Origin of the sequence: Streptomyces sp. NRRL F-5755 (assembly GCF_001279365.1) — a bacterium.
Classification (GTDB): Bacteria; Actinomycetota; Actinomycetes; order Streptomycetales; family Streptomycetaceae; genus Streptomyces; species Streptomyces rimosus.
The window spans coordinates 1-56,425 of the sequence record NZ_LGCW01000275.1 but is presented as its reverse complement, the minus strand read 5'-3'; the positions used below and the strand labels follow the sequence as shown (position 1 = coordinate 56,425).

The following is a 56,425-nucleotide window of genomic DNA, read 5'->3' as shown; positions in this document are numbered from 1 at the left end:
GGTCTGGGGCGGTGGCCACCTGGGCGTGGCTGTTCGCGGGCGTGGGGCGTGGCCGTTCGGCCGTGGGGGTGCGACTGGCTGGTCGGTGGAGGGGAGTGACTGTCTGGCCGTGGGGCAGACGCCGCGGCCCGGCCACCGGGTCGGGCCGCGGTGTGAGATGCGTCGCGTTGGCTGAGGGTGGCGCGGTGCCAGTGCCCGGTCGCCCGATTGATCAGCCGCGCGGTGTGAGGGTCAGCAGCGTCGCCTCCGGTGGGCAGGCGAAGCGGACCGGGGTGTAGCGGTTGGTGCCGCAGCCTGCGGAGACGTGGAGGTAGGAGGTGTTGCCTTCGGCGGTGTGGGTGGAGAGGCCCTTCACCCGGTCGGTGTCGATGTCGCAGTTGGTGACGAGGGCTCCGTAGAAGGGGATGCAGAGCTGGCCGCCGTGGGTGTGGCCGGCCAGGATCAGCGGGTAGCCGTCGGCGGTGAAGGCGTCCAGGGAGCGCAGGTACGGGGCGTGGACGACGGCCAGGGAGAGGTCGGCGTCGGGTTCCGGGCCGCCGGCGACCTGGGCGTAGCGGTCGCGCTTGATGTGCGGGTCGTCCAGGCCGGTCAGCGCGATCTCGAAGCCGCCGGCCGAGCCGTCGAGCTTGAGGCGGCCGCGGGCGTTGGAGAGGTTGAGCCAGCCGGCCGTGTCGAAGGCGTCGCGCAGATCTTCCCAGGGGTTGTGGACGGCGCCGACGGCGGGCGGATTGCCGTTCAGGCCGTGGCGCTTCTGGGCCTTCTCGATCAGGTAGCGGGCGGGGTTGCGCAGTTTCGGTCCGTAGTAGTCGTTGGAGCCGAAGACGTACGCACCGGGGAACTCCATGAGCGGACCGAGCGCGTCCAGGGCCTCCGGGACGCCCTCGGGGTCGGAGAGGTTGTCGCCCGTGTTGATCACGAAGTCGGGACGCAGTCCGGCCAGCGACTGGAGCCAGCGCTGCTTCTTGCGCTGCCCGCTGACCATGTGGATGTCCGAGACCTGCAGCACGCGCAACGGCCGCATGCCGGGAGGCAGTACGGGCACGGTGACCCGGCGCAGTCTGAAGGAGCGGACTTCGAATCCGGCGGCGTAGGCCAGGCCCGCCGCGCCGACCGCGGCGATGGACAGGGGGACTCCGTAACGAGCGCGCATGGCCCCATCGTGGCAGAGGGAGGAGGGGTGGTGCGCATTGGTGTGGGGGCGGTGGCCCTATGGGCGGCGGCTCTGGGGCGGATCCGGGGGTGGGTCTTGCAGGGGAACCCAGGTGGGGTCGATGCCCGTCGGTACGAGGGCTGCGTAGACCTTGGCAGGTGCCGGGCCTTCCGGGGGCGACGGGGCGTGGCACTCGTGGGTGGATGGGACGTGCAACTCGGGGGCGGTCGGGACATGGCACTCGTCCCTCGCCCCGCGCCCGGCTTCGTCGCTTGCAAGGCCGCCCCGGTCACCGCCTGCGCAGCCACCCCGCCCCGCCTCCACCGCTTAATGGTGCGGCGTCAAGCGCCACCTGCGGGCATACTCGACGTCATGACCACGCTCAAGTCGAAGCTGCAGGACGACCTCACCACGGCCATCAGGGCCCGTGACGAGCTGCGCTCTTCCACCCTCCGTCTCACTCTGACCGCCGTCCAGAAAGAGGAGGTCGCGGGCACCGAGGCGCGCGCGCTCTCGGACGCCGAGGTCGAGAAGATCATCGCGCGGGAGGCGAAGAAGCGCCGGGAGGCCGCCGAGGCGTTCGACCAGGGCGGCCGTGCCGAGCAGGCGGACCGCGAGCGTGCGGAGGGCGAGGTGCTCGCCGCGTACCTGCCCAAGCCGCTCACGGACGAGGAGCTGGAGAACCTGGTCGCCGAGGCCATCGCGGAGGCGAAGGCGGGCGGTGCCGAGGGGCCGAAGGCGATGGGCGCCGTCATGAAGATCGTGAACCCGAAGATCGCGGGCCGGGCCGAGGGCGGCCGGGTGGCCGCGACGGTCAAGAAGCTGCTCGCGGGCTGAGGGCCGCCGGAAGCGGGGGCGGGCGGCGGCCCGGCCCGCTGCGGCGTATGCGCCGCCCGTACGGATAAGGCGTGTGGGCTCCCCGCACGGGTAAGGCGTGTGGGCCGCCCGTACGGAAAGGTGTACGGCCTGCCTGTACGGCCCGCCTGTACGGCCCACCCGTACCGCACACGCAAAGGGGCGCTCCCACCAGATGGGAGCGCCCCTTCATGCTTTCCGGCCCGGTCTCAGCCCGGCCCGGCCAGGCCGATCCGGCCTCAGCCCCCCGTCCCCCCGAACAACCCCGGGAACCCGGGAATCTCCCAGCCCCCACCCGGCTTGTCATCATGGCCGCCGCCACCGCCGCCGCCACCGGGCCGATGCGGAGGACGGTGATGCCCGCCGCCTCCGCCGCCCTTGTTGTCGTCCTTGTTCTTGCCGGAGTCGCCGATCGGGACGGTGGGCAGGGACGGTGCGGGGCGGCCGGACAGGGCGCCCGACATCGCCTGGCGCCAGATCGGGCCGGGGGTGTCCGCGCCGTACACCTTGTCGTGGAAGGTGCCGCCGATGGTGATGTCGAACATCCGGCGCTTGTGGGCGGGGTCGCCGACCCAGACCGCGCCGGCCATGTTCGGGGTGTAGCCGGTGAACCAGGCGGCGTAGCGGTTGTCGGTGGTGCCGGTCTTGCCTGCGCTGTCCCGGCCCTGGAGGCCGGCCTGCTTGCCGGTGCCGTCCTCGACCACGCCCTTGAGCAGCGCGTTGATGGTCTTGGCGGTGTTCTGCGACATCGCGCGGCGGCAGCTGGTCTTCGGTACGGTCAGCGCCTTGCCGGTCGTGTCGGTGATCGACTCGATGGCCACCGGCGTGCAGGCGACGCCCTCGTTGGCGAAGGTGGCGTACGCGTTGGCCATGGTCAGCGGGGACACCTCGGGGGAGCCGAGCGCGATGGCGGGCTTCTGCTCCACGTCGTGGCCGTTGGCCCGCTGGATGCCCATCTCCTTGGCCATCTTGACCACCGGGCAGATCCCGATGTCGCTGATCAGCTGCACGAAGTAGGTGTTGACCGACTTCGCGGTCGCCTCCTTCATGCTGTACGGGCCGACCTCGGAGGTGTTCTCGTTCGAGACCGGGGCATGGCCCGTCCACTGCCCGGTGCAGGTGGAGACCGGGCTCGGGTACTGCATCTTGTACGGGGACGAGTACGTCTGCTCCGGGCTCTTGCCCGCCTCCAGGGCCGCCGCCGCGATCACCGGCTTGAACGTCGAGCCGGGCTGGTAGCCCGCGCCGCCGCCCATCTTCTGGTCGACGGACAGATTCATCTGGGTCTGGTTCTGACCGAAGCCGTACGGACGTGACTGGCCCATGCCCAGGATCTTTCCGGTGCCGGGCTGGACGATCGTCGCCGCGGCGGCGACCGGGTCGTTGTCGTAGACCCGGCCGGTGACGGCGGACTGGATCGACTTCTGGGTCTGCGGGTCCAGCGTCGTACGGATCGTCAGGCCGCCCTGGTTCCAGCGCTTGCCGCGTTCCTTGCGGGTCTTGCCGAAGGCCGGGTCGTTGAGCAGGACCTCGCGTACGTAGTCACAGAAGAAGCCGGCACCCGAACTTGCCGTGATGCATCCGTTCTTGGGCCGGCTGACGTCGAGTTTGATCGGCTTCTTGGCGGCGGCGTCGGCCTGCGCCTGGGTGATCGCCTTGGTGTCGGCCATCCGCTGGAGCACGGTGTTACGGCGGCGCTGCGCCTCCTTGGGGTCGTTGACCGGGTCGTAGCGGCTCGGCGACTGCACGATGCCCGCCAGCAGCGCGGACTCGTCCAGCGTGAGGTCCTTGGCGTGCTTGCTGAAGTACCGCTGGGAGGCCGCCTCGACGCCGTACGCCTGCTGCCCGAAGAAGGTGATGTTCAGGTAGTTCTGGAGGATCTTGCGTTTGCCCAGCTCCTCCTCCACCTGGATCGCGTACTTCAGCTCCTTGACCTTGCGGCCGATGGTCTGCTGCGTGGCCTGGGCGACCTTGTCCGGGTCGTCGCCGGCCTCCTCGACGAAGACGTTCTTCACGTACTGCTGCGTCAGCGTCGAGGCGCCCTCGGAGACCCCGCCGGACCGCGCGTTCTTGTTGAGCGCGCGCAGGATGCCCTTCAGGTCGATCGCGCCGTGCTGGTAGAAACGCGCGTCCTCGATGGCGACGATCGCCTTCTGGATGTACGGCGACATGTCCTTGAGGTCGACCACGGTGCGGTCCCGCGAGTAGACCTTGGCGATCTCGCCGCCTTTCGCGTCGAGGATGGTGGTCCGCTGGCTCAGCGGCGGCGTCTTCAGGTTGGCCGGGATCTCGTCGAACCCCTCGACCGATCCCTTGGCCGCGAGGCCCAGCGCGCCGGCGGCGGGGAGGGCCAGGCCCGCCAGCACCGCTCCGGCCAGCACGCTGACGCCCAGGAATTTAGCGGCCTGCTGGGTCTTGGTCAGACCCCCGCCGTCGCGCTTCTTACCCATGGGGGCACCCTAAGCCTCGGGCGCGGGGTCCGGCGGGAGCGGGGCTCCGTTCGGGACGTCCGCGTACCGGGCCGCGGCCTGCCGGTCGATCCGATCCGGACAACGGTGGAAGCTTTCCGGCCAGGGGCGAACGGCCGGTCGGTCCGACTTCGTCAGATGGCTACGTTCTCAATCGCCGGACAGGGGCGCATCTGTTCGTTTAACCTGATCCCGTCCGGTGCGGCAGACGCATCACGTCGATGCGTCAACCCCGCCTCCGGTCGTCGAGCGTGCCCCGTACGTCCGCATGTGTCACCGGAAACCCGCTGTGGTCCTGGCGAAGTGCCCCATGGTGCCGGAAAGGTGGCCTATGCCCCCGGCTCACTCCGTTGGGTGATCTGCCGCGTACGCATAGTCCGTTCGGGCCATTCAAGATTGGGCCCGAAGGGGGTGTTGCGCCCTGCTCGCCTTCCGTAACGTCCTCAACTGGCAACGGTGAATATGCCGCTTGCCGCCGTGGGGGAGCCTCGATTCGGGAGAGGACGGCGCCAGCATGAGCTGGGTAACCGACTGGAGTACACAGGCAGCCTGCCGCACCACCGATCCGGACGAGCTGTTCGTTCAGGGAGCGGCCCAGAACCGGGCCAAGGCGGTCTGCACCGGATGCCCGGTGCGGACGGAGTGCCTGGCCGACGCCTTGGACAACCGCGTGGAGTTCGGAGTCTGGGGCGGCATGACCGAGCGCGAGCGGAGGGCGCTGCTGCGCCGCCGCCCGACCGTCACCTCGTGGCGCCGGCTGCTGGAGACGGCGCGTACGGAATACGAGCGCAGCACGGGCATCCTGCCCGTGGACTGTGACGACGACGAGACGTACGAGAACACCTACGACAACGCGTACGGCAACCGCTACGGCGGTACGTACGACAACTACGCCGCAGTGGGCTAGGCCCGGAGTCCGTTCGCCGCGGTCCGGGCGGTCCGGTGGTGTCGGCGCGAGCCGACGCGGACCGGCGCGCGGTCCGGCGTGCCGCCGGGCAGGGCCGGGTTCGATACCCCGTTCGGTATCGGGTCCGGTGGGACCGGTGCGGTGGTCGGCGCGTGCATGGCCGACGCGGACCGGTGGTCTTTCGTACGCGCGGTCTGCGTACGCGCGGTGTACGGCCACGGCCGGTGTGCTGCTGGCGCGCGGGCCGAGACGGCCGTGGGCGTGAGCGGTGCGGATGGGCGCGTGTGAGCTGTGCGCGCCCGGAGTGCGCCGTCGGCTGCCCGTACGGCTTCGACCGACGCGATGTCGACCGACGCGGCTACGGTTACGGGCGCCCATGGCGCGGGCGCTTGTGACGGTCGGCGATCGGCGGTGGCCGGTGACGACCAGCGGTGGTCAGTAAGGATCAGCGGTGATCAGCCGTGGATCCGGACAGCGGTCCGATCGGGACAGCGGTCCCTCGATCCTGCTCTCCGCCCAGTCCCACGTTCGTAACGGACCCACACCTTTCCCTGTCCCCGGCTCAGCCCTCCCCGTCCCCGCTCTCCTCCGCCCCGCGCTCCTGTACGGCCAGCCGCTCCCCGATCGCCCGCAGCCCCGCCAGGTCGTGGACATCGCCGGGCAGCGCGGCGATCTCCGCCACCGGGACCTCGGGGTGCAGCGCGGTGAAGCGGTCGCGCGTACGGCGCTCGCGCGCGAGCACATGCATGCGCTCGGCGTGCAGCCGCAGGAGGCCGGCGGCGAGACGGGCCGCCGACGGGGAGTCCGTTGTCGAGAGGTCCGCCGCGGCGGGGGAGAGGCCGTCGGCGGTACGAGAATCAGCCTTCCCAGCCTCTAGATCCACAATGCCGTCTCCGCCAAGATTTTCAGACCGGGCGTCGGACGGCTCCGAAAGGGCCTCCGCAGCGGCCAGCGCCCGCTCCGCGCTGAGCTGCGCGGCGCCGCTGCCGTGCACCCGGTTCAGCACCAGCCCGGCCAGCGGCATCTGCTCGGCGGCCAGCCGCTCCACGAAGTACGCGGCCTCCCGCAGCGCGTCCCGCTCCGGCGCCGCCACGACCAGGAACGCCGTGCCGGGCGCCTGGAGGAGCCGGTACGTCGCGTCCGCGCGCGTACGGAAGCCGCCGAACATGGTGTCCATGGCGGCGGCGAACGTCTGGACGTCGCGCAGCAGTTGCCCGCCCATGATCTTGCTGAGCGTGCCGGTCATCATCGACATGCCGACGTTGAGGAACTTCATCCCGGCCCGCCCGCCGGCCTTCGCGGGCGCCATCAGCACCCGGATGAACTTGCCGTCCAGGAAGGACCCGAGGCGCTTGGGCGCGTCCAGGAAGTCGAGCGCGGAGCGGCTGGGCGGGGTGTCCACGATGATCAGGTCCCACGCGTCGCGGGTGCGCAGCTGGCCCAGCTTCTCCATGGCCATGTACTCCTGTGTGCCCGCGAAGCCGGCCGACAGGGACTGGTAGAAGGGGTTCTCCAGGATCGCGCGGGCCCGCTCGGCGTCCGCGTGCGCCTCGACGATCTCGTCGAAGGTGCGCTTCATGTCGAGCATCATGGCGTGCAGCTCGCCGCCGGCCGACTCGTCCACGCCCTTGACCCGGCGGGGCACGTTGTCCAGTTCCGAGATGCCCATGGACTGCGCCAGCCGGCGGGCCGGGTCGATGGTCAGCACGACGGCCTTGCGGCCGCGCTCGGCGGCGCGTACGCCGAGGGCGGCGGCGGTCGTGGTCTTGCCGACGCCGCCGGAGCCGCAGCACACGACGATACGGGTGCGCGGGTCGTCCAGCAGCGGGTCGACCTCCAGGCGGGCGGCGGGGGAGTCCAGCGCGCCCTGCCCGGGTGCGGGCGGTGCGGTGCGCCGGGGCGGTGCGGTGCCGTCGTCCTGGGTGGGTGCGTCCGCGCTCATATGGGCCCCTGTTTCCGCAGGTCCCTCGCCAGCCGGTACAGCCCGGCGAGGTCCACTCCCTCCGGGAGCAGCTCCAACTCGTAGGTGGGCAGGCCGAGTCCGGCCAGCTCGGCGTGTTCGGCGCGCTCCAGGTCGACGCGCTGGGCGTGCTCGCGGGCCTCTTCGAGGAGCGGGTCGATGAGCCGGTCGGCCCAGGCCACGCCGGCCGCGCCGCGGCGGCCCCCGCCCAGTCCGGCCCCGGCGAGCGCCTCGGCGATGCCGGTACGGGCGCCGTTGGCGGCGATGTCCACCTCGCCGTTGTCCAGCACCTCGGGCCGGGTCATGTTGATCACCACGCCGCCCACCGGCAGACCGGCCGCGCGCAGTTCCGCGATGCCGTCCACCGTCTCCTGGACGGGCATCTCCTCCAGCAGCGTCACCAGGTGGACGGCCGTCTCGGGGGATTTCAGCACCCGCATCACGGCCTGGGCCTGGTTGTGGATCGGGCCGATCTTCGCCAGTCCCGCGACTTCGTCGTTCACGTTCAAAAAGCGGGTGATGCGGCCGGTGGGCGGGGCGTCCATGACGACGGCGTCGTACACGTAGCGCCCGCGTTTGTCCTTGCGGCGCACCGCCTCGCACGCCTTGCCGGTCAGCAGGACGTCCCGCAGGCCGGGGGCGATGGTGGTGGCGAAGTCGATCGCGCCGAGCTTCTTCAGGGCGCGGCCGGCGCCGCCGAGCTTGTAGAACATCTGGAGGTAGTCCAGCAGGGCGCGCTCGGCGTCGATGGCCAGTGCATAGACGTCCCCTCCTCCTGGTCCCGGCGCCACCGCGATCTTGCGCTCCTCGTACGGAAGCGCCTCGGTCTCGAACACCTGGGCAATGCCCTGCCGGCCCTCGACCTCGACCAGGAGGGTACGGCGACCCTCGGTGGCCAGGGCGAGGGCGAGGGCAGCGGCGACCGTGGTCTTGCCGGTACCGCCCTTGCCGCTGACGACATGGAGCCTGCTCACGCCAAGGAGCCTAACCAGTCCGGGTACGGGCTACGCACGGGACCGCCGCCGGGTTGTGCGCCGGGGGCGTATCGGGCGTGCCGCGCGCGGGGCGGGACGCGTGGCGACCGCCCCCGCCAGCCGCGTCCGCGGCCCGCCCGTACAGGCATTACGCTCGGCCCCATGACCAAGTGGGAATACGTGACCGTGCCGCTGCTGGTGCACGCGACCAAGCAGATTCTGGACACCTGGGGCGAGGACGGCTGGGAGCTGGTCCAGGTCGTGCCGGGGCCGAACAACCCCGAGCAGCTGGTGGCCTACCTGAAGCGGGAGAAGCAGGCATGAGCGCGGTGGAGGACAGGCTCGCCGAGCTGGGCCTGAAGCTGCCCCAGGTGGTGCCGCCGCTGGCCGCGTACCAGCCCGCGGTGCGCTCGGGCGCGTACGTCCACACCTCCGGCCAGCTGCCGATGGTGGACGGCGCGCTGTCGGCCGTCGGCAAGGTGGGCGCCGAGGTCAGCCCGGAGCAGGCCAAGGAGCTGGCCGCGACCTGCGCGCTGAACGCACTGGCCGCCGTGAAGTCCGTGATCGGCGACCTCGACAAGATCGTGCGGGTCGTCAAGGTCGTCGGCTTCGTCGCCTCGGCCCCCGGCTTCACCGGGCAGCCCGGCGTCATCAACGGCGCCAGCGAGCTGCTGGGCGAGGTGCTGGGCGACAAGGGCGTGCACGCCCGCTCCGCGGTGGGCGTGGCCGTGCTGCCGATCGACGCGCCGGTCGAGGTCGAGATGCAGGTCGAGGTCGCGGACTGACGTCGGGCGGGAACTCCGTACTCCGTATCCGTACGGCACCGGGAGGCTCCGAACCAGGAGGCTCCGGCGTCCGGTGACGGCCGGGCGGGCGTTCCGTACCCGTATGAAACCGAAGAGCTTCAAGGGCCGGGCGGGCCGGGAAACCGGGCCGCCCGGCCCTGCCGTGTCCGGGCCCCCTCGAACATCCACGCGCAAACGCATAGCATCCGGCCATGTCGTCGACCCCCAACGGCCAGTGGTATCCGCCGGAATGGCCGGACCTCATCCGGGCCCTCGCGCAGGGCGAGCTGACCCCGGCGGTGCCCCGCCGGGCCGCGACCGTCCTGCTGCTGCGGGACACCGGCACCGGCGGCCCGGCCGTCCACATGCTGCGCAGACGCGCCTCGATGGCCTTCGCGGGCGGCGCGTACGCCTACCCCGGCGGGTCCGTCGACGCGCGGGACGAGCGGCCGGTGGCCTGGGCCGGGCCCTCGCGGGCCGAGTGGGCCGCCCGGCTCGGCTTCGGGGCCGGGGAGGAGGCCGCGGCGCAGGCCGTGGTCTGCGCGGCCGTCCGGGAGACGTTCGAGGAGGCGGGCGTGCTGCTCGCCGGGGCCTCGGCGGACACCGTGGTCGCGGACACGACGGGGGACGACTGGGAGGCGGACCGCGCGGCGCTGGTCGCCCGCGAACTGTCCTTCGCCGACTTCCTGGACCGCCGCGGCCTCGTCCTGCGCAGCGACCTGCTGGGCGCCTGGGCGCGCTGGATCACCCCGGAGTTCGAGCCGCGCCGCTACGACACCTGGTTCTTCGTGGCCGCCCTGCCCGCCGGACAGCGCTGCCGGAACGCGTCCACCGAGGCCGACCGTACGGTGTGGATCCGCCCCGCCGAAGCCGCCGCCGGCTACGACCGCGGCGAGCTGCTGATGATGCCGCCGACCATCTCCACGCTGCGCAGTCTGGAGGCGTACGGGAGCGCCGCCGAAGCCCTCGCCGCGGCCGGCGGGCGGGACCTGGCGCCCGTCCTCGCGCGGGCCGAGGTCAGGGGCGGCGAGATCGTCCTGAGCTGGCCGGGGCACGACGAGTTCACCAAGCACATCGCCGCCGGGCCCGAGCACATCGCCGCCGCGGAGCGTCCGAACGCCTCGGTCCCACCCAGGACCACGCCCCCGCCCATGCCCCCGCCCACGACCACGGGAGAGCCCACCGTATGACGTACGCAGCCGCCCTCCCCGGCCAGCCCCGCGGCGGGGCCATCGCCGGGCCCGCCACCGACCGCGCCCGGTGCGTGCTCGCGCCGAACCCGTCCCCGATGACCCTGGACGGCACCAACACCTGGATCGTCGCCGAGCCCGACGCGGACCTGGCGGTCGTCATCGACCCGGGCCCGCTGGACGAGACCCACCTCAAGGCCGTCGTGGACGCCGCCGAACAGGCCGGTAAGCGCATCGGCCTGACCCTGCTGACACACGGTCACCCGGACCACGCCGAGGGCGCCGCGCGGTTCGCGGAGCTGACCGGCACGGCCGTACGGGCGCTCGATCCGGCGCTGCGCCTCGGCGACGAGGGGCTGGCGGCCGGTGACGTGATCACCACCGGCGGCCTGGAGCTGCGCGTCGTACCGACTCCCGGCCACACCGCCGACTCGCTCTCCTTCCACCTCCCGGCCGACGCCGCCGTCCTGACCGGCGACACGATCCTGGGCCGCGGCACCACCGTCGTCGCGCACCCGGACGGCCGCCTCGGCGACTACCTCGACTCGCTGCGGCGGCTGCGCTCACTGACGGTCGACGACGGCGTCACGACCGTGCTCCCCGGCCACGGCCCTGTACTGAACGACGCACAGGGCGCGGTCGAGTTCTACCTCGCCCACCGCGCCAACCGGCTGGCCCAGGTGGAGACGGCGGTCGAGGCCGGCCACCGGACGCCGTCGGAGGTCGTGGCGAGCGTGTACGCGGACGTGGACCGCACGCTGTGGCCGGCGGCGGAGCTGTCGGTGCGGGCGCAGCTGGATTACTTGGGGGAGCATGGGTTGATCTGAGGGGTGGGGCGGTTTGAGGGGCGGACTGACCTGAGAGCCGCCGGGAGCGGGTCCTAAGCAGGGGCGTCGTCCGCCGTGGGCCCCAACTCCCGTTCGATTCCCCCGCGCAGCAGCTCGCGGGCGCGGTCCAGTGACACCGAACCGCTCAGCCAGCGGGTGCTGAGGCCCTCCACCAGCGCGGTGAGCCGTTCGGCCGCGTCGGCCACCGGGGCGTCGCGGTCGGCCGTGCCCGCGGCCTGGGCCTCCCGTACGAGGTCGGCCAGGTCGTCGGTCCACTGGCGGGTCGCCTCGCGCAACTGCTCCCGCAGCCCGGCGTCGAAGACGGCGCTGGACTGGAATTCGCCCCAGGCGGTGCTGTTCTCCACCATCTCGGGGGTGTCCTGGAGCTCGCGCAGCAGCATCTCCTCCAACTGGGCGCGCGGGCCCGCCAGGCGCACCGTCTCCGGGTCCGGCGTCGTGTGGCGCTCGGCGCGTTCGCCGATGAAGTCGAGGGTGCGGCGCAGCAGTTCGGCGCGCCCGCCGAAGTGGTAGTAGATCAGCCCGGTGGACACCCCGGCCTCGGCGGCGATCTCCTCCACCCGCAGGCCGCGGACGCCGTTGCGCGCGATGGTGCGGGTCGCGGCTTCCAGGATCTGTACTCGGCGCTCGGACACAGTCGTCCACCGTACTCGGTGGTCCGGGAGCGGGTGGCCGGAATGCGGTCGCGGGCGGGGGCGGGCGGTGCTACGTTCGGGAGAGGTGCTGACTGAAAATTCAGTCAGGAATCTCGCACGAGTGGGTCGCCGTCACGGGGAACGGGAGTCGATCATGCACATGCCTGCCGAGTGGGAGCCGCACGCGCGGATGTACCTCGCCTGGCCGCCGTCCGGCTCTCTGTGGGGCGACCAGACCCCCGCCGTACAGCGCGACATCGCCCGGCTGGCGCGCACGCTCGCGGAGTACGAGCCGGTCACGCTGCTGGCGGGGCCCGAGGAGGAGGTACGGGCCCGCCGGGCGTGCGGCGCGGCGGTGGAAGTCGTCCCCATCCCGGTCGACGACCTCTGGATACGGGACACCGGGCCGGTTGTCGTGACCGGGCCGGGCGCGCCCGCGGACGCCGCCCGTAAGGGCGTCGATTTCCACTTCAACGGCTGGGGCGGCAAGCAGCGCCACCCGAACGACGGGCGGGTGGCCCGGCGGCTGCTGGAGCACGAGGGCATCACCCGTATCGACGCCGGGATCACCGCCGAGGGCGGCTCCTTCGAGACGGACGGCGAGGGGACACTGCTCGTCACCGAGAGTTCGCTGGTCAACGCCAACCGCAACCCCGGTAGGACGCGGGCGGAAATCGAGGCGGAACTGAAGCGCGTCCTGGGTGCGCGGCGGGTGATCTGGGTGGCGGGCGTACGGGGCGAGGACATCACCGACTGCCATATCGACAGCGTCGCCCGGTTCGTGGCACCCGGTGCCGTACTCCTCAGCCGTCCGTGGCAGGGGGACGGGCCGGACGTGTGGACGCGGGTGTACGAGCAGGCCCGCGGCGTCCTGGAGCGGGCCCGGGACGCCCGGGGGAGGCGGCTGGAGATCGTCGAGGTGCCGGAGCCCGACCCGTACGCGATCGGGGAGCGCGGACCGGAGTTCCTCGCCTCGTACCTGAATTACTGCGTGGCGAACGGTGTGGTGGTCCTGCCGCGCTTCGGCGACCGGCGGGCCGACGACCGGGCCGCCGGGGTCCTGCGCGAGCTGCATCCCGGCCGGGAGGTCCGGCAGGTGCCGATCGACGCGGTCGGGGAGGGCGGGGGCGGCATCCACTGTGCGACGCAGCAGCTGTCGTGGGTGGCGTAGGGCCTTGCGTCCTTGCGGGTGCCCATAGGGCCGTACGGGCGCCGTACGGCCTGCTATGGGCGCGGGCGGGCGCCGAGGGGGCCGTAGGGCCGGTTGGCCGGTTTCATGTGAAAGGGTCCCGCTCCTCAGGGGAGCAGGACCCTTCCGGTGTCCGGGTGGGACGCGCGTCAGCGCGAACGCTTCGCCAGACGCTCCACGTCCAGCAGGATCACCGCGCGCGCCTCCAGGCGCAGCCAGCCGCGGCCGGCGAAGTCCGCGAGGGCCTTGTTGACCGTCTCGCGCGAGGCGCCGACGAGCTGGGCCAGCTCCTCCTGCGTGAGGTCGTGCACAACGTGGATGCCCTCCTCGGACTGCACGCCGAAGCGGCGCGACAGGTCCAGGAGCGCGCGGGCGACACGGCCCGGCACGTCGGAGAAGACCAGGTCGGACATCTGGTCGTTGGTCTTGCGCAGGCGGCGGGCGACGGCGCGCAGCAGGGCGGTCGCGACCTCCGGGCGGGCGTTCAGCCAGGGCTGGAGGTCGCCGTGGCCCAGGCCCAGCAGCTTGACCTCGGTGAGTGCGGTGGCGGTGGCGGTACGCGGGCCCGGGTCGAAGAGGGAGAGCTCGCCGATCAGCTCACCGGGGCCGAGGACGGCGAGCATGTTCTCCCGTCCGTCGGGGGAGGTGCGGTGCAGCTTGACCTTGCCCTCGGTGACCACGTACAGGCGGTCGCCCGGGTCCCCTTCGTGGAACAGGGCGTCGCCGCGGGCGAGCGTGACCTCTCCCATCGAGGCGCGCAGCTCGGCCGCCTGCTCGTCATCGAGCGCCGCGAAGAGCGGTGCGCGCCGCAGAACGTCGTCCACGAGATCTCTCCTTGTCGACATGCTCAAAGGGACCTTGGTCCCCATCATGCCGGAATGCAAAACAGTGCGATCAATCACAAGGATGCCGGACCCGTGGCGCAAGCCATACGGCAGGGGGCCGATTGGGCCCACCGGACAGGGAGATCGGACCGGATGTCAGTGGGTGGCCTTACGCTGGCCGAGTGTCCAATACGCCGGTGAGAGCACAGGACCAGGGGGCTGAGCGAGTGAGCGCGGGCCGCGATTCCGCTGTGGGCGAACAGGCGCCCGTCGAGGCCGTGAAGGCGGCGAAAACCGGGGAAAGAGCGAAAAAGGCGACGACGCGGAAGAAGTCTGCTGCAACGGCCACGACCGGGACGTCTGCCGCGAAGCGGGCCACGGTGAAGAAGGCGGCGACGCAGAAGACGGCGACGCAGAAGACTGCCGCGAAGAAGACCGCGGCTAAGAAGACTGTGGCCAAGAGGGCGACTGCCGAGGAGACGGCCGCCGAGCAGACGGCGGCGACGAAGCCTGTGGCCAAGAAGACCGCGGCCAAGAAGACGCCCGCCAAGAAGGCCACTGCCGGGATGACGACTGCCAAGAAGGCACCCGCCAAAAAGGCCGCCCCCGCCAAGAAGACCACCAAGGCCACCAAAGCCACCGCCCCCGCGCAGCCCACCGCCAAGCAGCCCGCCCCCAAGCCCGAGTCCCGTACGGCCATGGTGCGCCGTGCCCGCCGGATGAACCGCGAGCTGGCCGAGGTCTATCCGTACGCCCATCCCGAGCTGGACTTCCGCAACTCCTTCGAGCTGCTCGTCGCCACGGTCCTGTCCGCGCAGACCACCGACCTGCGGGTCAACCAGACCACCCCCGCCCTGTTCGCCGCCTATCCCACCCCGGAGGACATGGCCGCCGCCGAGCCCGAGCGGCTGGAGGAGCTGATCCGGCCGACCGGGTTCTTCCGGGCCAAGGCCAAGTCGCTGCTGGGCCTCTCCACGGCGCTACGGGACCGTTTCGACGGTGAGGTCCCCGGCCGCCTGGAGGACCTGGTGACGCTGCCGGGCGTTGGCCGCAAGACCGCCAATGTCGTCCTGGGCAATGCCTTCGGCGTCCCGGGGATCACGGTCGACACCCACTTCGGCCGGCTGGTCCGCCGCTTCCGCTGGACCGAGCAGCAGGACCCGGAGAAGGTCGAGGCGGAGATCGCCGAGATCTTCCCCAAGAGCGAGTGGACGATGCTCTCGCACCGCGTGGTCTTCCACGGCCGCCGCGTCTGCCACTCCCGCAAGCCCGCCTGCGGTGCGTGCCCCATCGCCCACGACTGCCCGTCGTACGGCGAGGGCGAGCTGGACCCGGAGAAGGCGAAGAAGCTGCTCAAGTACGAGATGGGCGGCCAGCCGGGCCAGCGGCTGCGGCCCCCGGCCGACTATCCGGGTCAGCCCGCGCCCCCGCTGGCGGGCCGGTGGACACCGCCGCGCGCCGCCCCCGCAGCCCCGCCCGGTACCAAACGCTCACACGGGAAGCGGAACCGAACCGGCCGCGAAACGACTCAGCCCGAATAGGACCGGCCACGGCCGCATGACCATCGATCCCACCGATCCAGGGCCTGAGGGGGCGCGTATGACGAGCGCACGGGAGCAGTACGCGAAGACCGCGGCGTATGAGACGGCGGTCCGTACCGACGGCCTGCCCCAGTGGCTGGCGCCGGTGGCCCGTGCCGCCGCCACGATCGAGCCCCACCAGCTCAGCCGGTTCCTGCCGCCCGAGAGCGGCGGCCGGCCGTCCGCCGTACTGGTCCTGTTCGGGCACGGCGACCGCGGCCCCGAGCTGCTGCTCATGGAGCGCGCCGGCACCCTGCGCTCGCACGCCGGACAGCCCTCGTTCCCCGGCGGCGCCCTCGACCCCGAGGACGGCGACCCGGAGGGCGCGGGCCCGGTGCGCGCGGCGCTGCGCGAGGCATGGGAGGAGACCGGCCTCGATCCGGCCGGCGTCCAGGTCTTCGGTGTGCTGCCGCGGCTGTACATCCCCGTCAGCGGGTTCGTCGTCACGCCCGTACTGGGCTGGTGGCGCGAGCCGAGTCCGGTCGGCGCGGTGGACCAGGCGGAGACGGCCCGGGTCTTCACGGTGCCCGTGGCGGATCTCACGGACCCCGCCCACCGGGTGACCACCCGCCACCCCAGCGGCCACGTCGGCCCCGCCTTCCTCGTCGAGGACGCCCTGGTCTGGGGTTTCACCGCGGGCGTGATTGACCGGATCCTGCACTACGCGGGGTGGGAGCTGCCATGGGACCGTGCCAAGCAGGTCCCGCTCGACCGGCGTGCGTGAGACGGTGTCGGGCGTGAACGTGCTGGACATCGTGCTGTTGGCCGCCGCGGTGTGGTTCGCCGTGGTCGGCTACCGCCAGGGCTTCGTCGTCGGCATCCTCTCCGTGATCGGCTTCCTCGGAGGCGGCCTGGTCGCGGTCTATGTGCTGCCCCTGATCTGGAACGAGATCACCGACGACGCCACCCCGAACACCTTCGCGGCGATCGCGGCGGTCGCCATCGTGATCGTGTGTGCTTCGGTGGGCCAGGCCCTCACCACCCACCTGGGTAACAAACTCCGGAGATACATCACCTGGTCACCGGCGCGCGCCCTGGACGCCACCGGCGGCGCGCTGGTCAACGTGCTGGCGATGCTGCTGGTCGCCTGGCTCCTCGGCTCCATGCTGGCCCAGACCTCGCTGCCGACGCTGGGCAAGGAGGTCCGCAACTCCAAGGTGCTGCTCGGCGTCTCCCAGGTGATGCCGCAGGAGGCGAACACCTGGTTCAAGGACTTCTCCTCGGTCCTGGCGCAGAACGGCTTCCCGCAGGTCTTCACGCCGTTCTCGAACGAGCCGATCCACGCGGTGCCCGCCCCGGACCCCAAGCTGGCCAGCAGCCCGGTGGCGGCGCAGGCCCGCAAGAGCATCGTCAAGGTCGTCGGCACGGCGCCGAGCTGCGGCAAGGTCCTCGAAGGCAGCGGTTTCGTCTTCGCGCCGCACCGCGTGATGACCAATGCCCACGTGGTGGGCGGCGTCAAGGAGCCGACGGTCCAGATAGGCGGCGAGGGCCGTACGTACGACGCGAAGGTCGTCCTGTACGACTGGCAGCGCGACATCGCGGTGCTCGACGTGCCGTCGCTGCCCGCGCCCGCGCTGCGTTTCACCCAGGACGCCGCGGTCACCGGCAAGGGCGCCATCGTCGCCGGCTTCCCGGAGAACGGCGGCTACGACGTCCGCGCGGCCCGTGTCCGCAGCCGCATCAAGGCCGACGGGCCGGACATCTACCACCGCGGCACGGTCGCCCGCGACGTCTACTCCCTGTACGCCACGGTCCGGCAGGGCAACTCCGGCGGCCCGCTGCTCACGCCGAACGGCGAGGTCTACGGAGTGGTCTTCGCCAAGTCCCTGGACGACACCAACACCGGCTACGCGCTCACCGCCGACGAGATCCGCTCGGACATCACCCAGGGGCGCACGGCCCAGCGGCCGGTGGACAGCCAGGGCTGCGCGATGTGACGCCAAGGACCGGACGGGGCCGGGCGGGCAGGCAGCAGCCCCCGCCCGGCCCGGGGCTCCGGCGGTGGTCAGGTCCGTGGATGCTTGAGCCGCGCGGTCATCCAGCGCGCACGGCGGCGCAGGATGCGCGGAATGCCCAGCGGGTGGGCGAGGTCGGGGGACCCACCGGACCCAAGGTCCGAGGCGCCCCTCTCCGGAGTGCCCGTCGCAGCGGCGCTGCTGCGGCGATCGCGTGCCACGTCACGGTAGTCGTGCGTCCAGCCCATACCCACGACTCTGCCCGTGCTCCGGGCTCCGTAACCGCTCGGCGGGCCGTCAATTGGCCTATGCGGGCGGCAATTGGCTGTTCGTCATACGTGCGTTCGGATCGGTTCGGCGTGTCGTACCACCCGACCCGGGTACCCCGGCCGCACCGGCCCGGAACGAACGGTTCCGGCCGCCGGTCCTACCGGTCCGGCTCCGGGTCCTTCAGCCAGTTGATCAGCTCGGTGGAGAACGCCACCGGGTCCTCCTCGTGGGGGAAGTGCCCGAGGCCGTCGAAGAGCCGCCAGCGGTACGGGGCTTCCACGTACTCCCCGGAGCCGGCCGCGCTGCGGGTGCGCATCACCGGGTCGAGCGAGCCGTGCAGATGCAGCGTCGGCACCCGTACGGGCCACTTCATACGCCGGTTGAACTGGATGCCGTCCGGCCGGGCCATCGACCGCACCATCCAGCGGTACGGCTCGACCGTGCAGTGCGCCGTCGACGGGATCGTCATCGCCCGCCGGTAGACGTCGATGTCCTCGTCCTCGGGCAGCTGCGGCCCGGACCAGTCCCGGATCAGACGCCCCACCAGGGCGGCGTCGTCCGCCACCAGCCGGCGCTCGGGCAGCCACGGCTGCTGGAACCCCCAGATGTGGGAGCTCTGCCTGCTCTGCTTGAAGTCGGCGAGCATCGCCGCGCGCCAGCGCCGCGGGTGCGGCATCGAGGACACCGCCAGGCGCCGCACCAGCTTCGGGCGCATCACCGCCGCCGTCCACGCCAGGTAGCCGCCGAGGTCGTGCCCGACGAGGGCGGCGTCCGGCTCGCCCAGGGACCGTACGACGCCGGTGATGTCCAGGGCCAGGTTGGCCGGATCGTAACCGCGCGGCGTACGGTCGCTGCCGCCCACGCCCCGCAGGTCCATCGCCACCGCACGGAAACCCGCGTCGGCGAGCGCCGGGAGCTGGTGGCGCCAGGCCCACCAGAACTGCGGGAAGCCGTGCAGCAACAGCACCAGCGGGCCGTCACCCATCTCGGCGATGTGGAAACGCGCGCCGTTGGCCGCCACGTCCCGGTGGGTCCAGGGCCCGTCGGGACGTACGACCGCATCGGAACTGTCGGGAGCCGTCATACGGAGGAGCGTGTCACAGACTCCAGGACCGGGTGGTCCTCGGTGGCCGGACGCGGATGCGGCTTGACGTTCTGCAGGACGGCCGCGGTCTCCTTGGCCGAGGTGATGGTCTTCTCCGGCTTCTTGATCTTCTTCAGCTTGGCCACCGCCACCAGCACCAGCAGCAGGGCGATGACCAGGAAGGCGCCGCCGACGATCAGGAAGGACCAGGCGAGGCCGAGACCGAGGTTGTGGATGCCGTAGGCGGCCGCGAAGCTCAGCACCGGCAGCGCGAACAGCGCGAGCGCGCCCGCCACGAGGAACGCGGCGCTGCCGATGCCGGCCCGCTTCGCATCCTGCCGCAGCTCGGCCTTGGCCAGTGCGATTTCGTCGTGCACCAGTGCGGACATCTCGGCGGTGGCCGTGGCCACCAGCTGTCCGAGGCTGCGGTCCGCGCCGTCGTCGGCTGTGCTCATCGACGTCTCCCTCTTGTCTTCTCCCGGATGCAAAGCCTCTCAGATCATGCCGGACCATCGTCCCCGGCGTCGGCGCCGGAGGCCACTTCGGCAAGGCGGCGGTGTTCCGCGGCCTTCGCTTCGAAGATCTTCGCCATCCTCAGGTGGTACTCCGGGTTGCCCTGTTCGTACACGTCCGGGATGCCGTCCAGGTCCTCGTCCCGGTCCTCTTCCTCGCAGAGCTTGCGGTACTTGGCGTTACGTATCTTCAGCAGGATTCCGGAGAACACCGCGGCGATCAGCGAGCCGGTCAGCACGGCCGCCTTGATCTCGTCGGTCAGCAGCGGGTCGTCGGTGAACGCCAGCTCGCCGATGAGCAGGGAGACCGTGAAGCCGATGCCGGCGAGCGCGGCGACGGCGAACACGTCCGGCCATCTCAGGTCGGGGTTCAGCTCGGCCTTGGTGAAGCGGGCCGCGCACCACGTACCGCCGAATATGCCGACCGCCTTGCCGACGACGAGACCGAGCACCACGCCCAGCGTCTCCGGCTTGGTGAACACGTCGTGCAGCGCGCCGCCGGAGACCGACACACCTGCCGAGAAGAGGGCGAACAGCGGCACCGCGAGACCGGCCGAAACGGGCCGCACCAGGTGCTCGATGTGCTCGCCGGGCGACTGCTCCTCGCCGTCGCGGCGGTGGCAGCGCAGCATCAGGCCCATGGCGACGCCCGCGATGGTGGCGTGGACGCCGCTGTTGTACATCAGGCCCCAGATGACCAGGGCGAGCGGTACGTAGATGTACCAGCCGCGGACGCCCTTGCGCAGCAGCAGGTAGAAGACGGCGAGGCCGGCGACGGCGAAGCCGAGCGCCAGGAAGTTGAGCCGCGAGGTGAAGAAGACCGCGATGATCAGGATCGCGAAGAGGTCGTCGACGACGGCGAGGGTGAGCAGGAAGGCGCGCAGCGCGGACGGCAGGGACGTGCCGATGACGGCGAGGACGGCCAGCGCGAAGGCGATGTCGGTGGCGGTCGGCACCGCCCAGCCGTTCGTCGAGCCGCCGCCCACCGTGTTGACCACGAAGTAGACCACCGCGGGCATCGCCATGCCGCACAGCGCGGCGACCACCGGGAGGACGGCCTTCTTGGGCTCGCGCAGATCGCCCGCGACCAGTTCGCGCTTCAGCTCGATGCCGGCGACGAAGAAGAAGAGGGCGAGCAGGCCGTCGGCGGCCCAGTGCTGTACGGACAGGTCCAGTCCGATGGAGCCGAAGCCGAGGTGGAAGCCGCGTACCGCCTCGTAGCTGCCGCCCAGCGTGTTGGCCCAGACGAGCGCCACGACCGCGGCGACCAGCAGCAGAACACCGCCCACCGTCTCGGCGCGCAGGGCGTCCGCGATGAAGGTCCGCTCGGGCAGGGACATCCGCCCGAGGAATATGGATCGGCGGTTGTGGGGCGCGCTCACGCGAGGACCTCCGGTAGTACGGCAGCTGAATACGGCTGTTGCAGTTGCCGACCAGACTTCCCGGCGCACCCTCGGTGTGATGTTGTCGCGTTCTTGACGCAATCCATACTCTACCTGGGTCGCACAAGGAACATTCCGGCGATCTTCACCTTACGGGCATATGGCGCATTCGGCCGCCCGGCAGCAGGTGAGGGGCGCCCGGAACTGGAAAGGGCACCCGGCCGGCCTGCGGACGGGTGCCCTTCGGGGCGGCGGTCAGTCCTCGGAACGCTCGTTCGAGCGCGAATCTCCGGTGTCAGGCCGCCTGGGTGCCTGCGTTCTGCTGCTTCAGGGGTTTACGGGTGCCTCTGCATAGGGCGTACGGGATGTACGGACCCCGTACGAGCCCCATACGCCCCCGCGCTCAGTCCTCGCTCGACGCGCTCGGCAGCTTGGCCTGGATGAGGTCCATGACCGTGGAGTCGGTCAGCGTCGTGACGTCGCCCAGGTCGCGGTTCTCGGCCACGTCCCGCAGCAGCCGGCGCATGATCTTGCCGGAGCGGGTCTTCGGCAGCTCGGCCACCGGCATGATCCGCTTCGGCTTGGCGATCGGGCCCAGCTGCTTGGCGACATGCGCCCGCAGCTCCTCCACGAGCCCGTCGTCCTCCGCCGCGCCGCCGCGCAGGATGACGAAGGCGCAGATCGCCTGGGTCGTCTGCGGGTCGGCCGCGCCGACGACCGCGGCCTCGGCGACCTTCGGGTGCGAGACCAGCGCGGACTCGACCTCGGTGGTGGAGATGTTGTGGCCGGACACCAGCATCACGTCGTCCACCCGGCCGAGCAGCCAGATGTCGCCGTCCTCGTCCTTCTTCGCGCCGTCACCCGCGAAGTACTTGTCCTGGAAGCGGGACCAGTACGTGTCCAGGTAGCGCTGGTCGTCGCCCCAGATCGTGCGGAGCATGGACGGCCACGGCTCGGTCAGGACCAGGTAGCCGCCGCCTCCGTCCGGCACCTCGTGGGCCTCGTCGTCCACGACGGTGGCCGCGATGCCGGGCAGCGGGCGCTGTGCGGAGCCGGGCTTGGTCTCCGTGACGCCGGGCAGCGGGCTGAGCATCATGCCGCCGGTCTCCGTCTGCCACCAGGTGTCCACGATCGGGGCTTGGTCGGCGCCGATGTGCTTGCGGTACCACATCCACGCCTCCGGGTTGATGGGCTCGCCCACCGAACCGAGGACCCGCAGCGAGGACAGGTCGTACTTGGCGGGGATGTCGTCGCCCCACTTCATGCACGCGCGGATCGCGGTCGGTGCGGTGTAGAGGATCGTGACGCCGTACTTCTGCACGATCTCCCACCAGCGGCCCTGGTGCGGGGTGTCGGGCGTGCCCTCGTAGAGCACCTCGGTCGCGCCGTTGGCCAGCGGGCCGTAGGTGATGTAGGAGTGGCCGGTGACCCAGCCGACGTCGGCGGTGCACCAGTAGACGTCGGTCTCCGGCTTGAGGTCGAAGACGGCGTGGTGGGTGTAGGCCACCTGGGTGAGATAGCCGCCGGTGGTGTGCAGGATGCCCTTGGGCTTACCGGTGGTGCCGGAGGTGTAGAGGATGAACAGCGGGTGCTCGGCGTCGAACGCCTCCGGGGTGTGGGTCCCGCTCTGCCGCCCGACGATCTCGTGCCACCACACGTCGCGGCCCTCGGTCCAGGCCACGTCCTCCTGGCCGGTACGGCGCACGACCAGGACACTGCGCACGTTCTCCGTACCCGGGCGGGTCAGCGCCTCGTCGACGGCGGGCTTGAGGGCGGAGGGCTTGCCGCGCCGGTAGCCGCCGTCCGCGGTGATCACCACGCGGGCGTCGGCGTCGTTGATACGGGTCGCCAGCGCGTCCGCGGAGAAGCCGCCGAAGACGACCGAGTGCGGGGCGCCCAGGCGGGCGCAGGCCAGCATGGCGATGACCGCCTCGGGGATCATCGGCAGGTAGATCGCGACGCGGTCGCCGGCCACCACGCCCAGCTCGGTCAGCGCGTTGGCGGCCTGCGAGACCTCGCGCTGGAGCTCGGCGTAGGTGATGGCGCGGGTGTCGCCGGGCTCGCCCTCGAAGTGGATGGCGACGCGGTCGCCGAGGCCGTTCTCCACATGGCGGTCCACGCAGTTGTACGCGACGTTGAGCTTGCCGTCGGCGAACCACTTGGCGAACGGCGGGTTGGACCAGTCGAGCGTCTCGGTGGGCTCGCTCGCCCATGTCAGACGCTTGGCCTGGGCGGCCCAGAAGCCCAGCCGGTCCGCTGCGGCCTGTTCGTACGCCTCGGCGGTGACGTTGGCGTTCGCGGCCAGCTCCGCGGGCGGCGCGAACCGCCGCTCCTCCTTCAAAAGGTTGGCCAGGCTTTCGTTGCTCACGTCATCTCCCATTCCCAGGGCGTGCGATGTGTCCCGGCCATAGCTCATCAGCCCACCGCCCGGCCTGACAAGGGCTATGGACAAAAATTGGTGTAGACCTTTACTGTCCGCAGGTCACGTGGCGTTTGCGGCTGGGGACGAGGGTGCCCGGAAGGGGTGAGACGGGCGTGCGGGCTGACGCCCTGCCACCCGTTCCCGCTTCTGCCCGGCCGCCCGGCCGTTCACGCCGTCACCGCCGCCGCTCCCGGCCGTACCGCGCAGAACGTCCCGGTGGTCCGGTCGAGGACGTACGCCTGGGCCTCGGCCACGTGGAAGTACATCCCGTGCAGCGTGAGCGCGCCCTCGGCGACGCGCCGGGCGACGCAGGGATACGACATCAAGTGGTCCAGCTGCTGCACGACGTTGACGAGCGCGAGCCGTTCCACGTCGTCGGCCACCGGGCGCTCGGCCAGCGCCACTTCGCCCCGGCCCAGCCGCCCGATCCGCTGCATGCGCGCCAGGCTCGGGCGGCCGTGCCGCAGCCAGCGCGCGAGCGGTGTCTGCGCGCCCGGCTCGTGGTCGGCACCGAGCAGCGCCTGCATCGCGCCGCACCCCGAATGCCCGCAGACGGTCAGCGAGCCGACCTTCAGCACCTCGACGGCGTACTCGATGGCCGCGCCCACCGAGTCGCAGGTGTGGTCGGTGCCGGGCGGCGGCATCAGGTTGCCGACGTTGCGGACGGTGAACAGGTCGCCCGGGCCGCTCGCGGTGATCATGCTGGTGACCAGCCGTGAGTCGGCGCAGGTGAGGAAGAGCTGGCTGGGCCGCTGGCCTTCGTGGGCCAGCCGCGCCAGCTCGTCCCGTACGAGCGGAGCCGTATGGCGCTGGAACGCGCTCACCCCGCCGAGCAGTTGACTGCCGCTGGACGGTGGAGCCGCTTCCTGGGACGGGCGGGTGCAGTGGTGGTTGCGCCACGGGGTCCACGGTCGGCAGTGGTGGACGCTCGCGGGCTCCGCGATCGGGCGCCCGGCGCGCCCGCCGAGGCTCACCCAGCCGCCGCCGGCGCGGTGCGCGTCGGTCCAGGCCCGCAGGGCTTCGTACGCGGCGTGGTCCATGAAGGAACCGCCCAGCTCGATCACCACGACCGCGCCGGCGGGGACCTGGGCCAGGGCCCGGGTCAGCCTCGGTACCGCGAGGAACGTCAACTGCCCATTGACCCGCACCCGGTGGTGGTCGCCCTCGACGCCGACCGTGACCCGGGTGTGGGTCAGCCGCCGCAGCGACAGGAAGACCGTGACCGCGATCCCCAGACCCACCCCCTGGAGCACGCCGAAGAGCACCACACCGCCCAAGGTGACCGCGTAGACCGGGAATTCGCGGTGCCGCTGCACGTGCTTGATGTGCGCGAAGCTCACCATCCGTACGCCGACGACCATGACCAGGGCGGCGAGCGCGGCCAGCGGGATCAGCTCCAGGGCCGAGGCGAGCAGACCGGCGCACAGCACCACCCAGACGCCGTGCAGCACGGTCGCGCGCCGGGTGGCCGCGCCCGCCCGCACGTTCGCCGAGCCGCGCATCGCGCCGCCGGCCACCGGCAGGCCGCCCAGCAGCCCGGAGAGAGCGTTGGCGGCGCCCTGGCCCGCCAGTTCGCGGTTCAGGTCCGTACGGGGCGCGGGGCCGACGCGGTCGGTGCGGTCGGCGGCGAGGCGGTCCACCGCGACCGCCGACAGCAGCGACTCCATACTGGCGACGAGGGTGACGGTCAGGACGGCCGCGGCGATCGCGAGGACCGGTGCGTCCGGGAGGGCGGGCAGCGCCTGCGGTGCCCAGTCGGGCAGCGCGACGCGCGGGACCGGCACGGCCGCGCTCACGGCGGTGGCGGCGGCCACGGCGGCCAGCGGGGCGGGGATCGTACGCAGCAGCCGGCCGGCCCGCCCGGGCAGCCGCGGCCAGCCGGCCAGCACCGCGACCGTGACGGCGCCGATGAGCAGGGCGGAGGCGTGCGGGTGCGCCAACTGGCCGGGCAGTGCCGCGAGGTTGTCGACCGCCGAGCTGTCGGGGCTGCCGCCGAGCGCCACGTGCAGCTGACCGACGGCGATCGTGACGCCGATGCCCGCGAGCATGCCGTGCACGATCGCGGGACTGATCGCGAGCGCGCCCCTGGCGACCCGTACGGCGCCGAGGACCAGTTGGGTCAGTCCGGCGAGGACCGTGATGGCGCAGGTGGCGCGCCAGCCGTAGCGCTGGACCAGCTCGGCGGTGACCACGAGCAGGCTCGTCGCGGCGCCGCTGACCTGGAGGGGCGCGCCGCCGAGCAGCCCGGCCACGATGCCGCCGACGGCCGTGGCGATCAGGCCCGCCTGGAGGGGCGCGCCGGTGGCCAGCGCGAGGCCGAGCGAGAGCGGTACGGCGATCAGGAAGACGACGAGCGAGGCGGACAGGTCGCCGTGCCAGGCCGCGCGGCGGCTGCCGGACGGCGGCCGGGGGTGTGGCGAATCCGGCGCGGTCGGTGGCCCTGGGGGCTTCTGGAGCTGCGACATTCCCGTCTCCTCCGGGGCGGCGCGGTCGCGCGGGGCGCGATCGTGGGCGGCGGTGTGCTGCGGCGGGACGCGAGCCGGCCGACCGGGGTCATGTTCTGACGGCTCGGTGGCTCTCAAGCATCGGTAAACGAAGCGTAATGACGCGTAAAGGTCGGGAGAAGCTTTTTCGGGCATCCGGGTCAATTCTTCCGTCCTTCGAGTGAAAGTGACGTCGAGTCGCTTGTCCTTTTAAGGGCCTTTCCTTGGCTTATGCGAACTTAAGAGCGGTTAATCAGCTTTTTCGATTTTTCCGTCCCGCAGTTCGCACACCAGGGAGCGAGGTGGCTGATGGCAGCCGCAACGAAGGTCACGGCCGGGATCGTCACGACCATGGCGCTGGCGGCGGTCGCCGGCTGCGCCGCGGGGGACGGGGACGGCCCGAACGGCGCCCAAGGGGGCCGGGCGGCGCCGCAGCGCACCGCCCAGCAGATCAAGCTGATCGGCGACGGCTCGACCGCGTACACCGGGGCGCAGCCGATGCAGCCGAAGGCCGAACGCCTCAAACCCGGGGAACGGCCGCCGCAGTTCGTGGTCTTCTCCTGGGACGGCGCCGGCGAGGACAGCCAGAAGCTGTTCTCCCACTTCCGGGCGGTCGGCAAGAAGTACGACGCCCGGATGACGTACTTCCTCAGCGGCGTCTATCTGCTCCCGGGCAACAAGAAGGAGGTCTACCAGCCGCCCAAGCACAGCCCCGGCGCCTCCGACATCGGCTTCAACGACGTCAAGGGGGTCCGGGCCACCGTGGAGCAGATGCGCGGCGCCTGGATGGACGGCAACGAGATCGGCACCCACTTCAACGGCCACTTCTGCGGCGCCAACGGCGGGGTGGGCACCTGGTCGCCGGAGGAGTGGAAGAGCGAGATCCAGCAGGCCGAGGCGTTCGTGAAGTCCTGGAAGACCAACACCGGGCTGAAGTCCGAGAAGCCACTGCCGTTCGACTACAGCAAGGAACTCGTCGGCGGGCGCGCCCCCTGCCTGGAAGGCCAGCGCAACCTGATCCCGGCCGCCAAGGCGATGGGCTTCCGCTACGACTCCAGCTCGGTCGGCGGCCGGCAGCTGTGGCCCAAGCAGATCGACGGCATCTGGGACTTCCCGCTCCAGCAGATCCCCGTACCGGGCCGGTCCTTCGAGACGCTCTCGATGGACTACAACTTCCTGGCCAACCAGTCCGGTACGACCAGGGGCAACCCGGCGATGCACGCCACCTGGGGCAAGCAGATGCGGGACGGCCTGGTCGCCGCGTTCGAGCGCGCCGACAAGGGCAACCGGGCGCCGCTCTTCGTGGGCAACCACTTCGAGTCCTGGAACGGCGGCACCTACATGCGCGCCGTCGAGGACGCCATCAAGACCATCTGCCCCCGCAAGGGCGTGCGGTGTGTGAGCTTCAAGCAGCTGGCCGACTGGCTGGACGCGCAGGACCCGCGGGTGCTGGACAAGTTGCGCGCGCTGCCGGTGGGCGGGGCCCCGAAGGGCGGCTGGGAGAGCTATCTGACCGCGCCTTCCGCGAAGCCCGGCGCACCGGGCGGACCCGCCGGCTCGGCCGGCCCGGCCAAGCCGGCGCGGAAGGACGCGGAGTAGGGCGGAGGTACGGCGTCGGGCGGGCGGCTCGGTGCCGCGGTGACGTGTCAGGCGGGCTGCGGGGCGCCCGCCGGCGCGGGCTCGGCGAGTACGAAAGCGGGGTCGACCTGGGCGGCCAGATCGGTGCCCGTCTTCGCGTTCGCCCAGCTCTCCGCGTTCTTGAGGTGGAAGTGCACCATCTGGCGGGTGTAGCGCTCCCAGTCGCGCTGCTCGTACGTTTCGTCAGCGGCGGCGTGCAGCTCCTTCAGGGCCTGCCGGTGGTCGGCCTCCAGCAGGTCGAAGCGGCGCGGCCGGCCCTTCTCCATGGCCCGCACCCACGCCGAGTCCCCCATCGTCAGCAGCAGGTCCTCGCCCACCTCGTCGGCCAGGAACGCGGCGTCGTCCGGGCCCTGGACCTTGTTGCCGACGACCTTGAGGGCGATGCCGTAGTCGCGCGCGTAGTCCCGGTACTGGCGGTAGACCGCGACGCCCTTACGGGTCGGCTCGGCGACCAGGAAGGTCAGGTCGAAGCGGGTGAACATGCCGGAGGCGAAGGAGTCCGAACCGGCCGTCATGTCGACGACGACGTACTCGTCGCGGCCGTCCACGAGGTGGTTCAGGCACAGTTCCACCGCGCCGACCTTGGAGTGGTAACAGGCCACCCCGAGATCGGACTCGGCGAAGGGCCCGGTCGCCATCAGGCGCACCGTTTCGCCCTCCTCCAGGAGCACCGGCCGGGCGCAGGCCGCGTACACCGGGTTCTCCTCGACGACGCGCAGCAGCCGGGAGCCCTCCCCGGGCGGCGTCGTCTTGATCATCGTCTCGGCGGAGGCGATACGCGGGTTGGTGCCCCGCAGATAGTCCTTGACCAGCGGCAGCCGGGCGCCGAGCGCGGGCAGTGCGGCGGCCTCCGCTTCGTCCAGGCCGAGGGCGGTGGCCAGGTGCTGGTTGATGTCGGCGTCCACCGCGATCACGGGGACGCGGGCGGCGGCGAGGTGGCGGATGAACAGGGAGGACAGCGTGGTCTTGCCACTGCCGCCCTTCCCCACGAACGCGATCTTCATATTCACGAAGCGTAATCGTGAGGTTGCCATGGGTGAGAGGTTCGGGTGAAGAAGACCACTCATTCGAGCGGTTCGGCCTTGCGGCCTGCGAGGTGCGTAGGGTCGTACCCATGAGTACGACAGCCGATCCGCTCGCGACCCTGGCCTCGCTCCCGGGCGTCGCCGACTCCGTGGACTCCGTACGCAAGAGCGTGGACCGGGTCTACGGCCACCGGATCATGCGGCGGCGCAGCAACGAGGTCACCTCCGAGGCGGCGCTGCGCGGTGCGCGCGCCTCCGCGGCGCTGGCCGGTGCCGACTGGGAGCTGGAGGAGGTGCGGCGGCGCAGCGACTTCGGCGTCGAAGGCGAGCCGCGGACGGTCGGCGCGGCGCTGCGGCTGACCGCAGAAGCCGGACAGCTGCTGAGCGTGTGGCGGCAGTCGCCGCTGCGGGTGCTGGCGCGGCTGCATCTGGTGGCGGCGAGTGGCGACGCGGACCAGGACTCCGTCGGGCGGCCCCGGCTCGCGGGCGAGTCCGTGGACGAACCCCTGGTGGAGCTTCCGCTGCCGGACGCCGACGAGGTGGCCGGGCGGCTGGACGGGCTGGCGCGGCTGCTGTTGGCGGGCAGCGAGGCGCCCGCCCTGGTGGTGGCCGCGGTGGTGCACGGCGAACTACTGGCGCTGCGGCCCTTCGGCTCGTACAACGGGCTGGTCGCGCGGGCGGCCGAACGCCTCGTACTCGTAGGGAGCGGCCTCGACCCGAAGTCGGTGTGCCCCGCGGAGGTCGGCCACGCGGAACAGGACCGGGCCGCCTACGTGGCCGCGCTGGAGAGCTATGTGTCCGGCACTCCGGAGGGCATGGCGGCGTGGATCGCGCACTGCGGGCGGGCGGTCGAGCTGGGTGCCCGCGAGAGCACGGCGGTGTGCGAGGCGATGCAGCGCGGGGCGGCGTAAGCCGTTCCGGGCTCCCGGGGCCTGCGCCACAAAGAGGTGCGGCGGTACCCAGTCGTTCCGGTACCGCCGCTGGCACGTCCGCCGGGTTACCAAGCGTGCTCCGTATGTGCCGATCAGGTCGGAGAACTTGGTCCGTTACCTGGTGCGGCTGGCCCGTAATCGACGGGTCGGCGTCGCGTGGGTGCCCGGCTTCCGTGCTTCGGTCCGTGGGGCCTTGATGCGTAGAAGGTCTTCCTCTCGGATGTCCTCGGTCTCGCGGGCCGTTACGTCCTTTGTACTCCTGGCGCGAGGAAAGCGGAACCCCTCACCACAGTTCTTTACTTTTCCCTTCAAAGTCGGGTGATACGGGCAAAATCCGGGCGCCGCCGGCTCGCGTACCAGACCAGGCCCGCCGTCGCGGCGGCCGCTCCTATGGCGGCCACCGTGGCCAGCACCGGCCGCGACGGCATGCTCAGGGACGGCAGCCGCTGCTTGAGCTGGACCGGCCGGTTGAAGGAGAGCACCGGCCAGCCACGGTTCGCGGCCTCGCGGCGCAGCGCCCGGTCCGGGTTGACCGCGAAGGGGTGCCCGACGGCTTCGAGCATCGGTACGTCGGTCGCCGAATCGCTGTAGGCGTAGCAGCGCGCCAGGTCGTAGCCCTCGGAGGCGGCGAGGTCCTTGACCGCCTGCGCCTTGGTCGGCCCGTAGGCGTAGTACTCCACCTCGCCCGTGAAGCGGCCGTCGTCGCCGACGACCATACGGGTGGCCACCACGCGGTCGGCGCCGAGCAGCCGGCCGATCGGCTCGACCACCTCGGCGCCCGAGGTGGAGACGATCACCACGTCGCGGCCGGCGGTGTGGTGTTCCTCGATGAGCGAGGCGGCCTCGTCGTAGATGAGCGGGTCGATCAGTTCGTGCAGGGTCTCCGCGACGATCTCCCGGACCTGGGCCACGTCCCAGCCCCGGCAGAGCGCCGAGAGGTATTCGCGCATCCGCTCCATCTGCTCGTGGTCCGCGCCGCCGGCGAGGAAGACGAACTGGGCGTAGGCGGTGCGCAGTACGGCCCGGCGATTGATCAGGCCGCCTTGGTAGAACGACTTGCTGAAGGTCAGCGTGCTCGACTTAGCAATGACTGTCTTGTCCAGGTCGAAGAACGCGGCTGTGCGGGGTGTCGAGTGAGTCGCCGAGTGGGGCACGGAGTGGTTTTCCACGAGGCGAGCATAGGCGCCCACCATTCGGCGTAAGGTGTGGCGCGTGGGTTTGCCTGAGAAGGCTCTCGGGTACACCATGGAAGTCACGGATCGTTCGCGACCGTGCTAACCCGGTCCGACTCCTCCCCCCCCGAGTCGGCCGTGGGGACGACCCCCGCTCTCCCCCCCGGCGGGGGTCGTCGCATGTCCGGACGCGTTTTTGGCCGTCCGAGGCGGATCAGCCGCTTCCTCTTGAATGTTCGATCATGGCTTGCTGACGCCTGTTATAGGTTACCGAGCGTAGTCGTAGCGCTGCTCTAAGGGAGCCCTCAAGGTCGCCGGTATAGGTGACTGGGATATTCACAGGCATTGAGTTGTCCACAGTTTTGGACCAAGATCCACGGGATTTTCCGGATCGCTGCACGGTGAAAGTCCGCGAGTTCGCGGATGTGTGAGTTGTGTAGCGATAGGGGAACGGAACGTGGCCGGATGCATGACTTCCGATCAACCGCAGGGGACGGCTGAACACCCCGGCGGACCGCTGATCGTCACGGAGGACGACACCCTCCTCGACGACCTACTGAGACTGTGCGCCGCGGCCGGTACGACACCGGAAGTGGCGCGGGGCGGCACGGCCCGCAGCCGCGGCCGCGGCTGGGCGTCGGCCCCACTGGTGATCGTCGGCGACGACTGCGCGCCCCGGCTGTGCGGCGCGGCCCGCCGGGACGGCGTGGTGCTCGTCGCCCGGGGCGCGGACGAGCGGCCGCTGTGGCAGCTTGCCGTCGCCCTCGGCGCCGAACGGGTGCTGGTGCTCCCCGGCGGCGAGAGCTGGCTGGTGGACCGCATCGCCGACGCGGCGGAGGGCGCCGGTCCCGCCGCCGTGACGGTCGGGGTGATCGGCGGCAGCGGCGGCGCCGGCGCGAGCACCCTCGCCTGCGCCCTGGCCGTCGCCGCCGCCCGCGCCCACCGGCGCACGATCCTGATCGACGCGGACCCGCTGGGCGGCGGTCTCGACGTCCTGCTCGGCGGCGAGAAGGAGGAGGGGCTGCGCTGGCCCGCCTTCGCCGAGTCGCGCGGCCGGGTGGCCGGCGGCGCCCTGGAGGAGTCGCTGCCACGGCTGCATTCCCTGCGCGTACTGAGCTGGGACCGCGGCGACGCGGTGGTGATCCCGCCCCAGGCGATGCGCGCGGTCGTGGCGGCGGCGCGCAGACGGGGCGGCGCCGTGGTGATCGACCTGCCGCGACGGCTGGACGACGCGGTCGCGGAGGCCCTCGCGCAGGTCGATGTCGGCCTGCTGGTCGTCCCCGCCGAACTGCGGGCGGTCGCGGCGGCCCGGCGGGTGGCGGCGGGCGTCCGGGCGGTGCTGCCCGATCTACGGGTGGTGACGCGCGACGGCCCCGGGACGGACGCCGGCCGCGCCCCCGAGCTGAGCCCCGAGGAGGTCGCCCGTTTGCTGGGCCTGCCACTGGCCGGGGAACTGGGCTGGGAGCCCGGCCTCTCCGCCGACCTGAGGCGCGGGGCACCGCCCGGGTCGAACGCACGGGGACCCTTGCGGCACTTCGGTGAGGCGTTGTGGGAGCGGGTGGTGCCGCGGCGGCAGGCGGACGGGGAGACGGAGCGATCGGCGGCCCGGCCGGAACGGTGGTCGGGGTGCGGTGCGGGTGCCGGGGGTGTCTCGTCATGAGGACGGTAGGTCCCGAGGAAGTGCCTTCCGTCGCTCGGCCGGGGATCGGTACCGGACTGCTGGAGGCGGTGCGGGGACGGCTGGCCGAGGCCGGGGCGGAGCCGACGCCCGCGCGGGTGGCGATGGCGCTGCGCGCCGAGGGACGGCTGCTCGGGGACGCGGAGGTGCTGGGCGTCGTGTCCGCCCTGCGGTCGGAAATGATCGGCAGCGGCCCCCTCGAACCGCTCATCACCGCACCGGATGTGACGGACGTACTGGTCACCGCGCCGGACGAGGTGTGGGTCGACCGGGGCGCCGGCCTGGAGCGCACGCCCGTGCGCTTCGCCGACGAGGCAGCCGTACGCCGCCTCGCGCAGCGGCTGGCGTCCGTGGCCGGACGGCGGCTGGACGACGCCCGCCCCTGGGTGGACGCCCGCCTGCCCGACGGCACCCGCCTGCACGCCGTACTGCCCCCGGTGGCGGTCGCGGGCACCTGCCTGTCGTTGCGCGTCCTGCGCCCGCGCGCCTTCACCCTGGCCGAGCTGGTGGCGGCGGGCACGGTGCCCCCGGACGGCGACCGGCTGCTGCGCGCCGTGCTGGACGCCCGGCTCTCCTTCCTGATCAGCGGCGGCACGGGCTCCGGAAAGACCACCCTGCTCAGCTCGTTGCTGAGCCTCGTCGGCCCGTCCGAACGGCTCGTACTGGCCGAGGATTCCGCGGAGCTGAGACCGCACCACCCTCACGTCGTACGGCTGGAGACCCGGCCCGCGAACCAGGAGGGCGTCGGCCGCGTCACCCTGCGGGACCTGGTGCGGCAGGCCCTGCGGATGCGGCCGGACCGGCTGGTGGTCGGCGAGGTGCGCGGCGCGGAGGTCACGGACCTGCTGGCGGCGCTGAACACCGGCCACGAAGGCGGCTCGGGCACCGTGCACGCGAACGCCCCGTGCGACGTACCGGCGCGCCTGGAGGCCCTCGGCTCGACGGCCGGGCTCGACCGGGCAGCGCTGCACAGCCAGCTGGCGGCCGCCCTGTCGGTGGTGCTGCATCTCGTACGGGACAGATCCGGCCGTCGGCGGCTGGCGCAGGTGGACGTGCTGGAGCGGGGGCGGGACGGATTCGTGGTGACCGTACCGGCCGCGGTGTGGACGCCGGACGGCTTCCGAGAGGCCCCCGGTTGGACCCGGTTGACGAATCTCTGCGAGCGGGGGAGGGGCACGAAATGAGCCAGGTCGGTGCGGCGGTGGTCGGGACGGTGCCGGTGTGTGCGGCGGTGCTGTGCGCGGGGGTTGCGGTCTGGATGTCCGGTGGGCGGAACGACGACGTACGACGGGCACGGTTGCTGTTCGTGGGTGGTGAGCGTGCGGGCCCGGAGGACGCTACGGCTCCTGCACCGCCCGGCGGAGCACACGTACGACTCCGGCAGGCCCTGAAGAAGCGACAAGAGCAGGCCCGGCGTTGGGGTTACCGAACGGCCTTCCGGTGCATCCGGGGTCGAAGTGCGGGTGAGTCGAGCGAGAACCCCCGTACCCACTGGGAGTTGTGGTGCGTACCCATCGGCATCGTCGTCGGCGTACTGAGCGGGTCGGTGCTGCCGGTGGTCGGCGCCGTGGTGTCGACGGCCCTGATCCGGCGCCGGTTGCGGGCCCGTGAACGAGAGCGGGAGCGGGAGCGCCGGGGCGACGCGGTGATCGAGCTGTGTGAGGCGGTGGCGGGCGAGTTGCGGGCCGGCCGCCAGCCCGGTCATGCGCTCGTGGCGACCGGCGCCGAGGGCTTCGGCGAGGCGGGTACGGCAGTGGTGGCGGCGGCGCGGTTCGGCGGTGATGTGCCACGGGCCTTACGGGCGGCGGCGCGGTTGCCCGGTGCGGAAGGGCTGGCCGGTGTGGCGGCGTGCTGGCAGGTGGCGGTGGACGGCGGTGCCGGACTGGCTGCCGGGCTGGACCGCATCGCATCGGGCCTCAGGGCGCAGCGCGACCAAAGCGACGACCTGCGGGCCCAGTTGGCCGGGCCACGTGCAACAGCGCTGATGCTCGCGCTCCTGCCGGCCGGCGGTCTCGCGCTGGGCAGCGCGCTGGGCGCGGACCCGCTCCGGGTGCTGTTGCACACCCCCGCCGGGTGGGCGTGCTTGCTGGTCGGCGGCCTTCTGGAGTGGTGCGGCGTGGCCTGGACGGCTCGCATCATCAGGGCCGCGGAGGGGAGTGGACATGTCCATTGACGCTCTCCGGGGGCCCATCGGGGGTGGCGATGTCCCGAACGTTATCCACAGCCTGGGGATTGTTCTGTCGATTCTCGTCGCCGGGGCGTGCGTGCTCTTGGCCGTACGGGAGTGCCACGGCGTACGGACTGCCCGGCGACGGGCCTGGGCGTTACTGGACGACGGGTTCGGGGAGCGGCCTTGGCCACCGCCTCGGTCTCTGCCTCGGTCTTTGTTTGGGGACCGGGCTCGAAGGTGGTTCCGGGAGTGGGCGAGGGGCGCGGTGGTTGCGGTGGGCGTGGCCATTGTCGTCGGTGGAGCGGCCGGGGTTGTGATCGGACTCGCCGTGGCGTACGGGGTCGGCCTACGGCAGCGTCGTGCGAAGGCGCGGGCGGCGCGGCGGGCGGCGGAGGCGGGCCTGCGCGCGGCGCTGGCACCGGCGGCGGACCTGCTGGCCGCGTGCCTCGCGGCGGGCGCCGGGCCGAGAGAAGCCGCCGATGCGGTGGGGCGGTCGGTGGACGGCACGGTTGGCGTACGGCTGCGACGGGTGGCCGCCGAACTCCGGCTGGGCGCAGAGCCATCGGCGGCGTGGCGGCTGTTCGGGGAACTCCCCGGCGCCCGTGATCTGACCCGCTGCATGGAGCGGGCGGGCATATCCGGAGTCCCGGCCGTAGAGGGCGTCGCGCGGATCGCCGCGGGGCTCCGCGCGGCGGCGCACCGTACAGCTGCGGAACGTGCGCGGCGGGCGGCGGTGTTGGTCACGTTTCCGCTGGCGGCGTGCTTCTTGCCCGCGTTTCTGGTGATGGGCGTGGCGCCCGTGCTGATCGGGCTGGCGGGAGGGCTCATGGCGCATAGCTGAACGGATGGCCCGAGTCATATCCACACCAACATCTCAGACCGACCAATTCTCTTAGCACGCAAACAAGGGGGAAATGATGTCCGTACGACGGTGGTTGACGCGTGGCGCAGCGATGGCCGGACGCGCCAGGGGAATGGCCTCAGCCCTGGCCTTCCGGCGCGGGTACGCGGCGGATCGGGGCATGACCACGGCGGAGTATGCCGTGGGGACGCTGGCGGCGTGTGCCGCCGCGGCCGTGCTCTACAAGGTGCTGTCGGGCGGCGCGGTGGAAGCGGCGTTGCGCTCGGTGATCGGGAAGGCCCTCGGCGTCGATGTCTGACGACGAGCGCGACGAGAGGCACGTGCGGTGCGGGAAGCCCGTACGCGACGCGGGATACGCAACGGCCGAAGCCGCCCTGGTGATCCCGGCCTTGGTCCTGTTCACGGGGGCGCTCCTGTGGGGTCTGATGGCCGCGTGCGCGCAGATCCAGTGCGTGGACGCGGCGCGGGCCGGAGCGCGGGCGGCGGCCCGGTCGGAGACGCCGGCGACCGTCGACGCGGTGGCCCGTGGCGCGGCCCCACAGGGTGCGCGGGTGGCGCAGTCACGGAAGGGCGACCTGGTGCAGGTACGCGTGACCGCGGCGGCGCCCGGCCCGGGGGCGCTCGCGCTGACGCTTCGAGGGGAGGCGACGGCTCTTGCGGAGGACACGGTGGGGCGATGAGGGCTCGGCCACGGTATGGACGGTGTGCGCGGCGATGGCGCTGTGCACGGTGTTCGCGGTGGTGATCGCCATGGCGCAGGTGGTCGTGGCGCGTCACCGGGCGGGCGCGGCGGCGGACTTGGCGGCGCTGGCCGCGGCGGACCGGGCGCTCCAGAGCACGACGGCGGCCTGCGGAGCCGCGCGCCGGGTGGTGGCCGCCCAGGACGCGCATCTGGTGCGGTGCACCGTACGGGGCGACATCGCGGACGTCACGGCACGCGCCCGTACCGGACCGTTCACCTCGGACATCCGCGCCCGCGCGGGTCCGCCCACGGCCCTGGGCACAGAGCCCATACCCGGCGGCGACGCCCCCGGCACCTGAACCATCCCGACTGCCCCTCCGGTCCGGCCCGAGGAGGTTTTACCGAACGGTCGACCACCCGTCGTCCCTGCTCGCCTAGCGTTCAGGCATCCACTGAACGCGACGTGCGGGCCCCTCCGGACAGGACCGGAGGGGCCCGTTGGGGAGGCATACCGTGACGGCGATCGACGTACGGAAGGCGGCGGATGCGCTGCCGGGGGCCTGGAGTTCCCGGTCCCTGGGGCGGGTGGGCGCGGCCGACGTGAAGGTACTGCGCATGAACGAGGTGCCGGGAGAGGAGGAGGCCCATGACACGGCCGAGGTGCTGTTCGTGCTCGACGGCAGGTTGGAGCTGACGGTGGACGGCGCGGCCGTGTCCGTAAGGCAGGGCGAGATGTACGTGATGCCGGCGGGCGCGCGGCACGCGGTCCGCGCCGGGAGCCGCGGCACCTTGGTGATCGTCGAGGCTGGTTGAGGCCGCGTGCGCGTCGCGTCGCGAACCGACGTGATCCGATCCGACGTGACCCGACCCGAGCGCCAGTCCCTCAGCCACCCTCCGCAGGCCGTCGCGGCGCATGCCTCAGGAGTTCGGTCAGGAGGCGGACGGCGCCCCGTTTGTGGAGGGGGTCGTTGCCGTTGCCGCACTTGGGGGACTGGATGCAGGACGGGCAGCCGGCCTCGCACTCGCAGGAGGCGATGGCCTTGCGGGTGGCGGCGAGCCATTCGGGGGCGGTGTGGAAGGCGCGTTCGGCGAAGCCCGCGCCGCCCGGGTGGCCGTCGTAGACGAAGACGGTGGGCAGGAGCGTGTCGGGGTGCAGCGGGAGGGACACACCGCCGATGTCCCAGCGGTCGCAGGTGGCGAAGAGCGGCAGCAGCCCGATGGAGGCGTGTTCGGCCGCGTGCAGGGCGCCGCCGAGCTGTTCCGGGTTCACCCGGGCCGCGTCGAGCTGGTCCTCGGTGACGGTCCACCACACGGCCCGGGTGCGCAGCGTACGGGGCGGCAGGTCGAGCTTGGTCTCGCCCAGCACCTCGCCGGTGATGAGCCGGCGGCGCAGGTAGGAGACGACCTGGTTGGTGACCTCGACCGAGCCGAAGCACAGCCGTGAGTCGCCCCAGGGGATCTCCGTCTCGGTCTCCAGGATGGAGACGGCGGTGGTGTCGCGGGCGGTCGTCGAATACGGCGGGTCGGCCTCCTCGACGAGGGCCACGTCGTCTTCCAGGTCCAGGTGCTTGACCAGGTACGTACGGCCCTGGTGCAGGTGGACGGCGCCGTCGTGGACGGTGGTGTGCGCGGCGGCCGCGTCCACCGTGCCCAGCAGCCGGCCGGTGCCCGCCTCCACGATCTGTACGGGCGAGCCGCCCTGGCCCCTGATGTCCGCGAGATCGGCGGCCCGCTCGCGGCGGGTCCAGTGCCACGCCTTGGCGCGGCGGCGCAGCAGCTTGCGCGCCTCCAAGGAGGGCAGGATGTGCGGCACGGCCGGGCCGAAGAGCGGGAAGTCGTCCTCGGTGAGCGGGAGTTCGGCGGCTGCGGCGCACAGGTGCGGGGCGAGCACGTACGGGTTGTCCGGATCCAGGACGGTGGATTCCACGGGCTGGTCGAACAGCGCCTCGGGGTGGTGCACCAGGTAGGTGTCCAGCGGGTCGTCCCGGGCGACGAGGACCGCGAGCGCACCCTGCCCACTGCGTCCCGCGCGCCCGGCCTGCTGCCACAGGGAGGCGCGGGTGCCCGGATATCCGGCGATCAGGACCGCGTCCAGGCCGGAGACGTCCACGCCCAGCTCCAGGGCCGTGGTGGCGGCCAGGCCGAGCAGGTCACCGGTGTGCAGCGCGCGCTCCAGGGCGCGCCGCTCCTCGGGCAGATAGCCGCCCCGGTATGCGGCCACCCGACTCGCCAGCGCCCGGTCGATCGCCCCCAGCCGCTCCTGCGTGATGAGGGCGATCAGCTCGGCGCCGCGCCGGGACCGTACGAAGGCGACGGTGCGTACGTCCTGGAGGGCGAGGTCGGTCAGCAGGTCGGCGGTTTCGGCGGTGGCGGTACGGCGTACGGGGGCGCCCTGTTCGCCGTGCAGTTCCGTCAGCGGCGGTTCCCACAGGGCGAACACGACCTCGCCGCGCGGCGAGGTGTCCTCCGTGACCTCGGCCACAGGCTGCCCGATGAGCCGCTCGGCCGCCTGCGCCGGCTCGGCGGCGGTGGCCGAGGCCAGCAGGAAGACCGGCTCGGCCCCGTACCGGGCGCAGATCCGCCGCAGACGGCGTATGACCTGTGCCACGTGGGAGCCGAAGACGCCCCGGTAACTGTGGCACTCGTCGATGACGACGTACTTCAGGGCGCGCAGGAAGGACGACCAGCGGGGGTGGGCCGGGAGGATGCCCAGATGCAGCATGTCGGGGTTGGTGAGCACGTAGTTGCCGTACTGGCGTACCCATTCGCGTTCCTCGACCGGCGTGTCCCCGTCGTACACGGCGGGCCGCACCGCGCTGCCCAGCGGCGCCGCCAGCTCGCCGACGGCGCGCCGCTGGTCGGCGGCGAGCGCCTTGGTGGGCGCCAGGTACAGGGCCGTGGCGCCGCGCCCGTTCGGGGCCTCGGAACCCTCCAGGAGGCCGGAGAGCACCGGCACCAGATAGGCGAGCGATTTGCCGGACGCGGTACCGGTGGCGATGACGACCGACTCGCCGCGCAGCGCGTGCTCGACCGTACGGGCCTGATGCGTCCACGGGCGCTCGATCCCGGCCGCGCGGACGGCGTCGGCCACCTCCGGACGGATCCGTGCGGGCCATTCCGCATGGCTGCCGATGCGCGGGGGCAAGTGCTCCGTATGAGTGATGCGCGTAGCGCGGGACGCCCCCTGGGTGAGACGGTCCAGGACCGTGCGCGGGGAGGGTCTGGTGCCCCCGTCCGGGGGCAGCTGATTGGAGGCCATCGGCACCGAGTGTGTCACCGGTGTGACGGACAATGCGCACAAGGCGTCGTGCACGCCTGCTGGTAAGTGATTGAATGCCATCGCGGCTGCCGATCCATGGGGGGCGACCGCTCGATAGCAAGGTGCTGGAGGATCCGTGGACCTGTCCCTGTCGACCCGGACCGTTGGCGACCGTACGGTCGTCGAGGTCGGTGGCGAGATTGATGTATACACCGCGCCCAAGCTGCGTGAGCAGCTGGTCGAGCTCGTGAACGACGGAAGCTACCACCTCGTGGTCGACATGGAGCGTGTCGACTTTCTGGACTCCACGGGGCTCGGTGTGCTGGTCGGCGGGCTGAAGCGGGTGCGGGCCCACGAGGGCTCGCTGCGCCTGGTCTGCAACCAGGAGCGCATTTTGAAGATCTTCCGTATTACCGGACTGACCAAGGTGTTCCCGATCCACACCTCGGTCGACGAAGCCGTCGCGGCCACCGACTGACGGCTCGCCGGGCCCCGCGCCGAGGGCGCGGGGTCGGAAGCAGTGGGGGGAACCGGGCTTGGCGGTCCGGCCCCCTGCGTTGCACGCCCGCATACCGAGGGGGATGGCATGGCCACCGTCGAACTCCGCTTCAGCGCCCTTCCCGAGCACGTCCGCACCGCGCGACTGGTCGCGGCTGCCGTGGCGAGGCGGGCCGGCGTGGACGAGGCCGTGCTGGACGAGGTTCGGCTCGCCGTCGGTGAGGCGTGCACCCGTGCGGTGGGACTGCACCGCACCAACAACATCGCGGCGCCGGTACGGGTCGCCCTGGTCGAGGACGAGAAGAAGTTCTCCATCGAGGTGGGCGACGAGGTCCCGGGCAGCCCGGCAGGTGCCGGTGCGGTGCCCGGCGTCCGCGGCGCCGACGGCGAGCCGCTGACCGGCGGGCCCTCACTGGACAACGGTGACGGGGCGGAGGGCGACGACGAGATGGGCCTCGCGGTCATCAGCGGGCTGGTCGACGACGTCGAGGTGACCTCGGGCGATACCGGCGGCGTCATCCGCATGAGCTGGCCGACCACGCCGGCGCCGGTGCTGCCGTAGGGCATGCGGGGCTCCGGCGGACACGGCTGCTCCCGCAGAGCCGCGCCACAGAGCTGACCTCGTACGGCGCCGACGGCCTTCCGGCACCCCTCGTACGCGACCATCCCGTACGCCTCCCGTACCCCCTGAACGCGCCCCCGCGCCCCCATTCAGCCCTACGCACCCCACCTCTTTCGTGGCGCTTGTCGCGGCGGGTCCGGGCCTGCTCGAAACGCGCTCTCCGCAGCGCGGCCGCCCTCACCTCGCGCACCCCTCTCTTCAGGCCACATCCGCACACCCGTGCCCAGGGAGCCCCGCGGACTCCACGGACCCACAGGTCCCGCGCACCGGCCGCCTCCGCCTCCCCACCCGGCCGTACCGGGCGTACGGTCCGCCGTCGCCCGGGACCCGCGTGGCCCCTACCGGAGTGCGTACTTCCGTGGCAGTACGAGGGCGCCCGGCCCGCCTGCGGCGCCCGCCGCACGCGCACCGCCGCCGGGCCCCGTCCGCCGTACCGCCGCCACCCCGCCGGACGGCCGGGCCCACACCTACGCCCGAGCGCGCCCCCGAGCCGCCCGGTGCGCGCCGCCCGGCCGCGGTCCGCGCCGGAGCCGTCCGTACCCCTTCCCGCGCCCGTCCGCGGCTGCCGTGAGCAGGGGCGTTAGGTAAGACCCTGAGATCATCATTCACTTGTCAGCGAATTATTCGCATTCATTCGTCCAGGCGAATTGCGGCAAACGCGTCAGCGGCCACCAGATTTTCGATCTTCGCTGCTTCTTCGCCTGATCTCTGTCCGATCTCCGCCCGTTCTTCGAACGATCTCGGCCGCGACCGGCGAATTCCCTTTGAGGCGCCCTGTTTTGATCTCGTGCCGCTACCTACAATCCGTCCACACCTTTGCTCAGTTCGCCTGAGCGTGCATCCGCGCGCCCATGTGCCAAACGTCAAGGAGGACGAATGGCGGGGCCTTACACCCCTCAGTTGCTGGAACATCCCTCTTACCTGGCCGAGCCATCGCTGACGTCGGGCAACCGCGGCATCGTGCTGGTGATCGCCGTCGTGGCGCTCGCGGCACTGGCCGTCGCGGCGGTACTGGTGCGGCAAGTGCTCGCCGCCGGTGAGGGCACCGACAGCATGAAGAAGATCGCCGCCGCCGTGCAGGAAGGCGCGAATGCCTATCTCGCGCGGCAGTTGCGCACCCTCGGCGTTTTCGCCGTGGTGGTGTTCTTCCTGCTCATGCTGCTCCCCGCGGACAACTGGACGCAGCGCGCCGGGCGCAGCGTCTTCTTCTTGATCGGCGCCGGTTTCTCGGCCGCCACCGGCTATATCGGGATGTGGCTGGCGGTCCGCAGCAATGTGCGGGTCGCCGCGGCGGCCCGGGAAGCCACGCCGGGCGAGGGCGAGGCGAAAAAGGATCTCACCGCCGTCGCGCACAAGGCCATGAAGATCGCTTTCCGTACGGGCGGCGTCGTCGGCATGTTCACCGTGGGGCTCGGCCTGCTGGGCGCGTCCTGTGTGGTGCTCGTCTACGCGGTCGATGCGCCCAAGGTCCTGGAGGGCTTCGGCCTCGGCGCCGCGCTGATCGCCATGTTCATGCGTGTCGGCGGCGGCATCTTCACCAAGGCGGCGGACGTCGGCGCCGACCTCGTCGGCAAGGTCGAGCAGGGCATCCCCGAGGACGACCCGCGCAACGCCGCGACCATCGCGGACAACGTCGGCGACAACGTGGGCGACTGCGCCGGCATGGCCGCCGACCTCTTCGAGTCGTACGCCGTGACGCTGGTCGCCGCCCTCATCCTGGGCATGGCCGCCTTCGGCGACTCGGGCCTGGCCTTCCCGCTGCTGGTCCCGGCCATCGGCGTGCTCACGGCGATGATCGGCATCTTCGTGGTGGCGCCCCGGCGCTCCGACCGCAGCGGCATGACCGCCATCAACCGCGGCTTCTTCATCTCCGCGGCGATCTCGCTGGTCCTCGTGGCGATCGCGGTCTTCACGTACCTGCCGTCCTCCTACGCGGACCTGTCCGGCGTCTCGGACCCCGCGATCCTGGGCCGCAGCGGCGACCCGCGGATGCTGGCGCTGGTGGCGGTCGCCATCGGCATCGTGCTGGCCGCGCTCATCCAGCAGCTCACCGGCTACTTCACGGAGACCAGCCGGCGCCCCGTACGGGACATCGGCAAGACCTCACTGACCGGCCCGGCGACGGTGGTGCTCTCCGGGATCTCGATCGGTCTGGAGTCCGCGGTCTACTCCGCGGTGCTGATCGGCCTGGCCGTGTACGGCGCGTTCCTGCTGGGCGGCGCCTCGATCATGCTGGCGCTGTTCGCGGTGGCGCTGGCCGGCACCGGCCTGCTGACCACCGTCGGCGTCATCGTCGCGATGGACACCTTCGGCCCGGTCTCCGACAACGCCCAGGGCATCGCCGAGATGTCCGGCGACGTCACCGGCGACGGCGCACAGGTTCTCACCGACCTCGACGCCGTCGGCAACACCACCAAGGCCATCACCAAGGGCATCGCCATCGCCACCGCGGTGCTGGCCGCGGCGGCGCTGTTCGGCTCGTACCGCGACGCGATCGCCAAGGCCGTACGGGAGGTCGGCGACGCCGCGCAGGGCATGGGCCTGAGCCTGGACATCTCGCAGCCGAACAACCTGGTGGGCCTGGTGCTGGGCGCCTCGGTCGTCTTCCTCTTCTCGGGGCTGGCGATCAACGCGGTGTCCCGGTCGGCGGGCTCGGTCGTCTTCGAGGTGCGCCGGCAGTTCCGCGAGAAGCCGGGGATCATGGACTACACGGAGCAGCCCGAGTACGGGCGTGTCGTGGACATCTGCACCAAGGACGCGCTGCGCGAACTGGCCACGCCCGGCCTGCTGGCGGTGCTCACCCCGATGGCTGTCGGTTTCTCGCTGGGCGTCGGCGCGCTCGGCTCGTTCCTCGCCGGCGCGATCGGCACCGGCACCCTGATGGCGGTCTTCCTCGCCAACTCCGGCGGCGCCTGGGACAACGCGAAGAAGCTGGTCGAGGACGGCCACCACGGCGGCAAGGGCAGCGAGGCGCACGCCGCGACCGTCATCGGCGACACGGTCGGCGACCCGTTCAAGGACACCGCGGGCCCCGCGATCAACCCGCTGCTGAAGGTCATGAACCTGGTGGCGCTGCTGATCGCGCCGGCCGTGGTGAAGTTCAGCTACGGCGCGGACAAGAACGTCGGCGTACGGATCGTGGTCGCCGTGCTGGCCGTCACGATCATCGTCGGCGCGGTGTACCTCTCCAAGCGCCGCGGCATCGCGGTGGGTGACGAAGACAACAGCTCGGGGAAGGTGGCGCAGACCGCCGACCCCGCGGTGGTCTCCTGACGGAACCGGCGTCCGCGCCGCTCAACGGGCGGGCGGACGGCGTGCCTTGAGTACGCCGTCCGCCCGCTCTGCCGTGTGCCCGGCCGCGGTCCCGGCCTTGGTGCAAATGGCTGCAATGCGGGTCGTACGGCCCGACCGGCTCGGGGCCGGGGGCCTTCGGACGTGTATGTTCCGGGGCCGAGAGCCATGGAAGGGACCAATCCGGTGAAGAAGAAGCTTGTGGCCGCGCTGTCCGGCGGCGCGGCACTGATGCTCGCGCTGACCGGCTGCAGCGACGACGGCGACAAAAAGCTCGACGACTGGGCCAAGAAGTTCTGCGACCCCGCCCAGGCCCAGTTCAAGAAGATCCAGGACGCCAACACGGCCATGCAGACGGCCGACAGCGGCGGCACCGACTCCAAGAAGGTGCAGGAGGCCGACTCCAAGGCGTTCCAGCAGATCTCCGACGCCTACGCGGCACTGGCCAAGTCGCTGAGCCAGGCGGGCGCGCCGCCCGCCGACGGCGGCGAGGAGTCGCAGAAGAACGCCGTCAAGGAGCTCAACGACCTGTCCAAGGGCTACGGCGATCTCAAGAAGCAGGTCGACGGGCTGGACACGGGCGACAAGGGCAAGTTCGCGGACGGCCTGCGGTCGCTGTCGGACGGCATCAACAAGCTCAACAAGAAGAGCGAACAGGCGTTCAAGAAGCTGGAGTCCGGGGACGTCGGCAAGGCGATGGCCGGGCAGTCCGGCTGCCAGAACCAGAAGGCCACGGAAGGCGCCGGCTCGGTCTCGCCGAAGAAGTAGGCCGCGCCGGCCACCGCGCGCGGGGTGCGGCCGACACGCCGTCAGGGGCTGTCGGGGCGTCGGCCCCCCGGCGCGCCGGGTGCGGGCGGACTGCGGCTACCGCGCGCCGGGTACGGCGTCACGCCGTCGGGTACGGACGGACAGCGGCCTCTCCGTCGCTCGGGGCACGGCGACGCGCCGTCGGGTGCGGGTGGATCGTCGCCGCCGCGCGCCGAGCCCGGCGTCACGCCGTTGGATACGGGCGGACCGTTTGCCACCGCGCCCTGGACGCGGCCGACACGCCGTCCGGGGCTGTCGGGGCATCGCCCCCCCACGCGCGTCGGGTACGGCGTCACGCCGTCGGGTACGGGCGGATCGTCGCCGCCGCGCGCCGGACACGGCGACGCGCCGTCGGGTACGGGCGGACCGCCGCCACCGCGCCCCGGACGCGGCCGACACGCCGTCAGGTGCGGCGGGGCCGCGTCCGACGCGCCGTCGGGTGTGACCGGGTGGCCGCGGTACGGTGGGGCCGTGGCCGTTTGTCAGTGGTTGCCCCGACAATGGGGGCGTGAGTACGCACCTCCCCACCGCTGACCTTCGAGACCCCGATTCCGCCGCCCGCACGGCCCGGCTGCGCGACGCGCTGCGGGCCGCCGGGTTCACCGCCGACGGCCTCCTGGAGCTGCTCGGCGCGCCCGCCTACGCCGCGCTGGCCCGCAGCGAGACCGTCCCGGCGCTCCGCGCCACCCGCGGCACGGACGCGCCGGCCACCCTGGTGCGCCTGTTCCTGCTCCAGCGCCCGGTGCCGTACGACCGCGCGGCCGCCGCGCTGCCGGTCGAGGACTGCCTCGCCGACGGCTGGCTGGTGCGCGACGGCGACGAGGTCCGCGCGAGCGTGGACGTACGCCCGTACGGCGGCCCCGACGGCCAGGACTGGTGGATCGTCTCCGACCTGGGGTGCGCGGTCGGCGGCGCGGGCGGCATCCGGGCCGCCGAGGAGGCCGCGGGCGTGGACCGCGCGCAGCTGGTCCTCGGCGTCGGCGGCGCGTCCACCACCCTCGCCGGCATCACGGTCCGCACCCCCGTCGCCAAGGTCCTCGACCTCGGCACCGGCTCCGGCATCCAGGCGCTGCACGCCTCCGCGTACGCCACCCAGGTCACGGCCACGGACCTGAACCCGCGCGCGTTGCGGATCGCCCGCCTCACGCTGGCCCTGTCCGGGGCGCCCGAGGCGGACCTGCGCGAGGGCTCGCTGTTCGAGCCGGTGGAGGAAGAGACGTACGACCTGATCGTCTCCAACCCGCCCTTCGTGATCTCGCCGGGCGCCCGGCTGACCTACCGCGACGGCGGCATGGGCGGCGACGACCTGTGCCGCACCCTGGTCCAGCAGGCGGCGGCCCACCTGAACGACGGCGGGTACTGCCAGCTCCTCGCCAACTGGCAGCACGTCGAGGGCGAGGACTGGCGCGACCGGCTGCGCTCCTGGGTGCCGCGCGGCTGCGACGCGTGGATCGTGCAGCGCGAGGTCCAGGACGTCACGCAGTACGCCGAGCTGTGGCTGCGGGACGCCGGCGACCACCGTACGAGCCCCGAGGAGTACGCCGCGCGCTACGACGCCTGGCTGGAGGAGTTCGAGGCCCGTAAGACCAAGGCCGTCGGCTTCGGGTGGATCACCCTGCGCAAGTCCGGCACCGAGGCCCCCTCGATCACGGTCGAGGAGTGGCCGCACCCGGTCGAGCAGCCGCTGGGCGCCGCGGTCGTCGACCACTTCGCCCGCCAGGACTATCTGCGCGAGACGGACGACGCGGCGCTGCTGGCCGCGCACTTCCGGCTCGCCCCCGAGGTCGTGCAGGAGCAGGTCGGGCTGCCCGGCGCGGAGGACCCGGAGCATGTCGTCCTCCGGCAGAACCGCGGCATGCGGCGCGCCACGAAGGTGGACACGGTCGGCGCGGGCTTCGCCGGGGTGTGCGACGGCTCGCTGCCCGCCGGGCGCATCCTGGACGCGATCGCCCAACTGATGGGCGAGGACCCGGTGTTGCTCCGCGACCGCACCCCCGAGGCCATCCGGATGCTGGTCGAACAGGGCTTCCTGGAGCCGGTCGGACAGGGCTGACGGCGAGCGGGGGCGGGACGGGGGTGGCTCAGGGGGAGTGAGCGGAAGGCTTCGCGGCGGGCGGGCGGCGGCGTTCACCCGCTGTTCGCCGGTGCGCCGTCCGGAGGTGCCACGCTGCCCGCATGGAGAGTGGACCCGAGGCGTTCGCCGGTGTGGCCTTCGCGCTGTTCGGCGCCGGCCTGCTGGTGTGGACGGGCGTGTGCGTACGGTCCGGGGAGCGCGTCGCCGACGGGGTCAGCCGGTCGACCGGGGCGGCACTGACCCTGCTCTTCGGGACGCTCTTCCTGGTTACGGGGTGCTGGCTGCTGCTGTGAGGGGCGGAGGGCGCGGCGGTCGGCCGTTGTCGTGAGCGGTGCCTTTCCGATTGCTGCTGTGGGGGCGGATGCCGCAGTGGTTTGCCGCCGTCGTGGGCCGTTCCCGTCCGGTTGCTGCTGCGAGGGGCCGCTGCCGCAGTGGTCCGCCGCCGTCATGGTCCGTGCCCGCCTGGCTGCTGCTGTAGCGGGGGCTGCTGCTGCCGCTGTAGAACCAGGGCCGTCCGGGCCGTCGGCGCCGATACTGCCGTCCGGACGCCGATCTTTTCGTTGCGCGATCAACTGCATTACCGGTCACCGGTGTTCACTTCCGTCGCTTAAAAAATCTTATGCACGTGTGAGGCAACCGACACTGCCATCTACCCGTGTTCCTGTGTGAAGGCCATCAACCGGCCCAATAGGGAGGAACACGTAATGAACCGTGCATACCGCCTCGCCGCCGCAGGTGTTCTCAGCGCCGCTCTCGTCGCCGGAACCGCGGCTGCCGCCTCCGCCGCCCCGGCGGCCCCGACCGCCCACAGCGTCGCCGCCAAGGCCCCGCAGAAGGCCACCCTCACCGCCAAGGCGAGCACCGGTGCGGTCAAGGCGTGGCAGGACTTCCGTATCTCCGGCACCTCCAAGGGGCTGAAGGCGGGCACCAAGGTCACCGTCCAGCAGAAGCAGGGCGCCAAGTGGGTCTCGCTGCCCGCGAGCGTGAAGACCAACAAGGCCGGTGCCTACTCGCTCCACGTGAAGCTGGGCATCAAGGGCGTCAACCAGCTGCGCATGGCCGGCGGCGGCGTGGTCTCGCCGGTGTTCAAGGTCACGGTGCGCTGAGGCACGGCCCCAAGAGGCACGCCCCTCAAGGCACGGCCCCAAGAGGCACCGACCTGAATCGATACGCACGGTACGCCGGGCGCGCCGCTTCCCCCGCGGCGGCGCCCGGCGGCCTGTGTTCAGCCCGTGAGATTGCGCACGAGCATCCAGACCGCGGCGATCCCCAGGACGACGGCGTTGCCGCACGCCCCGAGGCGGGCCCGGAAGCGGCGCCCGCGCAGCCCCGCGTACAGCCATCGGCCGATCATGTACGCGGCGGCCGGCACGCCCAGGATCAGCAGGACGGCGTTGTCGTGGAAGGCCCCCACGAGGTCGCCGTGCATCAGGTCGTACGCCATGCGGGTCCCGCCGCACGCCGGGCACAGCAATCCGGTCGCCCAGCGGAACGGGCACGGGAGCAGCAGATGCCCCGGTTCATGCGGATTGGTGTGCCAGAGATACGCCGCGCCGAGAGCCCCGGCGCCGAAGGCGACGGCCGCGCGGCGAAGCGTCGCCTTCCGGATGGCGGCAGGGGAGGGGACGCCGTTCGCGGGAGGTCCGCCGGGTGCGCTCATCGGGGTGCTCACCGGATCGGCGACCTGGCGTAGTCGCCCTGATCCAGGACAAACATGACCGGCTCGGGCGATAGCCCCGCAACCCGCATGGCTTGATCGCGCCCCTCGCCGTCCGCCCGCTTCCGGACCCGCCCGGCCCGGCCGCGGCGACCTGCGCCGGGCCGCCCGCGCGACGGCTCCGCGTACTGCTTCGGCATCGTTGCGAGCACCCCCGGGAACGCTTGATGAGAACGGATACGGCCACCGTCCATCCTGCCAGCGCCGCCCGCCGCCAGGACCCCCCGCCCGGCCTGCGCCGCTCCGCTCCGTACGGCGGCCGTGCCGGGCCCGGCACGGGGCGCGTGTCCGGTCCGGGCGGCATGAAGGCATGTAGTCGGGTTACCGTTCGAGTGGCGTTGCGGGGTTTTTCCGTTTGACACGAGGGCGGGATGTACCGTCACACTCCGCAGCGTCAAGCGTCACCGCAGTGTCCCCCAGAGCTCCGGCCCGGGGGGTTACCCCCAGCGTCGACCGGAGAGAAGAGCGAAGTTGTCCCCGACCAGCGAGACCGCACAGGGCGGCGGCCGCCGACTCGTCATCGTCGAGTCGCCTGCCAAGGCGAAGACGATCAAGGGCTACCTCGGCCCCGGCTACGTGGTCGAGGCCAGCGTCGGGCACATCCGCGACCTCCCGAACGGCGCGGCGGAGGTCCCGGCGAAGTACAAGGGCGAGCCCTGGGCCCGCCTCGGCGTGAATGTGGACGCCGACTTCCAGCCGATCTACGTCGTCAACAGTGACAAGAAGGACCAGGTCAAGAAGCTCAAGGAGCTGCTGGCCGAGTCCGACGAACTCTTCCTCGCCACCGATGAGGACCGCGAGGGCGAGGCCATCGCCTGGCACCTCCAGGAGATCCTCAAGCCCAAGGTCCCGGTCCACCGGATGGTCTTCCACGAGATCACCAAGGACGCGATCCGGGCCGCCGTCGCCAACCCGCGCGAGCTGAACCAGAAGCTGGTCGACGCCCAGGAGACCCGCCGCATCCTCGACCGCCTCTACGGCTACGAGGTCTCGCCGGTCCTGTGGAAGAAGGTCATGCCGCGGCTGTCGGCCGGCCGTGTGCAGTCGGTGGCCACCCGCCTCGTCGTCGAGCGGGAGCGCGAGCGCATCGCCTTCCGCTCCGCCGAGTACTGGGACCTGACCGGCACCTTCTCCACCGGCCGCGCCGGCGACCCGAGCGACCCCGCGACCCTGGCCGCCCGCCTGTCCACGGTCGACGGCCGCCGCGTCGCCCAGGGCCGCGACTTCGGCCCCAACGGGCAGCTGAAGAACGCCGACGTCCTCCACCTGGACGAGGCCAACGCCCGCGCGCTGGCCGCCGCCCTGGAGAACACCGAGTTCGCCGTCCGGTCGGTCGAGTCCAAGCCGTACCGGCGCTCCCCGTACGCCCCGTTCCGTACGACCACGCTCCAGCAGGAGGCCAGCCGCAAGCTGGGCTTCGGTGCCAAGGCCACCATGCAGGTGGCGCAGAAGCTGTACGAGAACGGCTTCATCACCTATATGCGTACGGACTCCACGACGCTCTCGGACACCGCGATCTCCGCGGCCCGTGCCCAGGTCACGCAGCTGTACGGCGCCTCCTACCTGCCGGACAAGCCGCGCTCGTACGCCGGCAAGGTCAAGAACGCGCAGGAGGCGCACGAGGCGATCCGGCCTTCGGGCGATCGTTTCCGCACCCCGGCGGAGACCGGTCTGACCGGTGACCAGTTCCGGCTGTACGAGCTGATCTGGAAGCGCACCGTCGCCTCCCAGATGAAGGACGCGACCGGGAACTCCGTCACCGTCAAGATCGGCGGCCGGGCGAGCGACGGCCGCGACGCCGAGTTCAGCGCCTCCGGCAAGACCATCACCTTCCACGGCTTCCTCAAGGCGTACGTGGAAGGCGCCGACGACCCGAACGCCGAGCTCGACGACCGCGAGCGGCGGCTGCCGCAGGTCGCCGAGGGCGACCGGCTGTCCGCCGAGGAGATCACCGCCGACGGCCACGCCACCAAGCCCCCGGCCCGCTACACCGAAGCGACGCTGGTCAAGGAGCTGGAAGAGCGCGAGATCGGCCGCCCGTCGACCTACGCGTCGATCATCGGCACGATCCTGGACCGCGGCTACGTCTTCAAGAAGGGCACCGCCCTGGTGCCGTCCTTCCTGAGCTTCGCCGTCGTCAACCTCCTGGAGAAGCACTTCGGGCGGCTCGTCGACTACGACTTCACCGCCAAGATGGAGGACGACCTCGACCGCATCGCCCGCGGCGAGGCCCAGGCCGTGCCGTGGCTGCGCCGCTTCTACTTCGGCGAGGGCGAGGCGGCCGGCGCCGCCTCCGAGGCCGGCAACGGCGACGGCGACCACCTCGGCGGCCTGAAGGAGCTGGTCACCGACCTCGGTGCGATCGACGCCCGCGAGGTGTCCTCCTTCCCGGTCGGCAACGGCATCGTGCTGCGCGTGGGCCGCTACGGCCCGTACGTGGAGCGCGGCGAGAAGGACGCCGAGGGCCACCAGCGCGCCGACGTGCCGGACGACCTGGCGCCCGACGAACTGACGGTGGAGTACGCCGAGGAGCTGCTGGCCAAGCCCAGCGGCGACTTCGAGCTGGGCACCGACCCGGAGACCGGCCACCAGATCGTCGCCAAGGACGGCCGCTACGGCCCGTACGTGACCGAGATCCTGCCCGAGGGCACCCCGAAGACCGGCAAGAACGCGGTCAAGCCGCGCACCGCCTCGCTCTTCAAGTCGATGTCCCTGGACACCGTCACCCTCGCCGACGCGCTCAAGCTGATGTCGCTGCCGCGGGTGGTCGGCAAGGACCCCGAGGGCGTCGAGATCACCGCGCAGAACGGCCGCTACGGCCCGTATCTGAAGAAGGGCACGGACTCGCGCTCCCTGGAGAGCGAGGACCAGATCTTCGACATCACCCTGGAGCAGGCCCTCGCCATCTACGCGCAGCCCAAGCAGCGCGGCCGGGCCGCCGCCAAGCCGCCGCTGAAGGAGCTGGGCACCGACCCGGTCAGCGAGCGTCCGGTCGTCGTCAAGGACGGCCGCTTCGGCCCGTACGTGACGGACGGCGAGACCAACGCGACCCTGCGCCGGGACGACGACGTCGAGACGATCACGCCCGAGCGCGGGTACGAGCTGCTGGCCGAAAAGCGCGCCAAGGGCCCGGCCAAGAAGAAGACCGCCAAGAAGGCCCCGGCCAAGAAGACGACGGCCAAGAAGACCGCCGCCAAGAAGGCCCCGGCGAAGAAGACGGCCGCCAAGAAGACGACGACCGCGAAGAAGACCACGTCGGCGAAGAAGACGACCGCCGCGAAGAAGACCACGGCGGCGGCCGCGAAGAAGGCGGCTGAGAGCGTGGAGAGCTGAGCGGGGGGAGCACGACGGCGTACCGCGTCACCTACACCGTCGATGCGGAGGTGACGGCGGACGCCCTCCCGCCCGAGCGGCGTGGCCTGCTCGAACGCGGGCTGGCCAAGCTGGCGCTCGACCCGTACCACAGAGCTACGGCTCACATCGGCACGTATGAGGACAACCGCAAGGCCCAGGTGGCGCCGGGTCTCCTCATCGAGTACGTCGTCGCACGCGGCCTGATCGTCGTCATGACGATCGAGGTCTTCGACGACGTGCTGCTCGACGACTAGGGCGTTCGCGACGGTCCTCCACCGGTTCTCTATGGAGATCGGCCGGGAGCGCCCTGAACCCACCCGTCCGTGTGTTCGGGTGGAAGCTGGACCTGTCATATCCGGCCGATAGGCTGGCGGAATGACGCGTGCCGAGCTCCCTACGGTCGTGACCCCCACATCCGGCGCCCTCGTCGCGGACTCCCGCGAGCGCGCCGTGCGAGCCCTGCTCCGCTTCCCCCCACTGAAGCGGCTCTGGAGCGCACAGTTCGTCGGGGCGATCGGCGATGCCCTTGCCCTGCTGGTGCTCGTACTGCTCTCGCTGCAAGCGGCGCTGTACGTTCCCTCCGGCGGCCAGGCGGCCTTCGGCGGCGGCTATCGGGGCGCGGCCCTGGCCGTCGCCGCCGTCTTCGCGGCCCGGATGCTGGCCACCCTGCTCTCCGGGGCGGTGCTGCTGGGCCCGCTGTCCGCGCTGACCGCGCCGTCGGGCCCGCTGGACCGGCGCTGGACCATGATCGGCGCGGACGGGCTGCGGCTGGCGCTGCTGGTCGTGGCCCCGCTGTGGATCGACTGGACGCCGGGCAGCGCGCTGATCTGGCTGCTGGTGACGGTCTTCGTCACCGGCGTGGCCGAGCGCTTCTGGACCGTCGCCCGGGAGAGCGCTGCGCCCGGACTGCTGCCCGCGCCCCCCGCCGAGGGCACGGCCGTCCGCCCTCTGCCGGACAACCTGGACGCGCTGCGCCGCCTGTCGCTGCGTACTGCTTTCGTGTCCCTCCCGCTGGCCGCCGCCGGGCTGATCGTCGTCACGCTCATCACCAGGCTGCTGGCCAACGGCATCGAATGGTTCGCCGGCCACCAGGCCGCGCTCGCCTCGTACGTGGCCTCCGGCCTCTTCGCCGCATCCATCTCGATCCTGTACTTCCTCGAACTTCCCGGTACGCAGACCCCGCGCCCCCGCTCGCCCCTGGAGGGCCTGCGCCGCCCGAAGACCGAAACGGGCGCCGACCGGGGCCGTACGGGCGCCGTACCGCTGCTGGTGCTGGCCTGCGCGGCGGTGGCCGGCGCGATCGCCGCGGCCGTCTCGGTGGCGGTCCTGCACGCCGGTGACCTCGGCGGCGGCCCGGCCGCCTTCGGGCTGCTGGTGCTCGGCCTGAGCGCCGGACCGGTCGCGGGCATCCGCGGCGCGCACAAGGTGCTGCCCGCGCTGTCCCGGCGCCGCCTGCTGGCCCTCGCGGTGGCCGTCACGGGCCTGGCGCTGCTGGCGGCCGGGCTGGTCCCGGACACCACGACGGTCGTCCTGCTGATGCTGCTCGCCGGAGTGGCGGCCGGCATCGCGGCCAACACCGGGCACACCCTGCTCGACCAGGAGACCGAAGAGGCCCGTACCGCCCGTACGACCGAGCACCTGCACGCGGTCGTCCGGCTCGTCGTCGCGCTGGCCGTCATCGTCGCCCCGCTGCTGGCCGGGGCCATCGGCCCGCACCACCTCGCGGGCGACCGGAACGTCTTCTCGCACGGCGGCGCGGCCTTCACGCTGATGCTGGTCGGCGCGCTGCTGCTGCCGGTCGCCGCATGGGTGCTCGGCAAGGTGGACGACCGCTCGGGCGTCCCCCTCGGGCGCGACCTGCGCGAGGCGCTGCGCGGCGGCGACCCGGACCAGGCACCGGCCCCCACCGGCTTCTTCATCGCCCTGGAGGGCGGCGACGGGGCCGGCAAGTCGACGCAGGTCCAGGCGCTGGCGGAGTGGATCCGCGGCAAGGGCCACGAGGTCGTGGTGACCCGCGAGCCGGGCGCCACCGCCATCGGCAAGCGCCTGCGGTCCATCATTCTCGACGTGTCCACCTCGGGCCTGTCGGACCGCGCGGAGGCGCTGATGTTCGCCGCCGACCGCGCCGAGCACGTCAACAGCGTGATCCGCCCGGCGCTGGAGCGCGGCGCCGTCGTCATCACCGACCGGTACATCGACTCCTCCGTCGCCTACCAGGGCGCGGGCCGCAACCTCGCCCCCACCGAGATCGCCCGCATCTCCCGCTGGGCCACCGACGGCCTCGTACCGCACCTGACCGTGCTCCTCGACGTCTCCCCGGAGACCGCCCGCGAGCGCTTCACCGAGGCCCCGGACCGGATGGAGTCCGAGCCCGCGGAGTTCCACCAGCGGGTGCGCTCCGGCTTCCTGACCCTGGCCGCCGCCGACCCGGCGCGCTACTTGGTCGTCGACGCGGGCCAGGAGCCCGAGGCCGTCACCACCGTCGTACGGCACCGTCTCGACCAGGTCCTGCCGATGTCCGAGGCCGAGATCAAGGCCCAGGAGGAGGCCCGCAAGGCGGCCGAGGAGGAAGCCCGGCGCAAGGCCGAGGAAGAGGCCGCGCGCAAGGCCGAGGAGGAGCGCAAGGAGCGCGAGCGGCAGGAACAGCTCGCCAAGCTGCGCGCCGAGGAGGAAGAGCGCAAGCGCCGCGAGATCGAGGAGGCCAAGGCCCGCGAGGCCGCCCGCCAGGCGGAGGAGGCGCGGCAGCGCGCCGAGGAGGCCCGTAAGGCCGCCGAGGAGGAGCGCCGTCGGCGGGAGGCCGAGGAGCGCGCGCGGCAGGAGGAGCAGGAGCGGCTGCGCAAGCGCGCCGAGGAGGAGGAGCGGCTGCGCAAGGAGGCCGAGGAACGCCGCCTGGAGAAGCAGCGCAAGGCCGAGGAGGCGCTGCTGCGCGCTGAGCAGGCCCGGCTTGAGGCGGCGGCCGAGGCGGAGGCCAAGGCCAAGGCCGATGCGGAAGCGCGCGCCAAGGAAGAGGCGGAGGCCGCGCGCAGGGCCGAGGAAGAGGCCGCACGGGCGGCGGAGGCCGCGGAGGCGCCCACTGCGGAGACGCCGATGGCGGGACTGGAGCGGCAGACCCGTACGTCGTCCCAGTCCCAGCCCCAGGACCAGTCCCAGCCCTCGTCCGCGTCCTCGGATGCCGAGGAGACCGCGGTGCTGCCGCAGCACCGGGACGTGCCGGGGGCCTCCGACGAGACCGCGGTGCTGCCGCCCGTACGGCCCGAGGCCCACGACAGCTGGCAGGAGCGCGAACGGGCGCGGCGCGGGGACGACCCGGCGGACCGCGTACCGGAATGGATGTTCCGCAAGGAGGAGGGCGGCCGTACGGACCGACGCGACGCCCGTACGGACGCGCGCGGCGACTCCGGGACGTCCGGCGTGGAGCGTACGCGCGAGCTGCCGCAGATCGACCCGGCCACCGGGGAGCCGGTGGAGCCCGCGCCGCGCCGCCGCCCGGCGTGGGCGGAGGAGACCCCGCTGGACGACCTGCCGACGCTGGCCGACGAACTCCTCGGCCCGCGCGAGGACGAGGACGAGCGGGGCCGTGGCCGGCGGGGGCGTCGGGGCTGACGCCCGCGTACCGGCGGGGCGGCGGGTGAGGTGAACGGAGCGGGCCCCGGCAGCAGCGAAGCAACGCGGCTGCCGGGGCCCGGCCCGTTGACCGGGACGTCCGGGCTGTCAGTGGGAGCCCCCACAATGGAACCAGCGCGGGGCGCAAGGCGACGGCACGGGCGGTACGGGCGTGTAAGGCCGGTACAGCCAGTACAGCCAGTACGGACAGGACAGGAACGGCGGGCAGCGACATGGCGGTGTGGGACGACGTGGTCGGGCAGGAACGCCTGATCGAGCAGCTCGCAGCGGCCGCACGCGACGCGGACGCGCTGGTCACGGCCGAAGGCGCGGCCGTGGACGGCACCGACCCGATAGCCCGGTCCGGTACGTCCAAGATGACGCACGCCTGGCTGTTCACCGGCCCGCCCGGCTCCGGCCGAGCCACCGCCGCGCGCGCCTTCGCCGCCGCCCTCCAGTGCGTCAGCCCGGACCGCGCCCTCGGCGGCGCCCCCGGCTGCGGCTTCTGCGAGGGCTGCCACACGAGCCTGGTGGGCACCCACGCCGACGTGGAGGTCGTCCGTACGGACCTGCTCTCGATCGGTGTGAAGGAGACCCGCGACCTGGTCCGCCGCTCCTCCATGTCCCCGTCGGGCGGCCGCTGGCAGGTGATCGTCCTGGAGGACGCCGACCGCCTCACCGAAGGCGCGGGCAACGTCCTCCTCAAGGCCGTCGAGGAGCCCGCTCCCCGTACGGTCTGGCTGCTGTGCGCCCCCTCCATCGAGGACGTGCTGCCCACCATCCGCTCCCGCTGCCGGCACGTGACCCTGCGTACGCCGCCGGTCGCCGCCGTCGCCGACGTCCTGGTCCGCCGGGACGGCATCGAGCCGGAGGCCGCCGCTGCCGCCGCGCGGGCCACCCAGGGCCACATCGACCGGGCCCGCCGTCTGGCCACCGACGAACGGGCCCGCGCCCGGCGCAACGCGGTCCTCAAACTCCCCCTGCGCGTGGACGACATCGGCGGCTGCCTCAAGGGCGCCCAGGAGCTGATCGACGCCGCGACGGAGGACGCCAAGCAGGTCGCCGAAGAGGTGGACGCCAAGGAGACGGAGGAACTGCGCGCCGCGCTCGGCGCCGCCGCCGGCACGGGCGGCCGCCTGCCGCGCGGCACCGCGGGCGCCATGAAGGAGCTCCAGGACAAGCAGAAGCGCCGCTCCACCCGCACCCAGCGCGACAGCCTCGACCTGGCCCTGACCGACCTCACCGGCTTCTACCGCGACGTCCTCGCCGTCCAGCTGAACTCCACTGTCCCCCTCGCCAACGACGAGGTCCGCGACAGCATCCGCCGTATCGCCGCCTCCTCCACCCCCGAACGCACCCTGCGCCGGATAGAGGCCGTCATCGCCTGCCGCCAGGCCCTGGACCGCAACGTGGCCCCGCTGCTGGCGGTGGAGGCGATGACGGCGGCGTTGCGGAAGGGGTGAGGGCTTCGTAGGGGGACGCGGCTGTATGGAGGGGGGAGGGGGGCCGTACGGAGGGGACGGCCGTACGCGAGGGGGCGGCCGTACGGAGGGGGGCGAGCCGATCCGTAC

48 protein-coding genes are annotated in these 56,425 nt (G+C 72.1%); 31 read left to right on the top strand and 17 right to left on the bottom strand.

Annotated features, from left to right (window positions below):
* Positions 1-211: 211 nt before the first annotated feature.
* Positions 212-1,150, bottom strand: coding sequence for a metallophosphoesterase (locus tag ADK86_RS26525; RefSeq protein ID WP_053698862.1), 939 nt, complete (start codon positions 1,148-1,150; stop codon positions 212-214).
* Positions 1,151-1,522: 372 nt separating this feature from the next.
* Here ADK86_RS26525 and ADK86_RS26520 point away from each other — a divergent pair, with 372 nt between their 5' ends.
* On the top strand, positions 1,523-1,987 hold the full coding sequence (locus ADK86_RS26520; RefSeq protein WP_053698861.1) for a GatB/YqeY domain-containing protein: 465 nt from the start codon (positions 1,523-1,525) through the stop codon (positions 1,985-1,987).
* Between the two features lie 257 nt (positions 1,988-2,244).
* Here the strand turns inward: ADK86_RS26520 and ADK86_RS26515 are convergent, their stop codons facing one another.
* Positions 2,245-4,455, bottom strand: coding sequence for a transglycosylase domain-containing protein (locus tag ADK86_RS26515; RefSeq protein ID WP_053698860.1), 2,211 nt, complete (start codon positions 4,453-4,455; stop codon positions 2,245-2,247).
* Between the two features lie 532 nt (positions 4,456-4,987).
* Between ADK86_RS26515 and ADK86_RS26510 the strand changes: the two genes are divergently transcribed.
* Positions 4,988-5,380 carry a WhiB family transcriptional regulator gene (locus ADK86_RS26510; protein WP_003981539.1) on the top strand — a complete coding sequence of 131 codons (393 nt, stop codon included), beginning with the start codon at positions 4,988-4,990 and terminating at the stop codon, positions 5,378-5,380.
* A 562-nt stretch (positions 5,381-5,942) separates the two neighbouring features.
* On the opposite strand, the gene ADK86_RS26505 is transcribed toward ADK86_RS26510, so the two are convergent.
* Together ADK86_RS26505 and ADK86_RS26500 are read right to left on the bottom strand one after the other, a co-directional pair.
* Entirely contained in the window at positions 5,943-7,322 is a 1,380-nt protein-coding gene (locus tag ADK86_RS26505) for an ArsA family ATPase (RefSeq protein ID WP_234346043.1), read from the bottom strand.
* Positions 7,319-8,314: an ArsA family ATPase gene (locus ADK86_RS26500; protein ID WP_030374860.1), complete on the bottom strand. Its 996-nt coding sequence runs from the start codon at positions 8,312-8,314 to the stop codon at positions 7,319-7,321. Before ADK86_RS26500 ends, ADK86_RS26505 begins: the two co-directional genes overlap by 4 nt.
* A gap of 162 nt (positions 8,315-8,476) precedes the next feature.
* Between ADK86_RS26500 and ADK86_RS42555 the strand changes: the two genes are divergently transcribed.
* The 4 genes from ADK86_RS42555 to ADK86_RS26485 all read left to right on the top strand — a co-directional run bounded on the left by ADK86_RS42555 (position 8,477) and on the right by ADK86_RS26485 (position 11,116).
* Complete coding sequence (locus tag ADK86_RS42555) at positions 8,477-8,638, top strand: DUF4177 domain-containing protein (protein ID WP_003981536.1); 162 nt, start codon at positions 8,477-8,479, stop codon at positions 8,636-8,638.
* Positions 8,635-9,099 carry a RidA family protein gene (locus tag ADK86_RS26495; protein WP_053698859.1) on the top strand — a complete coding sequence of 155 codons (465 nt, stop codon included), beginning with the start codon at positions 8,635-8,637 and terminating at the stop codon, positions 9,097-9,099. Before ADK86_RS42555 ends, ADK86_RS26495 begins: the two co-directional genes overlap by 4 nt.
* Positions 9,100-9,311: 212 nt before the next feature.
* On the top strand, positions 9,312-10,289 hold the full coding sequence (locus tag ADK86_RS26490) for an NUDIX hydrolase (protein ID WP_053698858.1): 978 nt from the start codon (positions 9,312-9,314) through the stop codon (positions 10,287-10,289).
* Positions 10,286-11,116, top strand: coding sequence for an MBL fold metallo-hydrolase (locus ADK86_RS26485; RefSeq protein WP_003981533.1), 831 nt, complete (start codon positions 10,286-10,288; stop codon positions 11,114-11,116). Before ADK86_RS26490 ends, ADK86_RS26485 begins: the two co-directional genes overlap by 4 nt.
* 53 nt (positions 11,117-11,169) lie before the next feature.
* Here the strand turns inward: ADK86_RS26485 and ADK86_RS26480 are convergent, their stop codons facing one another.
* On the bottom strand, positions 11,170-11,769 hold the full coding sequence (locus tag ADK86_RS26480; RefSeq protein ID WP_053698857.1) for a TetR/AcrR family transcriptional regulator: 600 nt from the start codon (positions 11,767-11,769) through the stop codon (positions 11,170-11,172).
* 154 nt (positions 11,770-11,923) lie between these two features.
* Here ADK86_RS26480 and ADK86_RS26475 point away from each other — a divergent pair, with 154 nt between their 5' ends.
* Positions 11,924-12,940, top strand: coding sequence for an agmatine deiminase family protein (locus tag ADK86_RS26475; protein WP_078952287.1), 1,017 nt, complete (start codon positions 11,924-11,926; stop codon positions 12,938-12,940).
* A gap of 167 nt (positions 12,941-13,107) precedes the next feature.
* Here ADK86_RS26475 and ADK86_RS26470 read toward each other — a convergent pair whose 3' ends face one another.
* Positions 13,108-13,782 carry a Crp/Fnr family transcriptional regulator gene (locus tag ADK86_RS26470; RefSeq protein ID WP_003981529.1) on the bottom strand — a complete coding sequence of 225 codons (675 nt, stop codon included), beginning with the start codon at positions 13,780-13,782 and terminating at the stop codon, positions 13,108-13,110.
* A gap of 169 nt (positions 13,783-13,951) precedes the next feature.
* On the bottom strand, positions 13,952-14,362 hold the full coding sequence (locus tag ADK86_RS45725; RefSeq protein WP_159393968.1) for a hypothetical protein: 411 nt from the start codon (positions 14,360-14,362) through the stop codon (positions 13,952-13,954).
* Between ADK86_RS45725 and nth the strand changes: the two genes are divergently transcribed.
* From nth to ADK86_RS26450, 3 genes are read left to right on the top strand one after another with little or no spacing between them, the layout of a single operon-like run.
* Positions 14,295-15,323, top strand: a complete 1,029-nt coding sequence (gene nth, locus ADK86_RS26460) for an endonuclease III (RefSeq protein WP_420718887.1) — start codon at positions 14,295-14,297, stop codon at positions 15,321-15,323. The genes ADK86_RS45725 and nth overlap by 68 nt on opposite strands.
* A gap of 58 nt (positions 15,324-15,381) precedes the next feature.
* Entirely contained in the window at positions 15,382-16,086 is a 705-nt protein-coding gene (locus tag ADK86_RS26455) for an NUDIX hydrolase (RefSeq protein WP_030597670.1), read from the top strand.
* Between the two features lie 13 nt (positions 16,087-16,099).
* Positions 16,100-17,299, top strand: coding sequence for a MarP family serine protease (locus ADK86_RS26450; RefSeq protein ID WP_053698865.1), 1,200 nt, complete (start codon positions 16,100-16,102; stop codon positions 17,297-17,299).
* Between the two features lie 68 nt (positions 17,300-17,367).
* On the opposite strand, the gene ADK86_RS44780 is transcribed toward ADK86_RS26450, so the two are convergent.
* The 6 genes from ADK86_RS44780 to ADK86_RS26425 form a co-directional block, all read right to left on the bottom strand.
* Positions 17,368-17,565, bottom strand: coding sequence for a hypothetical protein (locus ADK86_RS44780; protein ID WP_078952285.1), 198 nt, complete (start codon positions 17,563-17,565; stop codon positions 17,368-17,370).
* Between the two features lie 179 nt (positions 17,566-17,744).
* A complete protein-coding gene (locus ADK86_RS26445; protein ID WP_030597674.1) occupies positions 17,745-18,671 on the bottom strand; it encodes an alpha/beta fold hydrolase in 927 nt (308 codons plus the stop codon).
* Positions 18,668-19,126: a phage holin family protein gene (locus ADK86_RS26440; protein ID WP_030374851.1), complete on the bottom strand. Its 459-nt coding sequence runs from the start codon at positions 19,124-19,126 to the stop codon at positions 18,668-18,670. Before ADK86_RS26440 ends, ADK86_RS26445 begins: the two co-directional genes overlap by 4 nt.
* A 44-nt stretch (positions 19,127-19,170) precedes the next feature.
* Positions 19,171-20,523, bottom strand: a complete 1,353-nt coding sequence (gene nhaA / locus ADK86_RS26435; protein ID WP_420718886.1) for a Na+/H+ antiporter NhaA — start codon at positions 20,521-20,523, stop codon at positions 19,171-19,173.
* A gap of 445 nt (positions 20,524-20,968) precedes the next feature.
* Positions 20,969-22,933 (bottom strand): acetate--CoA ligase, encoded by a 1,965-nt coding sequence (gene acs / locus ADK86_RS26430; protein WP_053698864.1) that lies wholly within the window; start codon positions 22,931-22,933, stop codon positions 20,969-20,971.
* Positions 22,934-23,154: 221 nt separating this feature from the next.
* Entirely contained in the window at positions 23,155-25,452 is a 2,298-nt protein-coding gene (locus ADK86_RS26425; protein WP_053698854.1) for a SulP family inorganic anion transporter, read from the bottom strand.
* A gap of 327 nt (positions 25,453-25,779) precedes the next feature.
* Here ADK86_RS26425 and ADK86_RS26420 point away from each other — a divergent pair, with 327 nt between their 5' ends.
* A complete protein-coding gene (locus tag ADK86_RS26420) occupies positions 25,780-27,069 on the top strand; it encodes a hypothetical protein (protein ID WP_107088560.1) in 1,290 nt (429 codons plus the stop codon).
* A gap of 47 nt (positions 27,070-27,116) precedes the next feature.
* On the opposite strand, the gene ADK86_RS26415 is transcribed toward ADK86_RS26420, so the two are convergent.
* Positions 27,117-28,112, bottom strand: a complete 996-nt coding sequence (locus ADK86_RS26415; protein WP_053698852.1) for an ATP-binding protein — start codon at positions 28,110-28,112, stop codon at positions 27,117-27,119.
* Between the two features lie 110 nt (positions 28,113-28,222).
* Between ADK86_RS26415 and ADK86_RS26410 the strand changes: the two genes are divergently transcribed.
* The gene (locus tag ADK86_RS26410) at positions 28,223-29,044 is read left to right on the top strand and encodes a hypothetical protein (RefSeq protein ID WP_053698851.1); all 822 of its coding nucleotides are present in this window, start codon (positions 28,223-28,225) and stop codon (positions 29,042-29,044) included.
* Between the two features lie 329 nt (positions 29,045-29,373).
* Here the strand turns inward: ADK86_RS26410 and ADK86_RS26405 are convergent, their stop codons facing one another.
* Positions 29,374-30,258, bottom strand: coding sequence for an HAD family hydrolase (locus ADK86_RS26405; RefSeq protein WP_053698850.1), 885 nt, complete (start codon positions 30,256-30,258; stop codon positions 29,374-29,376).
* 436 nt (positions 30,259-30,694) lie between these two features.
* Between ADK86_RS26405 and ssd the strand changes: the two genes are divergently transcribed.
* From ssd to ADK86_RS26365, 8 genes are all read left to right on the top strand, one after another.
* Entirely contained in the window at positions 30,695-31,897 is a 1,203-nt protein-coding gene (gene ssd / locus ADK86_RS26400) for a septum site-determining protein Ssd (protein ID WP_420718885.1), read from the top strand.
* A complete protein-coding gene (locus ADK86_RS26395; RefSeq protein WP_053698848.1) occupies positions 31,894-33,099 on the top strand; it encodes a TadA family conjugal transfer-associated ATPase in 1,206 nt (401 codons plus the stop codon). Before ssd ends, ADK86_RS26395 begins: the two co-directional genes overlap by 4 nt.
* A gap of 314 nt (positions 33,100-33,413) precedes the next feature.
* Complete coding sequence (locus ADK86_RS26390) at positions 33,414-34,088, top strand: type II secretion system F family protein (protein ID WP_063789093.1); 675 nt, start codon at positions 33,414-33,416, stop codon at positions 34,086-34,088.
* A gap of 310 nt (positions 34,089-34,398) precedes the next feature.
* Complete coding sequence (locus ADK86_RS45450) at positions 34,399-34,926, top strand: type II secretion system F family protein (RefSeq protein ID WP_324611419.1); 528 nt, start codon at positions 34,399-34,401, stop codon at positions 34,924-34,926.
* Between the two features lie 133 nt (positions 34,927-35,059).
* Positions 35,060-35,245, top strand: coding sequence for a DUF4244 domain-containing protein (locus ADK86_RS26380; protein ID WP_053698845.1), 186 nt, complete (start codon positions 35,060-35,062; stop codon positions 35,243-35,245).
* Positions 35,238-35,627, top strand: a complete 390-nt coding sequence (locus tag ADK86_RS26375; protein ID WP_053698844.1) for a TadE family type IV pilus minor pilin — start codon at positions 35,238-35,240, stop codon at positions 35,625-35,627. The genes ADK86_RS26380 and ADK86_RS26375 overlap by 8 nt, the downstream gene beginning before the upstream one ends.
* A gap of 22 nt (positions 35,628-35,649) precedes the next feature.
* Entirely contained in the window at positions 35,650-35,988 is a 339-nt protein-coding gene (locus tag ADK86_RS26370) for an Rv3654c family TadE-like protein (protein WP_234346041.1), read from the top strand.
* A 154-nt stretch (positions 35,989-36,142) separates the two neighbouring features.
* Positions 36,143-36,442 carry a cupin domain-containing protein gene (locus ADK86_RS26365; RefSeq protein WP_053698842.1) on the top strand — a complete coding sequence of 100 codons (300 nt, stop codon included), beginning with the start codon at positions 36,143-36,145 and terminating at the stop codon, positions 36,440-36,442.
* A 70-nt stretch (positions 36,443-36,512) separates the two neighbouring features.
* Here ADK86_RS26365 and ADK86_RS26360 read toward each other — a convergent pair whose 3' ends face one another.
* On the bottom strand, positions 36,513-38,969 hold the full coding sequence (locus ADK86_RS26360; RefSeq protein WP_078952283.1) for a DEAD/DEAH box helicase: 2,457 nt from the start codon (positions 38,967-38,969) through the stop codon (positions 36,513-36,515).
* A gap of 55 nt (positions 38,970-39,024) precedes the next feature.
* Between ADK86_RS26360 and bldG the strand changes: the two genes are divergently transcribed.
* The 7 genes from bldG to ADK86_RS26325 all read left to right on the top strand — a co-directional run bounded on the left by bldG (position 39,025) and on the right by ADK86_RS26325 (position 47,286).
* The gene (gene bldG / locus ADK86_RS26355; protein ID WP_004571875.1) at positions 39,025-39,366 is read left to right on the top strand and encodes an anti-sigma factor antagonist BldG; all 342 of its coding nucleotides are present in this window, start codon (positions 39,025-39,027) and stop codon (positions 39,364-39,366) included.
* Positions 39,367-39,474: 108 nt separating this feature from the next.
* Positions 39,475-39,948 carry an ATP-binding protein gene (locus tag ADK86_RS26350; RefSeq protein WP_053698840.1) on the top strand — a complete coding sequence of 158 codons (474 nt, stop codon included), beginning with the start codon at positions 39,475-39,477 and terminating at the stop codon, positions 39,946-39,948.
* Positions 39,949-40,884: 936 nt separating this feature from the next.
* On the top strand, positions 40,885-43,281 hold the full coding sequence (locus tag ADK86_RS26345; RefSeq protein WP_053698839.1) for a sodium-translocating pyrophosphatase: 2,397 nt from the start codon (positions 40,885-40,887) through the stop codon (positions 43,279-43,281).
* 204 nt (positions 43,282-43,485) lie between these two features.
* Entirely contained in the window at positions 43,486-44,067 is a 582-nt protein-coding gene (locus tag ADK86_RS26340; protein WP_053698838.1) for a hypothetical protein, read from the top strand.
* A gap of 547 nt (positions 44,068-44,614) precedes the next feature.
* Positions 44,615-46,159, top strand: a complete 1,545-nt coding sequence (locus ADK86_RS26335) for a DUF7059 domain-containing protein (protein WP_053698837.1) — start codon at positions 44,615-44,617, stop codon at positions 46,157-46,159.
* Positions 46,160-46,281: 122 nt separating this feature from the next.
* Positions 46,282-46,473, top strand: a complete 192-nt coding sequence (locus ADK86_RS26330; RefSeq protein WP_004571870.1) for a hypothetical protein — start codon at positions 46,282-46,284, stop codon at positions 46,471-46,473.
* A gap of 411 nt (positions 46,474-46,884) precedes the next feature.
* Positions 46,885-47,286 (top strand): hypothetical protein, encoded by a 402-nt coding sequence (locus tag ADK86_RS26325; protein WP_053698836.1) that lies wholly within the window; start codon positions 46,885-46,887, stop codon positions 47,284-47,286.
* A 119-nt stretch (positions 47,287-47,405) separates the two neighbouring features.
* On the opposite strand, the gene ADK86_RS26320 is transcribed toward ADK86_RS26325, so the two are convergent.
* Entirely contained in the window at positions 47,406-47,840 is a 435-nt protein-coding gene (locus ADK86_RS26320; RefSeq protein WP_199834470.1) for a DUF2752 domain-containing protein, read from the bottom strand.
* Between the two features lie 528 nt (positions 47,841-48,368).
* On the opposite strand from ADK86_RS26320, the gene topA reads away from it, so the two are divergent.
* The 4 genes from topA (at position 48,369) to ADK86_RS26295 (ending at position 56,317) form a co-directional block, all read left to right on the top strand.
* On the top strand, positions 48,369-51,230 hold the full coding sequence (gene topA, locus ADK86_RS26310; RefSeq protein ID WP_053698835.1) for a type I DNA topoisomerase: 2,862 nt from the start codon (positions 48,369-48,371) through the stop codon (positions 51,228-51,230).
* A gap of 50 nt (positions 51,231-51,280) precedes the next feature.
* Positions 51,281-51,505 carry a hypothetical protein gene (locus ADK86_RS26305; RefSeq protein ID WP_053698834.1) on the top strand — a complete coding sequence of 75 codons (225 nt, stop codon included), beginning with the start codon at positions 51,281-51,283 and terminating at the stop codon, positions 51,503-51,505.
* Between the two features lie 121 nt (positions 51,506-51,626).
* Positions 51,627-54,854 (top strand): dTMP kinase, encoded by a 3,228-nt coding sequence (gene tmk / locus ADK86_RS26300; RefSeq protein ID WP_053698833.1) that lies wholly within the window; start codon positions 51,627-51,629, stop codon positions 54,852-54,854.
* 233 nt (positions 54,855-55,087) lie between these two features.
* Entirely contained in the window at positions 55,088-56,317 is a 1,230-nt protein-coding gene (locus ADK86_RS26295; protein ID WP_053698832.1) for a DNA polymerase III subunit delta', read from the top strand.
* The last annotated feature ends 108 nt before the right edge of the window (positions 56,318-56,425 follow it).

Bases quoted from the DNA above. Each gene is read 5' to 3' on its own strand.
- ADK86_RS26330 (WP_004571870.1), top strand. From the start codon at position 46,282: ATGGAGAGTGGACCCGAGGCGTTCGCCGGTGTGGCCTTCGCGCTGTTC.
- ADK86_RS44780 (WP_078952285.1), bottom strand. From the start codon at position 17,565: ATGGGCTGGACGCACGACTACCGTGACGTGGCACGCGATCGCCGCAGC.
- ADK86_RS26455 (WP_030597670.1), top strand. From the start codon at position 15,382: ATGACGAGCGCACGGGAGCAGTACGCGAAGACCGCGGCGTATGAGACG.
- ADK86_RS26510 (WP_003981539.1), top strand. From the start codon at position 4,988: ATGAGCTGGGTAACCGACTGGAGTACACAGGCAGCCTGCCGCACCACC.
- ADK86_RS26490 (WP_053698858.1), top strand. From the start codon at position 9,312: ATGTCGTCGACCCCCAACGGCCAGTGGTATCCGCCGGAATGGCCGGAC.
- ADK86_RS26405 (WP_053698850.1), bottom strand. From the start codon at position 30,258: ATGGTGGGCGCCTATGCTCGCCTCGTGGAAAACCACTCCGTGCCCCAC.
- ADK86_RS26415 (WP_053698852.1), bottom strand. From the start codon at position 28,112: ATGAAGATCGCGTTCGTGGGGAAGGGCGGCAGTGGCAAGACCACGCTG.
- ADK86_RS26440 (WP_030374851.1), bottom strand. From the start codon at position 19,126: ATGAGCACAGCCGACGACGGCGCGGACCGCAGCCTCGGACAGCTGGTG.
- ADK86_RS26425 (WP_053698854.1), bottom strand. From the start codon at position 25,452: ATGTCGCAGCTCCAGAAGCCCCCAGGGCCACCGACCGCGCCGGATTCG.
- ADK86_RS26485 (WP_003981533.1), top strand. From the start codon at position 10,286: ATGACGTACGCAGCCGCCCTCCCCGGCCAGCCCCGCGGCGGGGCCATC.
- ADK86_RS26445 (WP_030597674.1), bottom strand. From the start codon at position 18,671: ATGACGGCTCCCGACAGTTCCGATGCGGTCGTACGTCCCGACGGGCCC.
- tmk (WP_053698833.1), top strand. From the start codon at position 51,627: ATGACGCGTGCCGAGCTCCCTACGGTCGTGACCCCCACATCCGGCGCC.
- ADK86_RS26320 (WP_199834470.1), bottom strand. From the start codon at position 47,840: ATGAGCGCACCCGGCGGACCTCCCGCGAACGGCGTCCCCTCCCCTGCC.
- ADK86_RS26325 (WP_053698836.1), top strand. From the start codon at position 46,885: ATGAACCGTGCATACCGCCTCGCCGCCGCAGGTGTTCTCAGCGCCGCT.
- ADK86_RS26525 (WP_053698862.1), bottom strand. From the start codon at position 1,150: ATGCGCGCTCGTTACGGAGTCCCCCTGTCCATCGCCGCGGTCGGCGCG.
- ADK86_RS26420 (WP_107088560.1), top strand. From the start codon at position 25,780: ATGGCAGCCGCAACGAAGGTCACGGCCGGGATCGTCACGACCATGGCG.
- ADK86_RS26495 (WP_053698859.1), top strand. From the start codon at position 8,635: ATGAGCGCGGTGGAGGACAGGCTCGCCGAGCTGGGCCTGAAGCTGCCC.
- ADK86_RS26505 (WP_234346043.1), bottom strand. From the start codon at position 7,322: ATGAGCGCGGACGCACCCACCCAGGACGACGGCACCGCACCGCCCCGG.
- ADK86_RS26395 (WP_053698848.1), top strand. From the start codon at position 31,894: ATGAGGACGGTAGGTCCCGAGGAAGTGCCTTCCGTCGCTCGGCCGGGG.
- ADK86_RS26380 (WP_053698845.1), top strand. From the start codon at position 35,060: ATGGCCTCAGCCCTGGCCTTCCGGCGCGGGTACGCGGCGGATCGGGGC.
- ADK86_RS26360 (WP_078952283.1), bottom strand. From the start codon at position 38,969: ATGGCATTCAATCACTTACCAGCAGGCGTGCACGACGCCTTGTGCGCA.
- ADK86_RS26375 (WP_053698844.1), top strand. From the start codon at position 35,238: ATGTCTGACGACGAGCGCGACGAGAGGCACGTGCGGTGCGGGAAGCCC.
- ADK86_RS26410 (WP_053698851.1), top strand. From the start codon at position 28,223: ATGAGTACGACAGCCGATCCGCTCGCGACCCTGGCCTCGCTCCCGGGC.
- ADK86_RS26475 (WP_078952287.1), top strand. From the start codon at position 11,924: ATGCACATGCCTGCCGAGTGGGAGCCGCACGCGCGGATGTACCTCGCC.
- ADK86_RS26515 (WP_053698860.1), bottom strand. From the start codon at position 4,455: ATGGGTAAGAAGCGCGACGGCGGGGGTCTGACCAAGACCCAGCAGGCC.
- nhaA (WP_420718886.1), bottom strand. From the start codon at position 20,523: ATGTCCCTGCCCGAGCGGACCTTCATCGCGGACGCCCTGCGCGCCGAG.
- ADK86_RS26345 (WP_053698839.1), top strand. From the start codon at position 40,885: ATGGCGGGGCCTTACACCCCTCAGTTGCTGGAACATCCCTCTTACCTG.
- ADK86_RS26295 (WP_053698832.1), top strand. From the start codon at position 55,088: ATGGCGGTGTGGGACGACGTGGTCGGGCAGGAACGCCTGATCGAGCAG.
- ADK86_RS26350 (WP_053698840.1), top strand. From the start codon at position 39,475: ATGGCCACCGTCGAACTCCGCTTCAGCGCCCTTCCCGAGCACGTCCGC.
- ADK86_RS42555 (WP_003981536.1), top strand. From the start codon at position 8,477: ATGACCAAGTGGGAATACGTGACCGTGCCGCTGCTGGTGCACGCGACC.
- ADK86_RS26520 (WP_053698861.1), top strand. From the start codon at position 1,523: ATGACCACGCTCAAGTCGAAGCTGCAGGACGACCTCACCACGGCCATC.